A 57,671-nucleotide genomic window follows, 5' to 3' on the forward strand; every position below is an offset into this window, starting at 1 on the left:
GAGCAGCTGACTTGTAATCAGCAGGTTATCGGTTCGAGTCCGATCATCGGCTTAAATTTTTTAACTGAGCACAGTATTTGGGTCTTTAGCTCAGTTGGTTAGAGCATCCGGCTCATAACCGGACGGTCCCGGGTTCAAGTCCCTGAAGACCCATTTTACAATTAAATATGGCTTAGTAGCTCAGTTGGTTAGAGCGCCGGCCTGTCACGCCGGAGGTCGAGGGTTCGAGCCCCTTCTGAGTCGTTTATGGGAGTTTAGCTCAGCTGGGAGAGCATCTGCCTTACAAGCAGAGGGTCACAGGTTCGAGCCCTGTAACTCCCATTTTTCTACTAAATTAATATGTGGCGGAGTAGCTCAGTTGGCTAGAGCATGCGGTTCATACCCGCAGTGTCGGGGGTTCAAATCCCTCCTCCGCTATGTCTTATTTGCATCCTGAAAGAAGGATGTTTTTTTATATTTATACTTTCAGCAATGAATCAAACTTAAGGTTATTATATAACCATGTATTTTAATAGTATAATAAGAAATTATAATTCAGCTTTTATATGTAACAATGGTAATGATATGAAAATTGGTGTCATAAGTAATTATTTATGTTAGAAACAATACAATGAAATAAGGAGGCTTGAAGCATGAAGGTATTAATGGTTAACGGAAGCTCAAACTTAAAAGGTTGTACATTTACAGCATTGACTGAGGTGGGCATGGCTTTGGAGAAACAAGGAATTGACTATGAAATTTTTCAACTGGGCCCAAAACCTATTAGAGATTGTATTGGATGTGGCAAGTGCCACGAAGGAAAATGTATTTTTAACGATGATGACGTAAATAGATTTGTAGAGATGGCTCAAGAGGCAGATGGCTTTATTTTTGGTTCTCCTGTATACTATGCTCATCCCAGTGGTCGTGTGCTCTCTTTTTTAGATAGAGTATTTTACTGTTCAACCACTGCCGCAAAACATCCATTTAACTTTAAACCAGCAGCCGCAGTTGTTTCTGCCAGAAGAGGTGGAACTACAGCATCATTTGACGTAATTAATAAATATTTTACCATAGCAATGATGCCAATAGTAGCTTCAAGTTATTGGAATATGGTGCATGGTAATTCTCCCGATGAAGTTAAGCAAGACGCAGAGGGACTGCAGACAATGAGAAATATTGGCGTAAATATGGCATGGATGTTAAAGAATATTGAGGCTGGTAAGAATAGTGGAATTCCAATGCCTGAGGTTGAACGGACACAGAGAACAAATTTCATTCGATAATGAAGGCTAATCCAAATAATTTTTTCATATTGTTGACAGAATGATAAGGTCAGGGTATAGTAGGGGTGCATAGAATAAAAAAATACGTGGGATAGTAGAATTTTTTACATCCAAGCATATATTAAAAGAGAGGTAAGAAAATGCGGATTGGCTCTGGATATGATGTGCACAAATTGGTTGAGAATCGCAAACTGATTCTTGGTGGAGTTGAAATTCCTTTTGAAAAAGGTCTTTTAGGGCATTCAGATGCCGACGTTTTAGTGCATGCTATTATGGATGCACTGCTGGGGGCGGCAGCACTGGGGGATATTGGAAGACATTTTCCCGATACGAAGGAAGAGTATAAAGGTGCTGATAGCTTAAAGTTGCTTTCCAGAGTTTTATACTTGATTTCTGAAAAAGGATATTGTATAATTAACATCGATGCAACAATTATAGCTCAGAAGCCTAAGTTGGCACCATTTATACCTGAAATGTGCCAGATGATTGCAAAAACTCTGGATATTAAGGGTAGTCAAGTAAATGTGAAAGCAACAACAGAAGAAGGCTTGGGTTTTACAGGTGCAGGCGAGGGCATTGCCGCTACAGCAGTTTGCCTTTTACAGGAAAATTGAATAAGAAAAAGGTTATGATGGAAAAGAGTAATTCTTTTCTTGCCTAACAGAGAATGGCGACCTTGGTGAAAGGTGGTGAGATTTGAAATCATGTTTACATGGTTTTATCTGTCAACATCTTGAGATACTTGGGTGGGAGTCGCTTATAGGTGGGGGAGAATGAAGTGCGTTCCTGAACTGAACAGGCGAAATTTTAGTAGTCTGTATCCGGTGACAACGTTACAGTCTAAAAGAGGGATGGTGTTGGCCATCTAATTAAAGTGGAACCGCGGAGAATATATAGCTTCGTCTTTATTTGTATAAAGACGAAGCTTTTTTATTTAAGGATAATTCCACCGAACAAATGGAATTATTAGATGCAAGATTGCTATGTGAATGAGGTTATCTTAAAAATAGGAGGAATGATTATGTTAAAGGATGCAATCAGAGTTATTAAAGAAAAAGACCCTGCAATTAAAAGCAGTATTGAGGTTTTTTTATATCCCAGTTTCTGGGCTGTAATTAATCACCGTATTGCCCATAAACTTTACAAGAAAAATAAATTCTTCTTAGCAAGATTGGTTTCGCAATTCTCCCGTTTCATAACGGGAATTGAAATTCATCCTGGTGCAACCATTGGCAAGAATTTTTTTATTGACCATGGTATGGGCATTGTTATTGGCGAAACAGCAGAAATTGGGGATAATGTAATGCTGTATCATGGAGTGACTTTGGGTGGTACAGGAAAAGATAAAAATAAGCGTCATCCTACTGTGGAAGACAATGTTATGATTGGAGCTGGTACCATTGTTTTGGGTCCTGTTACAATTGGCAAAAATTCAAAAATTGGTGCAGGATCTGTGGTGATTCAAGATATCCCCGAAAATGTAACAGCAGTTGGATCACCAGTTATGGTGGTTAGAAAAGACGGCATGCGCATTTCACCCGTTGCTCCTGAGGAGTTAACAGGATGCAAAAGAAGAGCGGTATAAATCTTTATATTCCGGTGGAAAATATAAGTATTTTTTAAGAATATATGATATAATTGCAAATAGAGTTAATCTTTTCATGGAATCTTTTCTGTAATCGTTTTTCATGGAAGAGAGCTTAAAGAGAAGTGCTTTGTAAAGAAAATGTTCTTAAAGATATTTATATTTCGAAATAAATGACTAGAAAGGATGAATCACATATGAAGGTTTATAATACCCTAACCAGACAAAAGGAAGAATTTGTCCCCATGGAGGAAGGCAAAGTAAAAATGTATGTTTGTGGTCCTACAGTGTATGATTATATTCATATCGGCAATGCACGTCCTTATGTTGTTTTTGACACCGTAAGACGTTATTTGGAGTATAAGGGCTATGAAGTAACATATGTACAGAACTTTACGGATGTAGATGATAAAATCATTAACCGTGCAAATAAAGAAAACAGTACTATGCAGGAAATATCCAATCGATATATTCAAGAAGCTTTTCATGATGCTGATGGTTTGAATGTAAAGAGAGCTACTGTGCACCCTCGTGTAACAGAGGAAATGGACTTAATTATCGAAATGGTCAAAGACCTAATAGATAAGGGCTTTGCTTATGAAGATAAGGGAACTGTTTACTATGATACAAAGAAATTTCCTGAATACGGAAAATTGTCCCGTAAAAATTTGGATGAACTGATTGCTGGTGGCAGCGAACGTGTTTCAGTTGATGATGCCAAGAAAAATCCTACAGATTTTGTTCTTTGGAAACCTAAAAAAGAAGGTGAGCCCAGTTGGAACTCTCCTTGGGGAGAAGGCAGACCGGGTTGGCACATTGAATGCTCTGTTATGGCAAAGCATCATTTAGGAGAGCACATTGATATTCATGCTGGTGGTGAGGATTTGGTTTTCCCTCATCATGAAAATGAAATCGCCCAGAGTGAAGCATGCAATGGTTGCCAATTTGCAAAATATTGGCTGCATAATGGCTTTATCACTGTAGACAACGAGAAAATGTCTAAGTCATTAGGTAACTTTTTTACAGTAAGAGATATCGCTGCACAGTTCCCTTATGAAGTAATCCGTTTCTTTATTTTAAATGGCCATTATAGAAGCCCTATCAACTTCAGCCGTGATTTAATGCAGGCCTGCCAGAATGGTCTGGAACGCATTAAAAACGCCAGAAAAGAGCTTGCCTTCTTTATCGAAAATGCCCCTATGGGAGCCATGAGCCAAGAGGAAAAGAGCCAAGTGAAGGATTTAGAAAGCTATAAAGAGCAATTTGAAGCTGCCATGGATGATGACTTTAATACTGCCGATGCCATTTCTGTAATTTATGAATTGGTTCGTTTTAGCAATATTGCTGTAAAAGCAGGTGCTTCCAAAGAATATGCTTCAAAAATCCAGAATATGCTTGATCACTTATGTGGTGTATTGGGAGTTGCTGAGTTAAGTGAAGATAGCATTTCAGATGAAGAAACAGAGAAGATTGAAGCATTGATTGCAAAAAGAAATGATGCCAAGAAAGCGAAAGACTTTGCTGCAGCCGATGCAATTAGAGAAGAATTAACAGCTATGGGAATTACCATAAAGGATACTCGTCAGGGTGTGCAGTGGTTTAGAGGTTAAATATGGATTTACAAGAACTTGATTTAATTATAGATGGTACAGGGAAGGTTGACCCCAAAGGAATGTCTCCGCTGGGTCTAGCCTATATAGGGGATGCAGTTTATGAGATGTTTGTAAGATTGACGGTATTGACAGACGGCAATGCACCGGTTAACCGTTTACACAAAAAAGCAAAAGACTTAGTCAATGCCAAGGCACAAGCCCACATGTATTTCCGCATTGCTGAGGAATTAACAGAGGAGGAAGCTTCTGTTTTTCGCCGGGGACGTAATGCAAAGTCTTTCACCACACCCAAAAATGCAGATTTAATGGATTATCGTCATGCCACAGGTCTTGAGGCATTATTCGGATATTTGTATTTAAAAGGTGAAAAACAACGGGCAATAAGCTTGTTTTCTTTGGGCATGGCGGATATAATAGAAAAATAGGACGAAAGATGAGCCGAAGGAGGGAGAGAAACCTGTTCCTTCGGCTTTCTATAACATTGTGATGTGGTTTGTGGGTTGACTAGGAATTCCCATGTGTTGTAAAAATAGTTTGTCTTTTACAATTAATATAGGTAATTGGCTAATTGGCTTAGAAAAAATGGAGGCATTTTTGTGGATAAAAAAGAAAGAGAAATTAACGAAAACCAAGTAGAAGGCAGAAATGCTGTGCTAGAAGTATTAAAAAGCGGCAGAGATATGGAAAAGCTTCTAGTATTAAAGGGAAATCTAGAAGGTACCGTAAAGCGTATTATTGCTATGGCAACAGAAAAAGGCGTAGTGATTCAGGAGGTAAGCCGTCAGAAGCTGGACGAGCTTTCTCAAACCAAAAATCATCAAGGTATTATTGCATTGGTTTCAGCTCATGAATATGTTGAGGTTGAGGATATTTTGGCGGTTGCCAGAAAGAAACAGGAGGATCCTTTTATTTTGTTATTGGATGGTATTACAGATCCACACAATTTAGGGGCAATTTTGCGTACGGCAGAATGTGCAGGAGTACATGGTGTAATTATTCCAAAACGCCGTTCCGTAGGGTTAAATGCTACAGTAGGTAAGACCTCCGCAGGTGCCATGGAATACATCCCTGTAGCCAGAGTAACCAATATTGTCAAGACTATGGAAAAGCTGAAAAAAGAAGGCCTGTGGATTGCCTGTGCCGACATGAAAGGCTTAGATCATTATGATACCAATATGAAGGGGCCTTTAGCTTTGGTAATTGGTAGTGAGGGGGAAGGCGTAAGTCGTCTGGTTCGGGAAAATTGCGATTTTACTGCCTCTATTCCCATGTATGGGCAGATTTCCTCGTTAAATGCATCTGTTGCAGCAGGTCTTTTAATGTATGAAGTTGTACGACAAAGAAAATTTACTAAGGAATAAAGATAGATATTCTTATTTTCAAATAAAAAAAATAAAGTGCAAATAGTGGTTTTGCAAATTGCGACAAAATATGTTACTCTATTGTGTATATCACTACAGAATGGAGGGGGCGCTTTTGCATAAGGAATTTTTATTGGTTGATGGCTACAATATTATTCATGCTTGGGATGATCTAAAAGAGTTAGCTCGAGATGTAAGCTTAGAAAGCGCGAGGCAAAAGCTTATGGACATCCTCTCGAATTATAAAGGTGTAAAAAACACAACCATTATCTTAGTTTTTGATGGTTATTTAGTGAAAGGGAATATTGGGTCTGTGAATCCATATCAGAATATATTTGTTGTTTATACCAAAGAGGCGGAAACGGCAGATCATTATATCGAAAGAGTAGTTACAGCCATGCCAAAGCATTATAGAGTTCGGGTGGCCACTGGAGATGGACTTGAGCAGCTCATTATCTACGGGCAAGGTGCCACAAGAATGACGGCAAAAGAGCTAAGAAAGGAAATACAAGCAGAAACAGATTATTTAAGGGAGCGGTTTATTGAAAATAGACCGCCCAAAAATAATTTGCTAGCAGATCATCTTGACCGGGAGGCGTTGGAATGGATAGAAGCGTTGCGGAGAACAAAGTAGAAGAAGGGAAAGGCGCGGATCAAGCCCCGGAGACGAGCAAGATTAGATTTGGGGCATTTAAAGATGAAGATGTTGTAACAATGGCGCAACAAGGGAATTCACAAGCAGAAGAATATTTAATGGACAAATTCAAGCCTTTAGTGAAAGCAAGGTCAAGGGCATATTTTTTGATTGGAGCAGATAGTGAGGATATTATTCAAGAAGGGATGATTGGCCTATATAAAGCCGTTCGTGATTTTAATGTGGAACGCAATACGTCCTTCTGTGGCTTTGCTGAATTATGCGTGAATCGCCAGATGATTACGGCAATTAAGGCTGCAACGAGATTCAAGCATCAACCTCTGAATTCTTATATATCTTTGAATAAACCAGTTTTTGACGATGATTCAGATCAGACCTATATTGATTTATTGCAAGAAGGGGAATTGTTAAATCCTGAAGCATTATTTATTGGCCAAGAAAATAAGGATTTTATTGAATCGCAAATGGTGAAAAATTTAAGTGGTTTTGAAACTAAGGTATTAGCCCTCTATTTGCAAGGCAGAAGTTATTTCGAAATTGCTAAAAGCTTGAAGAAGAATGAGAAATCAATTGATAATGCACTGCAAAGGGTAAAAAAGAAAATGGAGCGTTTTTTGGAACAAAATAGTCTTGACGAAACAAAGACTATGTGATAATATATACAGGCTGACGAAATATTTTTCGTGGCTATGCTGATATGGCTCAGTAGGTAGAGCGTCGCCTTGGTAAGGCGGAGGTCACGGGTTCGAATCCCGTTATCAGCTGTCTAGAACCCCCGTAAATCGGGGGTTATTTTTTTGCGTGCGGAATTCTTTAAACCTTCATTTATACACTTTGTAGTAATAGAAATTGAGTTGCCTATTTTTTCAATCATAGGGGTATATTGAAATCGCATAATATTTTGAAAAAGAAATTGCTTTCTTATGTGTAGTGAACTGTTATAATAAATGAGGTATTTTACATTGAATAAGTAATGTCTTTTGACTTAAACATTGAGACATCAAAAAACAGCCTATGTCTGGATGGCTCTATTAAATTAATCTTTTGATAAAGGGTATAATAATTATTTATTTATAAGAAGTTATGAGGTGAAATTTTGAAAAAGAAATATACAATTGGAGAAACTGCGGCCTTATTGGGAATTTCCACACAAACATTACGTTATTATGATAAAATTGGTCTGCTTTCTCCGGGATTTACCGATGAAAACACAGGGTATCGCTATTATTATTACCAACAATTTCACTTTCTTGATCGAATAAGATATCTTCAAAGTTTTGGGATGCCCCTGGAGGATATAAGAAAAATTATTCACAGTGGCAGTGTTGATTTACTGCTGCCTTATTTGAGGAAAAAGAAAGAGGATGCCTTACAGGAGCTAAAAGAAATGGAAGAGCGAATTAAGGACATCGAATGGTATATCGACTATTTTACTTATATGAACAAAGGTGAAAACCTGGATAATTTATATAAAATTCAAAAGGAGGAACGTTATATTTTAAGTGTTCCTTGCTATTATAAAGAGCAATTGGCTCAAATGGAAATACGCTTGGCGGCGGCAAAGAGCAAAAACGAATACACTCAAACAAAGTTTAGGAGGCAATATGGATATAAGATAGATTTGGATGCGCTATTTAAGAAAGAGTTTTATCCCAGAGAATATTTTGTTTATTTTAGAGGAAAGCCAGATTTAGAGCAAACAATGTATGATGTAATTCCTGCAGGAGAATATTTATGTTTTCAAACACAAGCATTGTCTGAAAATTGGGATATTGATATGCTTACCAAATATTTTGAAAATAAGCCAAAACCCAAGCTGGTTCTTGCTATGGAGTTTGAAGATAACTTAGTGGATTATGCTGATGCTCAATATGAAATCCAGATACTTCTTTAGTAATAAGTAATAATTGACCTTATAGTAGGTATAAGAATTACGATTTTATTAATGATTATTTAAGAAAGTGGTGGATAACTTGTTCAAAGAAAATACAGAAATCCTTTATAAAGGTACGGAGGATAGAGAAGGGGCGCTTCATCCTGAAACGCCGGCGATATATCCTTCCTCGGCATATATCATTGAAGATACTAGGGATTACGATTTTGCAAATAATGGCGGAAAATATTTTTATAATAGAACCGCTAACCCCAATCGAGATGGATTAGCAGAAGCCATTTCCTATTTGGAAAATGGCGAAAGCACATTAGTATGCTCCTCAGGGATGGGTGCAATTTCCACAACCCTGTTAGGTTTGTTAAAATGTGGAGACCATGCCGTTTTCAATAAAAGCATTTATGGTGAAACAATCGAATTAATTGAGATTTTGGAAGGCTTTGGCGTTCATGTATCTTTAGTGGATTTTACAAATATTGATGAATTTGAAAATGCCATGAAAGATGATACTAAAATAGTCTATACAGAAATTATTGCAAATCCACTGACTCTGGTTGTTGATATTGAAAAGATCAGCAAAATTTCCCATTCCTTTGGTGCAATGGTAGTTGTGGATAGTACCTTTACTACACCTTTTGTAATTAAACCCCTTGATTTTGGAGCAGACATTGTTATTCATAGTTTAACAAAATTCTTTGGTGGGCACAGTGATGTTACTGGTGGGTCAATTACTGCCAGCAATGACATTATAAAGAAATTGAAACAAAGTTACTTATTGCTGGGAGCATCTTTGGATGCAAACTCAGCTTGGCTTTTACAAAGAAGTATTAAAACCATGGGATTAAGAATGAGAGCACAATTGGATAATGCTGTTCTTGTGGCTGAAGCATTAAGCAAAAATCCTCACATTCAGTGTGTTTATCATCCCAGCTTGGAAAATCATCCTCAACATGCATTAGCAAGCCAAATTTTTTCCTATGGATATGGTGCCATGATAAGCTTTTCTGTAGAGGACAACAGAGAAAAAGTGGATGAATTCATTCGTCGACTGAAAGTGATTAAGTATTTAGGTACCCTAGGTGGAATTAGAACAACATTAGCTCACCCTGCAACAGCCTTTCGGAATGAGTTTACAGAGGAGGAGTTGAGAAAAATGGGCATTCATGAAGGACTCATTCGTATTTCAACAGGAGCAGAAGATGTGGGGGATCTAATAGAGGATTTAAACCAAGCTCTAGAGGTATTTAACAAGGCACTATAAGGCATAATTTAGTTTTATAAAATCGGAGGGGATTTTACAAGATGGACAGTATCTTGCAAGTTTTATGGGCAATTTCAGATTTTCTATGGGGCACACCCATGACCGTTGCATTGGTTGGGACGGGGCTTTATCTTACAATTAAGTTTAGATTTGCGTACATTTTTAGAATCAAATTTCATTTTAAAAATACATTTGGGAAAATGTTCAAAGCGGGGGAAGGCGAAGGAACAGTTTCAGGTTTTGCAGCAGCTTGTACCGCTATGGCCAATACCATAGGTGTAGGGAATATTGGTGGTGTAGCAACAGCGATTACCATGGGTGGACCCGGAGCAATATTCTGGATGTGGATGTCCGGTCTTTTGGGAATGAGTACAAAGGCATGTGAAATTATTTTAGGACAAAGATACAGAGTTAAATATAACAAATCCATGGATGAATATCTTTGCGATAGATCCTTTGTTATGAAGAATGCCCTTGGATGGAAAAAGGGCTCCATTATCTTAGCGGTATTTGTATTTATTTTTGGACCTTGGACCAATGCTGTTCAAACTGAATCTGTAACAAGCTCTTTGTATGAAGCATTTCAGATTCCTCCTATTATCTCTGTAGTAGTAATTGGAATAACATGCTTTGTGACAATTGCTGGCGGTTTAAAGAGAATTTCCAGTGTTATGGAAAAAGTAGTTCCTTTTATGGCATTGGCTTACATAATATCCGGCATTGGAATTTTACTTATGAATTTTGATGCAGTACCCGGTTGTGTAGCTTTGATTTTTAAAAGTGCTTTTACACCCATGGCTGGTGTTGGTGGTTTCGCTGGTGCTTCTGTTAGAGATGCTATCAGATATGGTATTGCTCGTGGGCTTTACTCCAATGATGCTGGTACCGGTTATGGCATTGTTGCCCATGCATCAGCTCAGACAGACCACCCTGTTCGTCAGTCCTCTTGGGGTTGGGGCGAAGTATTCTTGGATACGATTGTTGTTTGTTCTGTAACTGCATTGTCAATCATTTTAACCAATTCCTATATTGACTACCCTGATATCACCAGTGCGCAATTGACCACGGTAGCATTCAAAGTAGCATATGGTAGATTTGGTGGATATTTCATGGCATGTGCGATTTCAGTTTTTGCTTGGACAACCATTATCGGTATGTATTACAGCTGTGCTAAGTCTGTAAACTATGCCCTTGGTGATACTGATTTGAATAAAAAGTTTTCTCCTATTTACATGGTATATTTCTTAATCCCTGCTCTTGTATTTTATAATATTAAGGCGGACATGCTTTGGGCTTTTACAGATATTTTAAGTGCAATGTATGTAATTATTACATTAACCTTCATTTATGCGAAGCGGAAAGAAATTTACAGATTATACAATGACTTCTGGAACCGTTTTATTCCTGAACTGAAAGCAGGAAAAAATCCTGAAAGAGTTTCTTACGAAACCATTGAAAATGAAGTATCAAAATAATATTATTTTAAAATGCCTTAAGAGGTTATCTTAAGGCATTTTTTATGGGAGGTCATTATGGACTTTATAAAACGTGCGTGGGTTGAAATATCTATTGAGAACTTAAAATATAATTTTTATAAGATTAAAGAGTTACTAAACAAAAATGTAAAAATAATGGCTGTCTTAAAAGCCAATGGGTATAATTGTGGTGATGTAAGACTTGCTAAGGAATTAGCAGCATTAGACGATGAAATCCAATTTGCAGTATCAAACGTAGAGGAAGCAATTCAAATCAGAAAAGGAGGAGTTCTAAATCCCATTTTAATTTTGGGGTACACCCCTCCTGAATATGCAAATTTATTGTTGGAATACAATATCACCCAAACCCTAGTATCCTACGATTATGCGTTGGAACTGGAGAAAGTTCTGCAGAAAGAAGAACAAAGGCTGAAAATACATGTAAAACTTGATACAGGTATGGGCAGGATTGGAATCCGCTGCTATGATGACAATTTAGATGATGCCATTGAGAAGGTTACGAGAATTTGCAAAAATGAATCATTTGAGGTAACAGGATGCTTTACTCACATTGCAACTTTCTATGAAAATGACCAAGAGTCTTTGGAATACTCTCAACTTCAGTTTGCAAGATTTAACAAGATTACAGATGAACTGTTATCAAAAGATAATTATCTGGGAATTTTACATTGTTTGAATTCTGCCGGTACCGTAAATATGCCGGAAATGCAAATGGATATGGTGCGAGTAGGAACGTTGATTTACGGGGCATTACCCAAGATTAACAACCATAAAGGCATTGCCTTTAAACCAATTATAACGATCAAATGCCGTATTGGAAAAGTAAGTGATGTAAAAAAAGGGGATTATATTGGCTACAGTAGAGCATTTTGTGCGGATAAAGATTTAAGGGTCGCTGTATTAACCATAGGTTATTCCGATATTTTGCGCATGGGGTCAGGCAAAGGTTTTGTTTTGGTTAATGATATACCATGCCCTGTGATTGGGGGCGTTTGTATGGATCAAATGGTGGTTGATATATCCAAAGCCGGTGAAGTGAAGGCAGGAGATATTGCTGTGGTATTGGGGCAATATCAGGAAAGGGAAATCGATTTTGCTGCAATGGCAGAATTTTTAAAGTGTGGGGAAGAAGAGGTTTATTGCCACATTACCTATCGTCCAACAAAAGTATATATATAATTTATAAGCCATGAAGTGATTCTCATGGCTTATTTTAAAGAACAGATAAATTTCACAAGCAGGTGCATCTTATTTTTGGTTGCTAAGAGGGATGCATAAAGTTCTGGCCATTAACTTATTAGAGAGCATTTTCTAGTTGGAATAGAAATAGTAAAAAAGAAAGGGTTAATAACCTCGCTTTTTAAGTAATGACATCAAACTTAATGTCCCTTATGTTTCTCCTTGCGCTTTTTTTGCCGCAATTCGAATTTTCTCTCACTTTCAGCCTCTTTATTCTTTCGGGAGCAGGTCCTTCGCTCTTGTTTCCCTTGCTCCTGTTGAAGTTTAAGTGCTTGCTGTGCCTTTGTTCCCACTCCCTTGCTTTGCAGTTGGTGTTTAATTTCACGCTGCATACGCTTAGGATTTACGGGTTTTTCTGTAATACATTGGGCATCCTTAGATGCATAAAACCGCAGATAGGTCCATTTTTTGAGAAGCAAGTCATAAACCTCATAATCCTTTGGCTCTGCACCAAACGTAATTTTACAGACTTGGTACTCTCCTTGGGCTTCACGCTCATAAACGCCCACCCAAAAGGGATCCTCAAAAAATACAGTAAATTTCCATACGGTTTTTAACATAGCTTTCCCTCCTTTTAGTTTAAAAAATACAAAGAAGGGACAACCAAGGAGGCAGGTTACTGACAGGCTATTCTGCGTCCGGACTACCAACCGAACCGTGTTTTTATCTTTGCAGTTTGAGTATAACATAATGACGAGCGTTTTTAAATAATAACCATATTGATTCACCTTTAGAATCCCTCGAAATTAGATTACTGGTTTATTCTTGTGTACCAATATATTTAAACGATAAGAATAAAATTTTCATTTTGCCATTCACACAGTCAGGTAAAAATGGGAAAATCCAATCCTGTAGAATTTAAGTATTAATACAAGCATTAGGGGTGAAGAATTGGTGCCCTGAGTTTTGTTTTGAAATATTCGGTAAAGTATGGAAACTGGAAGGTTGTGAAAGTGGGCAAATTATTGGAATCAGAATTTGACTCAGCATATTGGGAATATGGAGATCTTTATATGAAATAAATTAAATGTTTAGTTACAAAAATGCAAATTACACTTTGGTATGATAAAATGTAATTTGCATTTTTTGTTGATATTTGTTAAAATAGATGAAAAGAAAAAACTTTTTTCATTGGAAAATATAATTTTATTTATCGAGTTATAGTTACAAATATAATTTTGTAACTTAGAAAAGTAAAAGATTTCGTCTAAGAAGTTATTAGTTATTCAGAGCTAGGAAGATAAAATCAAGATAATATAAAAAATATTATTAAAATTCTATTAAAATAATGTTTATATTATAATTTTATATTATTATATAATAATGTTTTATATTTTATCATATTTTAAATTTACTGTGATTATGATTTTATGAAATCTTAAAGAGTTATCAAAGAAAAGTCTAAGATGAGAAAGTAAATGGGTGGAAATCAATGCGATATTTACCAATAAATAAAGTGAAAGAAAATTCAATATTGGCCATCCCTGTATATAGCGACAGTGGAAGCATTCTTTTAAACGCAAATACCATATTAAAGCAGTCTTATCTAAAAAAGCTTGAATTGCTTGGGTATGTGGGCTTATATATTTATGATGATATTTCCAACGGAATTGTTGTAAAAGAATTGCTGTCTGAGCAAACCAAAAGAGATACAGTTGCCGCACTGAAATTATTAAATTTGGATTCTTGCCGATTGATGGCCCACTCTATTGTGGATGAATTATTGGAAAAATCAGATGTCTCATATGATATGGTGAATATTGCGGCCTTTGATAATTATACCTACATCCATTGTATTAATGTGTCAGTCTTATCTGTTATTGTTGGCATAGGCATGGGGTTAAATTATTCCCAATTAAAATATCTTTCAGAAGCGGCACTGCTTCACGATATTGGAAAAGTATCTATTAGTTTGGACATTTTGAATAAAAAGGGCAAGCTCACAGAGGAAGAAATGAATATCATGCGTTGTCATTCTGAAGAAGGTTATAATATGCTGAAGGATAATTGTATGATTTCTGGTTTAGTAAAAAACGCAGTACTATCTCATCATGAAAATGAAGATGGAAGCGGTTATCCTCGCCAATTATCAGACAAGCATATCCATATTTATGCAAAGATTATCCATGTTTGTGATGTATATGATGCGCTGGTGTCCAATCGTGTGTATAGAAGGGCCATGAATCCGGCGGATGCCCTAGAGTACTTGATGTCAAATTGTTATATCATGTTTGATATCGATTGTGTTAAAAAGGTTTTAGAATATGTATCTCCCTATCCTACGGGAATTTCTGTTGAGCTTTCCAATGGGCAAGAGGCAATCGTGGTGCAACAAAATCCCAAGCACTACCTAAGGCCTAAAGTTATGATTACTGCAACAAAGGAAGAAATTGATTTAATGGAAGTTTTCAATTTAACGATATTAAAAATTTTAACATAAAACAAAGCTCCCTGTTTCTCGAATCAGTATTATGCTGAAATGAGGAAAAGGGAGTTTTTTGATACGGCTATTTAACTTTTTGAGTAATAAATGTGCAACCTAAACAATACTGAAAAGAAGCTTATCAAGTTTGAAATCTATTTTTATTGAGCTTGCTCTGTTACTGCTTTGGCAAAGCATTGGAAGGTATCACCCTCTCTTTTTTCTGCATTAGGTATCAAGTTAAAAAAGCAACTGGGGATTTCCTTTAGCTTGAGATTTTTAGCAATGCAGGGTGTACAACCTTTATCGTGTTTACTTGGATGTAAAGGACATGAAAGGTTCTGGCAAGTGCAGATTTTATTAAAAGTATCCATGATATCAACTCCTATTGTTTTCTCATTCTTATAGCATTTATGATACATATTTTCGCCCAGACTGTCCAGAAAAAAAGCGCTGGAAATGGTACTAAAAAAGGGTCGTTTTACCGAACCCTTTTTGTTTTATCTATATTCAATGATCTCAATGCCGTTCTTCTTAAAAATTTCATAGGCATGTTGAATTTGGGATGCTGTAGGCGTAGTGAAATCAATAAACTTTTCTTCTATTCCCAAGGAAATATATTTGGCTTTGCCCAACCCATGGTAAGGAAGAAGCTCCACATTGGCTTTCGGTAAATTTTCCTTTATGAATTGAGCTGTTTTTTCCAGATTATCATCACTTAAGTTTACTTCAACAATTGTAGGAATTCTAATTGTCATTGGAACTCCTGTTTGATAGACTTTTATTGCATTTTCTAAAATGATTTCATTGCCACAACCTGTGAATTCTTTATGTTTTTCGCTATCTAGATGCTTAAGGTCGAAAAAAATGTGGCTGAATTTAGGTAATAGATCTTCCACTGCTTCGAAATCAAAATGCCCGCAGGTCTCCACCCAGCTGTCAATTCCCAATTCCTCAAATTGATTTAATAAGACCCGCATAAATTTATGCTGTAAAAAGGGTTCTCCTCCTGAAAAAGTAACCCCTCCGCCTGAATAGCGGAAAAATAGTGCATCTCTCTCTATCTTTTTCACTAGTGTATCTACACTTTTCTCCGTGCAAGCAATGTCCAAGGCTTTTTGTGCACAAATCGCAACACATTTTCCGCAAGCATTGCAGATATCATTAGGCCGTTCCATTTTGCAGGGAACAAGGTCCATGGGACAGACATTGGCGCATTTCATACACCCAATGCATTTATGCCGATAAAAAACCAATTTGCTTTTTGTTGTCCAAGATTCGGGGTTGGCACACCACTGACACCGCAGATTGCAGCCGGCAAGAAAAATAGTGGTTCTTACGCCATCGCCATCATGTATAGAATAGTCCTGCATTTGAATGACAATACCACTGTTTGTACATTCCACCATAACGACCTCCTACTGTAGACGCCTGCCCCTAAGAAGGAGCAGGCGAGTTATTGTTGCATTACATAGTTTCGTGTGCTGTTCTTGCAATAATTGCTTCTTGCATTTCTGGAGAAAGGTTCACAAATTGAGTACTATAGCCTGCCACACGTACCAAGAGGTCTTTATAATCCTGAGGATTTTTCTGTGCCTTACGAAGTACCTCTGTGGAGAGGGTATTAAATTGTACATGGAAGGCACCAAGAGAGAAATAAGCACGAATGATATTGCCAAGGTCTCTTCTGCCTTTAGGTGTTTTAACCATTTCTTCACTTAAACGCAGGTTTAAAAGTGTACCTCCAGTATGAACATCATGATTCATTTTTGCACTGGAACGCATTGCCGCCAAGGGGCTGGTAACGTCACTTCCTGCATAAGGGGATACACCCTCTGTGATTGGCTTTGTGGCTTCTCTGCCGCAAGGGGTGGCGCCAACAATTCTTCCCGTTGGGATGTAGTTAGAAATTCCCATGAATGCTGAATTAAAATTGGAACCAAAGATATCTTTATGGGCTCTGGTTTCCAGATAATAATAGTTGGCAATCTCTCTTGCGATATCGTCTACATAATCATCGTCGTTACCGTATTTTGGCACACTTAATGCCTTTGCCCTTAATTCTTCATATCCTACCCAGTTTGCATCCATAGCATTATTGAGCTCTTCCATGGTGGTTACTTTATCCTCAAACACAAGCTTTTTTATCACGGCAAGGGAGTTTGCCACTACTGCAAGGCCGATACCCGTTAGAACAGGACCAACGTTATAGTGAGCTCCGCCACAGGATAAGTCTTTACCATTTTTGATACAATCCTCAACACAGGTGGAAAGGAAAGGGCGGGGAACAAGCTGTGTATGTAGCTTTTGTGCCACAACAGTTGCAACAACACTATGATAAATTAAGTTTTTCATCTGTTCCAAAGTTGCATCTTTTACTTCTTCAAAGGATGAATAATTTGCAATGGGCTTTGCATCCAGACCCATTTTTTCCCCTGTAAGTCTGCTTTTTCCTTCGTTCAGTGCATATTCCATAGCAGCGGCAAAGTTGATATTTACAGCAGCAGTCCATTGCCCTGTTTTGCGGAAATGGGGAACTACACAACCACAATTGCTCCAATCTCTTGCATCCTCAGGTTCATAACCTGCTTGCAGAAGCATTTGCGCTCCCGCCTGATCATTATGGATTGCAGGGAAGCCTGTGCCTTTGCTGACAAGTTCAGTTACAGCATCCAGGAATTTCTGCGGGCAGTCGGAATGGATCCTAACGCTTAGCCCCGGCTGATGGGTTTTTACTTTATCTGTGGCTTCCAAGCAGATATAAGAAAGCTCATTGGTAGCGTCAGAACCATCTCTTTTGCGTCCACCAACAGTGAGGTTTTGGAATTGGTTATAACCTGCAAAATAACCTGTTGTATTTGCAGAAATTGTCCAAACCCACTCGGAGAATTTCAACCAAAGAGCCTGAACCAACTCTTCCCCATCTTCCTTGGTAATTATGCCTGCTTTAACATCAGCGTCATAATAGGGGAACATGTATTGATCGAATCTGCCTGGGTTAAGTGCCAATGGATTTTCGGAAATAATTGCCCCAAGCTGCACAAACCATACAAATTGCACTGCCTCATGGAAGGAGGTTGGAGGATTTGCTGGAACGTTTCGGCAAACTTTTGAAATTTTTAGAAGTTCAGCTTTTCTTTCCTCATTCTTTTCTTGATTAGCCATTTGTTCCGCCATATCAGCAAATCTTTCCGCAAAACGCATAATACCTTTGCTGGTTAATATGGTTGATTTATAAAATGCGATCTTATCAAAGTCATCAGGATTTGCAAAATCTAATTCAGCTAATTGTTCCTCCGCTTGCTTCAAAATACCTTGAAAGCCCAAAGGGAAAAGAACATCTTGATAATCTGGAGTTACTTCTCCAACAGCTTGGCGCCATTTTGAGTCATTATCAACAATACCTGTATCCACTGCGATTCTGGCAGTTTCTTCAGGAAGGATAGAGAGAAAATGCTCTTCAAGGGATTTTCCTTTCCAGTAAGGGAAGATATTCTCGCGAACGTATGCTCTTTGTTCATCGGTCATTTCATAAGGATCTTGAGGACGTTTATCAAACATGTCCATTTCCTTGTCCACCCATTTCCAAGAGAACTCGGGTGTCAAAATGCCGCTTCTTCTAAACTTACCAGCTGTACCCACAATTAACTCATCTTCAAAGATTTGAATATCAAATTCGTTGCAAAAATCATAAAAAGCTTGTGCTCTGCGAATAGGGGTGGGCATACCCTCAGTACGCATATGAGATTCTGTAAAAATTCTAGCTCTTTCAATACAAACAGATGGTTTTGAATTTACATAGTTTTGTCTTAATCGTTCAATTCTAGCAGTAGTATTCATATTGACCCTCCTTAATGGATTATATAAACCGTCAGATGATTGTGCGGGATAACAGTCAATTTCTTAATTGGGAAAAGATGTGATAATAAAAAAACCAACGTATGTTATAGCGCACAGATTATAGTCTTAATATTGCATTTTTTTTCGTTTTTGTCAATATCATATTTGCCCAATCATTTTGTATAAAATTGGTGTGCACGTTTTTGTATTTATATAAAAAAAGACAAAAATCATAGGATTTTTGCCTTTTTTATTTTACTTATATCGAATCACATTATGAAAAATAACATCCTCATTTGAAGGGTTTGTATAAACATGGTTTGAATCACCTTGGAAGGAAAGAGCATCATCTTTTTGCAAAATATAGACCTTATCGTTAATAGTCATTTGCAGCTGTCCTTGAATGATGACGATGTATTCATTTAAAACATTGGTGTGGGGGAAGGATTCATGCCGACAATGGGGCTTCATGTGTATCTGCAAAAAATCTAAGCCTGAAATCGGATCAAAAGGGAAGATATTATATAGCAACATATCTCCATTTTCTTCCTTTATGGGATAGATATCATCAATGCTTAAAATATTATTTTCAGTTATATTTTGTGAAATAAAATTGGAAAAGGTGACTTTATAGCCTGTGGATATTTTCCAAAGGGTAGAAATGGTAGGAATGGATTCACCTCGTTCAATTTGCCCAAGCATTGCCTTGGAAACCCCAGTAAGGCGGGCCGCAGTGTCAAGGCTGATTCTCATTTCTGTTCGGATTCTTCGCATTTCCTTTCCAATATCAGGGGGTATACTATACATTTCTATCTCCTCTATTTTTTAATTTAACAATATCATTTGACTATGAATTATTTCTATTATAACAAAAACAATTTTTTAAGGCAACTTTTTTACTGTTGACATACATGTTGCGCCAAAAACTTCTATGAATTGGAAGTAGGTTTGTGACAATTATGTTACAAATTGAAAATATCCATTTACCTTGTAATAAAGCTATAGTATACTTGCGGTGGTAAAATTTGTAAAAATGTGTAGATAAGGAATTAAAATTATATTATTTTAAGGGGGGCTTATTATGAGTAAAAAAGTTATCAGTTTTTTATTAAGTATTTGTATTTTGATTTCTGCAACTTCAACGGTTTTTGGAGAGAATACTTTTTCATTTGAAAAGATAGATGACGCTAATGCTGTACTTGTAGGAAAAGTTACAAAAATTTCAAAGGATACAATCAAGCTGTCAAAAATAAGTGATGAGCTTTGGAGTGATATTAAACTAGATGAAGCTTTTGACTATAATATTAAAGACACGAATCCTAATTATTTCATTCTCAACACAGGCAAGTTTGATGAAGGACAGTTTCATGACGGTGATGTGATAAAGGCATACTTCCTGTACTATTTTCATGTAGATAGAAAAAGTGCAAACGGCGAAGAACATCCCTATAAACTTGTGACGTTTCAGAAGTATGAAAAACAAGTTTCTATAGAAGATAAGGCGAAATTTTTATGTGATTTGGGTATATTGAATGGGTATGACGATGGGCAGTTACACTTGGAACGAAATATAACTAGAGGGGAATTTACTTCCCTTATTATGAAGATATATTTTGATTATGAATGTAATTATTTTTCAGAAGTGCAATTGAAAAAACCTTTTCCGTATCAAGATGTCCCTAAAGACTATTGGGCAAGAAAATATATTGAACTTGCGTATTGGAAAAACATTATTAATGGGAAAAATAAAGATACCTTTTCTCCAAATGAAAGTATCACCATAAAAGATTGTGTTACTGTTTTGATAAAAGCTAGCGCAATCAGCATGTCGAAAGAAAACGCACTTTCTGTCTCGGTAAATAGGTTAGGGGGATATCCTGAAGGATATTTAAGTATTGCTAAGGAAAGTAAGTTGATTTCAGACCAGTTAGCTGGCAAGGTCGCCACAAGAGAAGATGCAATTGAAATTTTATATAATGCATACAATCATGAGCCCGATGTTACCTATACTTTTCAGGCTAGAAAACCTGTGATTTATCTATATCCTGAAAAAGAAACTAATGTAAATGTAAAGGTATCTTTTGATGGAGTGTTTACCTTTACCTATCCTGAATACAACAAAGGATGGTCTGTTACTGCAAAAACTGACGGCACCCTGGTAAGTGGAGCTACAGAATATCCATACCTTTTTTGGGAAGGTGATGTAGAAAAGTATACACCCGTTTTTGACGAGGGCTTTTTGGTGAGTAAGAAAGAAACGGTGTCTTTCTTAGAAGAAAAATTAAGTTTATTGGGTTTGAATGCTAAAGAACGGGCAGACTTTATAACTTACTGGGGGCCCCAATTGATGAAGAACGAATTCAATATCATTAAGTTTGATACTAAGGAATATGCTTCCAAAGTATCTCTAAACATTGAACCCAATCCTGACAGCTTGATTCGGGTATTTATGGTGTATAAGGCTGCAAACGGAAGTGAAAAGGTTAAGGAACAAGTATTGAGTAAGGCTGAAAGAAAAGGCTTTGTAGCTGTTGAGTGGGGTGGAACAACAGATGAATCATGAATTCCTCGTTGTTTAACTTTGAAAATCTAAAGGTAGAAAGTAAGGCTATTTTAAGTAGGCTTAATGATTATAAGGCTATTTAATGAGGTGAAAAATGAAAAATACAGTTAAAAAGTTCATATCTTTTCGTATGAATCACTACAAGGACATTGAATTAAAACTGGAGAAGATGGCTGAAAAGGGGCTTTTTCTCGAAAAGATAGGTGCGTATTTATGGACATTTCGTAAGGCAGAGCCTAAAAAAATAAAGTATGTCGTAACTTATTTTTCGGAAGCATCTCTATTTAATCCTTCTTTAACCGAAAATCAAAGAAACTATCATAATCATGCTAGTGCGTCTGGATGGAATTTTGTTACTGAATTTAATCAAATGCAAATTTTTTGTAATGAAGATGAAAATCCCACTCCATTTGAGACAGATGAAAGAGTAAAGTTTGAAAATATTAAAAAATGTATGAAGAAGAGTTTTATCCCTTCACACATAATACTGATTTTATTGTTTTTATATAATATTTTCGCGGAGTACAAATCTTTCAAAGAAAGTTCTCTTTATTATCTTTCTAAAACTAGTAATTTATATACCGTGGCAATTATGCTTCCCGCCCTGATTTATCTATGCTATATTTTGCTAGATTATTTCATTTGGTGCCAACAGTGTGAACGTTCTGTTTCTAAGGGCGGGGGATGTATTGAAAAGATACATAAATATCAACAATTAGTTGATGTTATAATTGTTTCTTATGTTTCTATATTAGTAATCTTGATTTTAAAAGATTTGTTCGTAAAGGTAAATTTCTTGGCAGTTATTCTTACGGTGCTCTATGTCCCTATTCTTATCTTTGTATATCGGTTTACTATTTATTTCTTGAAAAAGAAAAATGTAGCGGCAATGACGAATCGGGTGGTTTCAATTATATTGCTGTTGATAGCTAGTTTTGTATATATGTTTTCAATCACAAATATCATTATAAAATTTAATGTACCAAAGCATGAGGCACATCCATATCGTATTGTGACTTTTCAATACTCTCCTACGGATATAGAGGAATATAAAGTATATAGCGATGATATTCCGCTAAGATTTGAGGATCTATACGAAAATATAAACTATGAGAACTATTCTTATGAAGAATATAAGTATAACTCAATTTTTCTAATCAGAAATCAATACAGACAAGATGCTTTACCGGAGTTAAATCCTCCTCCTGAAATTGAGTATGATATCATAGAACCCAAATATCCCTTTGTAAGGGATATTGTGATAGACGATATGAAAAAACTACGGTGGGGGTCACAGAAAGCTATAAAAGAAATTGATAACGTAATCTTCAATACAGAGCAAGCTTATTTAAAATATTATGACTACAAAAGAGGGGAATTTGATTACGATATAGAGTACGAATTTGATAAAAAAATCTATGATGACTGTGAATACTTATTGATATATAAAGACAAAATTGTGCAACTGTATCTAGAAGAACCTGTGAAAGATGAGCAGGTTGAAACCATCATGGAGAAATTAAAGCCTAATCAACTCTAATAGGTGAAAAGGATAAATATTTTTAGGAGGTTATGTAATGGAATCAATTAATTCTGTTTTAATTTTTCTTCCTACATTCATTGAATATGGACTGGGAGTTACCTTGCAATACTGGCCATTAAATGCATGTTAAAGTATTTGAGAGATGATAGAAATCATTAAGCTTACATTCTGGAGTCTAATTCTAATACTTAAGTAGCAAAGAGACCCAAATAAATTTGGGTCTCTTCTTATGATATTTTACAGGGAAATACTTTTAGATTCACCTTGAAGAGAATAGAAATTTCCAACTGCATTTTCAAGATAGAAGATTTCAAAAATAGTGTCATCTGGGGAGTACATATGTTTTAGCATTGGCATTACCTCAAGAGCATTTGTTTTGGATTCCTTTGAAGTGCAAAATACAGCTTTTCCGCTTAGGCGCAACCATCTTGCATCCTTTGAAGATGCAGAAATTTCAACATTTGGATTCTTTATTAACTGTGCATACACTGGTTTTTGATTGCTTGTCGCAAAACAAAGTTTGCCATCGTACTCCATGGCGAAACTAAAGGGGCGGACTCTGGGCTGATTGCCATCAACGGTGGAAACAAAAAACACACCGCATTCTTTAAAAAATTCTAATACTTCATTCATAATAAACCTCCGTTTGTGTTTGATTTTTTAACTTTCTTTAGTATAATCATAAAATAAAGTATTATATCATGCAAGTATGCAGTTTTTTATGACTAGGTATGATTATTCTGAGTATAGGAGAAATTTATGAAAGATATGATTATTTTTATGGGCGATAATAATGTTTTTTGTCCCGTAACATATTCCTTAAGTTTGATTGGAGGCAAATGGAAGTTGCCAATCATTTGGGTATTATCTCAATGTGGTACCCTTCGATTCAATGAGTTAAAAAAGAAGATCGTAGGAATCACCAATATGATGCTGACAAGTTCTCTTAAGGAACTGGAACAGGATGGATTAATTGAAAGAGTACAGTATAATGTAATGCCCTCTCATGTTGAGTATTCGTTAGCAGAAGCGGGGAGGAAACTTCTGCCGGCGCTTGATGAATTGGCAAAATGGGGTGCGGAGGTGGCACAAGATAAAATGGATTGATGAAGCAGTATTCAGTTCGGTATTTAAAGCTCAACAATTGATACAAAAATGCTTTACGGAGGTATGCTTTTGGTAGCCTATCATGTCTTCCTGTCAAGAGGGGTATCTGACTATTCAAGGCAAGGCATACGGAAGCATTAGCATTATGTATTCAGTAGAGGGTCATATAAGAAAATGACTGTTAAAATAAATAAAGACATGCAGCAAAGGAGAAAAAGCAAATGATTTATTATCATGTAGATGTATTTAGCTCTAAAATTCTTTCAGGGAATGGGTTGACCGTTATATTTCATGAAGAAGATATGGACAAGCAGTATATGCAGGCAATTGCCCAGGAGTTCAAGCAGTTTGAAACTATTTTTCTCAGACAAATTGAGGAGAAGCATTTTCGCGCTAGAATCTTCACTGTGGAAGAAGAATTGGATTTTGCTGGACATCCAATACTAGGAGCCATAGCAGTAATCCATGAAAAACTATATGCAGAAGAACAAAATATAACCGCAATTTTTGAGTTGAACAATAAAACATTGCAAGCAGAATCCGTAAAAATGGAAGGCTATTTTCAGGCTACAATGAATCAGGGTACACCTGAATTCTTGGGAACTGTTGAGGGGGAATTGGGCAATGTATTTTTGCAGGCACTAAACCTTACAACAGATCAACTTCATCCGACGCTTCCAATGGAGGTCGTTTCAACTGGATTACCCTATTTGATAGTTCCTCTTTCGTCAGGGTTAGAAAAGGCAAAAATTAGTGTTGGAGACTTCGAGGAACAATTAGAAAAAATTCGAGCAAAATTTGTTTATTTGTTTGATGTAGATAGAATGGAAGGTCGTACTTGGGACAACTTGGGGGCTATCGAGGATGTAGCAACCGGCAGTGCAGCTGGTCCTACCGGAGCTTATCTGTATAAAAGAAATATTTGCAATGTAACAGACGATATATTAATGAATCAAGGAGGTTTCGTAGGAAGACCCAGCAAAATAAAAGTTTTTGCTGATCAATCCACAGGTCACATCAAAGTCGCTGGAGATGTTAAGATAATTGCAAAAGGGCAACTCTTAATTTAGACAAAAAAACCGATAATGGTAACAGACATCATACAATATGCATCTATGGTGGAAACACTGCACCAAATAAAACGTAAGGTACTATTGTAGTTGTATACTGACTCAGATGATTCAAGAATCCAATTGAATTTAATTTTAAAAGAAACTCATTATTTGATAATGAGTTTTTTTTAATCAACTTTCAATAAATATAGTTTTAAGGCGCTCGGCTAATTTTTTTATACGTATTTATATTAAAAAAATATATACCTGCAAATTTTGTAAAAAAAAGAGTTATTTTTGCAATTTTTTTAAAACCTCATGAAAATATGGTATTATTTGTTAGTATTAAAAATAAACTATTTTACAACTCAGATCCTCTTGTTGAACAGTCTAATGAATTATATTGGGAAGGTATTACTGTTGAAAAAAATGGGCTGTTTATTCTTGAATGGGGGAAGTAAGATAGAAGATTGCAAAGAGCAGTCAATAATATGGAGCACATTTTATGATAGATAATCCGAAAAATATTGCATACACACAAGATTATAAAATATATATAGAATCTTTTGATTGGCTATATATGCTGGATCCATCGAGAACGACTCAATATATTATAGAAAATAAGTACATCTTAGAGATATTTTCGTATGAAAAATCCAAAGCAGGTAAAAAATTTCCAATTCAACATACCGTGTCAAAAGGTATACTTAAAAGTTTAGATGGAATTATTATTGCTGAGTTTAAGTGCATTACTGGGTTTATATTTGCAAAATTAATTCACCATATGGATGGCAGAGAATATCTGATATTTAACATTGATTTGTATGGTTATTCAATTATGGACATGTCAAACCTATCGGTAGTGTCTTATGTTCCCGAGACTGTTCTTAATAAGGAAGAGTCTTTTATTTGGCAAGAAAAGTATTATTGTAAAAAAAATAATATTTTGGTGGTTAGTGGGTGTTATTGGGCACACCCATCAGGCCTTCAATTTTACGACTTCTCTTGTCCAATGAGTGTGCCTCTCCCAATGTACACTGCCTATAATGAAAATAATTTCATAAATGATATATCACTTGACTATGATGTCGACTTTGTGACATTCTCAAAACTAGGAGAGTGTGTCGTGCGTTATAAAGATAAAAATGAGCAGACGAAAGAAACAACTGTAAAAATTCTTTAATGACTTTTTTAATTCAGGATTATTATAGATAAACTAAAAACTTAAGTGAAATACAAAAACTCTAAATGCATACAATACAATGAAATATGCAGATATAAGATACTTAAGAAATACCTAGAAAGGAAGAGCATCATGTCCGAATATTCATTACAAAAAGAGAATTTTAAAACAGTACTTAGAAAAGCACTTCTATTCTCTTTTATGTCGTTGTTATTGCCTTTAATCTTATATTTTATTTTAAAATCATCAGTGGATGATTATATGATTCAAGGTGTTTTTAAATTGTTTTGCGGTTTATTTCTTGTTTATACTTTAATAAAGGAGAGCTTAAGAATATACCGAATTAGAAGAGACTGGTTTAGTTTTAAAATATCAATTACAGAAGATACCATTCATAAAAAACAATATAAAACTAAGGATACTATCATTCCAATAAATCAAATAGTAAAAATAGTTCAAATTGCAGATGGTGTTTCTATTCAGTCTGAAGAAGCAAATAAATTTCTTTACATTCCAAATGATATTGAAAACTATGAAGAAGTGCTTAGCAAATTAAATTGTTTAAGACCCATAGAAGTAAGTTCGCTGATGTCTATAAGAATTCCTTCTGAATATACTATCCGACAACAGATTGTACCTGGAAGTGCTCTAAAACGCCTATCTCTAGTAATAGGCGCTGGATTTGGAATTCTTATATTTCTTTTTCTATTAATAGTAATAATATTATCTTAGAGGAGCATCATGAGAACATGTTTTAATAAACAAGGAAAGAACGTACAGTATGTTTAAAATACGGATTATTAAGAAAATCGTAGCTGCATCCTTTGCACTGTCTCTTCTGCTTTCAGGCTGTGTCGGCAATGTTGGAAAAAGCGAACAAGAAAATAAAAATAGTTCGGAAGGTGTACAAACCGGAGATACAAGAATGTTTACCACTGTAAACGGAGAGGTTGAAATTCCTGTTCACCCCCAACGGGTGATTACGGATTGTGGTTTGCTTGGAAATGTTTTAGCCCTTGGAGTAGCCCCTGCCGCAATTGAGGATTACACCGCCACAGATGTGTCATATAAAGATTTGATTCAGGATATTAAGGTGTTGGAAAAGTGGGAGCCTGAATACCTTATGGCTGAAAACCCTGATTTAATTGTCACTCAGTATAAAGACAATTATGAGCAGTTTTCTAAAATTGCACCAACGGTTTATGTACCGATTTATGAGCTTGAAACCGAAGAAATGCTTTCTTTTTTGGCGGATGCCTTAGGATTGGGCAGGGAGAAAGGGAAGGCAGTACTAGATACATATGATGCAAAGGTGCAGGATGCAAAAGAGAAATTAAAAGATACAGGACTGTATCAAAAAACCTTTAGTGTTATAAGAGTGCAAGGAGAAAATGAAATCGGTGTGCGTTGGAGCAATAACCTTGGAGGACAGATTTTATTTGGTGCGTTAGAATTGCCACAGACAGACGCGGCGTTAAGAGAGGTAAAGGCTGGTGTGGATTGGGGTGCGACACTTTCTTTTGAGGCTGTACCTGAATATATGGGGGACTACATACTTGTGACGGAGTCGGACAATTATCAGCTGACTGAAAATAATCCTGTATGGCGGTCTCTTCCTGCAGTACAGAAGGGAAATATTATTGTGCTTTCCGAACCATTCATGTATTTGAATGATGTGTATTCTTGGTCGGCTCAATTGGATTTGGTTACTGAAGAGCTTCTAACATTGGTTGAAAAAAATGGTGTGTAAGGAAAGTCTGCGGAACGTGATTTTTGCTACACCTTAGAAATGTAGTAAAGCATAAAATAGGCAGAAAGAATACAGGATAATTTGTATTTCTTTCTGCTTTATTTATTTGAGTGAATGGGATTCTATGACTGTAATTAGACTGATAAAAAGATGCCAAATTTTTATGAAGGTTCTTTTCTTTCCCTCAAGATGAAGAGTTAGAAAAGATTTATTGAAGTTTGTTACTGGTATCGCAAGTGTTGCGGATATTATGTAAATCATGGCTCAGTCTGAATTAATTATTAAGGAAATTTTGCGTACTTATTCTGTGTTATTGTGGTTAGGGATTGACAACTAAGGTAATTTATTTTACAATATTAAGGTTAGGATACAAATAATGAGGATACAAACAATTGGAGGAAATATGAATCAGAGTTTTCATTACTTGCTTATGATTAATCAGGCATTATTTCAGAAAAAAGTATTTTACGGGTTAGTTGAAACAGGTTTAACATCTGGACAGCCAAAAGTATTAGATTACCTTAGTTTGCATGATGGAAGTATACAAAAGGATATCGCTTTTGGATGTCAGATAGATCCAGCTACACTAACAGGAATATTAAAAATTATGGAAGAAAAGGGGTTAGTAGAGCGACGTACGTTAAACGGCAATCAGCGCTCAAGCTATGTATATTTGACAGATTTGGGAAAGGAAAAGGCGGAAAAGGTTGCAGAGACCTTTCGTGCCATAGAAACAGAAGTGTTTCATGGGATTGAAAAAAATGAGAAGGAAAAGTTTATGAATATTTTTTATAAAATATGCAGTAATATGATTGATATGGAGAAACTACAATGAGTAAAAAAGAGATATTAAAACGATACGTTTTATTTAGTATAGGATTATTATTAAATTCATTTGGTGTAAGTTTTATTACAAAAGCAAATCTTGGCACATCACCAATTTCCAGTATCCCATATACATTCAGTTTAGCATTTAAACCCACACTTGGTATGTTCACTCTATATATGAGTATTCTTCTAATTATAATTCAAATCATGTTACTGCGAAAGAGTTTTTCAAGACAATATTTATTGCAAATACCGGTGTCTTTGGCTTTTTCATGGTTTATTGATCTCACTATGAAAGTACTGTCTTTTATGGAACCAGATAAGTATTACATGAAAGTTCTCTCTCTGGTTGTTGGCTGCATAATATTAGGAGTAGGTGTTTATATGGAGATGGCTGCAGATGTTGTAATGCTGCCGGGAGAAGCATTTGTGAAAGCAGTGTCGGTTACATTTCATAAAGATTTTGGTAAGACAAAGGTTATATTTGATTCATCAATCACAATTATAGCTGGTGTAATAGGATTTCTTATTTTCCATAAACTTGCTGGTGTGCGTGAAGGAACAATTGTTGCTGCACTGTTTGTAGGAATGATAGCGCGATTTTTGAAAAGAAAGTTGAGCTTTGTTGAGAACCTCCTGTCGGGAAATGTAATAGAGGATAAAAAAGTGGTTGCAGCAGAATTAAGATAAGGTTGTTTTTCTGAGGTTGACTTTGATGAGGATAGTTATTTAGCTGTATATGAAAGTGAGAGCACCTATGCTGATGGCAAGGGCCATATTGCCTGCTTTATAAACTGAATGAAGAATGTGAATATGCTGATTATTTTTCTGATTTGGAAGAATGATGTAATGAAATAATAGAAATTACTTAATTCACAAGTAATCCATTTGATGACGAATTAGACACTTAAAAGAGAAATAAATTAAAACAAGTCCAACTTTGTTCTATTCCTGTATTTGAAACATAATAATATATTGTATGGATACAGTTAGAAATCAAAGGAGGAAATTGTCGTGGAGAAATTTGATATTTATAAGGATATTGCTGAAAGAACAGGCGGAGATATTTACATTGGAGTGGTTGGCCCCGTGCGTACAGGAAAATCCACGTTTATCAAGCGGTTTATGGACTTGTTGGTGCTTCCTAATATTCAAAATGTTCATTCCAGAGAGCGGGCTAAAGATGAATTGCCTCAATCTGCTTCAGGAAGAACAATTATGACAACGGAGCCTAAATTTGTGCCCAATGAAGCTGTTCAAATTACCCTTGGCGATAATACGGATATGCGTGTTCGCATGATCGATTGCGTGGGCTATTTGGTTCCCGAAGCGGAGGGGCATATGGATGGGGAAATTCCCCGTATGGTACATACACCTTGGTCGGAAAATGCCATGCCGTTTATAGAAGCGGCAGAAATGGGCACAAAGAAAGTAATTACCGACCATTCTACCATTGGCATTGTGGTGACAACAGATGGCTCTGTAACGGAATTATCCAGAGAGAACTATATTGATGCTGAGGAAAGAGTTATTGAGGAACTTAAGGAAATGGGAAAACCTTTCGTAATTCTTCTGAATACAGCTTCACCTTATGGAGAATCTACAGCCATCTTGGTTCGAGAGATGGAGGAAAAATATGGGGTTCCCGTTATTCCTGTAAACGTTGCCCAGCTAAAAGCGGAAGACATTAAAACCATTTTGGAGCGAGTATTATATCAATTTCCAATGCGTGAAATCCGTTTTTATTTCCCCGGATGGGTGGAGACGCTGGAGGATGACCATTGGCTGAAAGACTCTCTGATTGAGGGATTGAAGGAGGTCATGGATAAGGCTGACCGTTTAGCCGATGTTTCCGGTGCCATTGTAGCCTTAGAAAGTAAAGATTTCCTTAAAAAGGCCTTTTCAGATCGTATGTTACCGGGAGAAGGCGCTGTGGATGTTGCGCTAACCTTTGAGGATGGCTTATTCTATCGTATTTTAAGTGAAACCGTTGATTTACCCATTGAAAATGACTATGCCCTTATTTCCACCATTAAGATGCTTTCGGAAACCAAGAAAGAATATGATAAGATTGCCACGGCATTGAACGATGTGAAGCGCAAAGGCTATGGCGTGGTTACCCCTGTGTTTGAGGAGATTTCCTTGGAGAAGCCAGAGGTATTCAAACAGGGAAGCCGCTATGGCATTAAGCTGAAAGCAAAAGGTGAATCTATCCATTTAATCAAAGCGGATGTGGAAACAGAAGTTTCACCCATTATCGGGAATGAAGACCAGTCTCGTGAGTTTATTGATAATTTGATTGCAGACTATGAATCTGAGCCTGAAAAAATTTGGGACTTGAATATTTTTGGACGCACGTTAAGTGCAATGGTGAGCGAAGGCATGCAAAACAAGATTTATCGTATGCCGGAGGATGCACAATTTAAAATGGCAGAAACCCTGCAAAAGATTGTAAACGAAGGAAGCGGCGGTTTGATTTGCATTATTCTTTAATGCGCAAAACGGTTGTTGTCGAAAGACAACAGCCGTTTTGTTTTGGAGTGTTTTGATGCGTGATTAAGATACGGCTCAACTAATTAGAACACAAGAATGAAATGGAATTGTGTGTAATTAGAACAAAAGATTGTTATATTTATTGGTAATCTTACATAGTTGTGAGAAATGTAATTCTCCTGTACAATAGAGATAAGACTTTTGAGACAAAATGAGTTTTAAAGGGGGATAAAATGATGGAAATTGAGATTTTGCAAGAAATATGGGATCATTTTGTCAAAACAGGTGAGACAGATGAAAGAATGAATCCAATTGTAGAAAAGTCATGGAAGAAATGCCAGCACAATGGCTTAGACCCCATGAAGGGCAGAGGGCGTTGTGCCGATGATAAAGTATTTCAAAGTATTCGGGCAGCAAATAAGGAGCTTTTGGAAATTGCTTTGCCCGTTATGCAAAGTGTATACGAAATTGTGAAGCAATCCCACTTTTTATTGGTTTTGACAGATAGTGTTGGTTACATACTGGAAACCATAGGGGATATGGCGGTTGAAAAAATGTCTAAGGAGCTGGAGTTTGTCAAAGGCTCCCTTTGGAGCGATTTAGAGGTTGGCACCAATGCCATCGGCATTGCCTTGGACTATGATACGTCTATTCAAATGGTAGGGCCGGAGCATTACGGTTTGCCCCATCATCAATGGACATGCTCCGCTGCACCCATACATGGTGCCAATGGCGAAATCATTGGTTGCTTGGATATATCGGGGGACTTTCACTATGCCCAGCCCCATACCCATACATTAGGGCTTGTGGTTGCAGCGGCCTTTAGCATAGAAACCATGATAAAACAGCAGCAAAGTGCAAGGCTTATGAGAAAAACCCTAGATAGCAGTGAAAATGGAATTGTTCTGTTAAACGATGCATTTTGCCCAATATGGATTAATCAAGCCGCAGAAAAAAGCTTTGGATTGACCATGAATCTTTTGGAAAATTCAGATTTTCGAGAGTATATGCCTGATGTGGATTGGACCCAATTACAGCATTGGGAGCAGGAACGACAATATATTACCAATGACACTCGCCTTTTGGTGGGACGGCATATTTACGATTGCAGTGCAACCATGTCCCCCACCCTAGATGGGGATATTAGAACCTTTACAGTTACATTAAAACGACAAGAATATCTGATAGATTCTGTAAACAAAGTTTCGGGAAATCGGGCGAATTACACCTTTGAGCACATTTATGCCCAAGACCCTTTGATGAGAAAAACCATACAATTGGCGCAAAAATTTGCTTGCTATGATGGAGTGGTTTTGATTGAAGGTGAAAGCGGAACAGGGAAAGAGCTGTTTGCGCAAGCAATACATAACGAGAGCAGTCGGGCAAAGGGACCTTTTGTAGCAGTGAATTGTGCTTCTTTGCCAAGGGATTTAATTGAAAGTGAATTGTTTGGGTATGAAAAGGGTGCTTTCACTGGCGCCTTAAAGGAAGGAAACCCTGGAAAATTTGAACTTGCCAATTCAGGAACGCTGTTTTTGGATGAAATTGGAGAGATGCCTTTGGAGTTTCAGGCAAAACTTTTGCGGGCGGTGGAATCCCTGCGCATTCGCCGATTGGGCGGAACCCAGGAAAGAAAGCTTGATGTGCGGGTGATTGCCGCAACAAACCGAAACTTGCGTACCGAGTCGGAGCAGGGACGTTTTCGCCAAGATTTGTTTTATCGCCTAAACGTATTGAAACTGGATATACCCCCCTTGCGGGATCGTCCGTTGGACATCAAAGGCTGTGCTGAGATATTTTTGGATCGCTTTAACAAACGTTATCCAAAGCAGCAAAAAAACATGTCCGAGGGATATTTGGATGCGCTGATGCAATATGATTGGCCCGGAAATGTGCGTGAATTACAAAACAGCATAGAAAGAACTTTTTATGCATGCAATGAAGACACCTTGACTACGGAGGACTTTTGTTATGTCATTGGCAATTCAAAATTACAATCAAAAACTGTTCCCCAAACAGATACCATGTATCATGAAGTATTAAAAGCTTTGCAAGGTGCAAAAGGAAATATTGATGATGCTGCTAAGAGCTTACAGGTAAGTCGGGCAACTTTCTATCGCATATGTAAAAAGTGTGGCATTCAACCGAAAAAAGTAAAAGTCATAGATTGAGATTTCTCATTGTATCATGAGAAATTATCGAGACCGTGAGATATTTGAGAGAAATTTTTTCTCAAAAATCTTACGGTTTTTTTGCGTTTTAGACAAAATAAACAAAAAATTTTATCAAAGTCTCATGATGCTCCATTGTATTTGTGCAAGTGCACAAAATTGTGGTAACCGCCAAATGTGGCACAAACCTTGCTTTATAAATAGTACAGAAACAAGGCAGAGGGAGGTGAAGTATGAAGCGTTATATCATTGAATTTGGAATGGGCACGGATTTTCATGGTCAGGATGCAGGTAAAGCGGCAGTAAAGGCGGTGAAGGATGCAGTTTCACGCAGTTGTCTGTGTGGTTTAACAGAAGTTTTGGGCCTAGAGGACTTAAATCAGTCGGTACAAATTCAAGTGACAGTGGCAGTTTCAAGGCCGGAGGAGGTAAATCCTGTTGAGATTGCAAACTGTTTACCCATTGGTCAAGTGGAGGTAAAGGCGGTTAAAGGAGGCTTGCATGTACCAGGGCTTTTTATACCAAGGTTTGGAGATAAAGACGACAGTATAGAAGTTGCCATTGCGGCGGTAGAGGTTAGGATTCTGGAACCATAAGGCGTTCTTGAACAATATTTCAAAGGAGGTTTATGAAATGAAAGTACCTAAGGAAGTCATGAAAGACATGTATCTGCGGATGTTACGTATCCGTGAATTTGAAAGCAAGGCACAATCTTTGTTTGCAGATGGGAGAATTCCTGGTTTTGTTCACCTGTACTTAGGGGAAGAAGCAGTTGCAACAGGTGTTTGCGCTTGCTTAAGCGATGAGGATTATATCACCAGTACCCATAGAGGCCACGGCCACATTGTGGCAAAGGGCGGCGATTTAAAATTTATGATGGCTGAGCTATATGGTAAAGCTACAGGGTATGGCAAAGGAAAAGGCGGTTCAATGCACATTGCAGATCGCGATAAGGGTATTTTGGGTGCAAACGGCATCGTAGGTGCAGGTCATAATATCGCCGTAGGTGCAGGTCTATCTGCCCAATTGAGAGAAACAGATCAAGTTTGTGTTTGCTTCTTTGGTGATGCTTCCACAAATCAAGGTACCTTCCATGAATCTATGAACTTGGCGGCAGTTTGGAATTTGCCTGTTATCTTTGTATGTGAAAACAATAATTACGGTATCTCCATGAGTCAGGCTCGTCATCAGAAAATTAAAGACGTTGCCGATCGTGGTGCGGCATATGGTATCCCCGGCGTTGTTGTAGATGGCAATGATGTGCTTGCTGTTTATGAAGCGGCAACGGAAGCGGTAGCCAGAGCAAGAAAAGGTCAAGGGCCTACTTTGGTTGAGTGCAAAACATACCGTTGGAGAGGCCACTTTGAAGGAGATCCCGGTAACTATAAACCTAAGGAAGAGCAGGAAGCATGGTTAAAGAAGGACCCTATTCCTAGATTTGAGGCTTTCTTGAAGGAAAACAATGTATTAAGCGAAAAAGAACTTGCGGCTTGCGTGGAACAAGTAATGGGTGAAATAAAAGATGCCATTCAATTTGCAGAAGAGAGTCCTGAACCTGATGTTGCATCCGTTGTACAGGATATCTATTCCGATATTGTAGAGGAGGTACGGGTAAGATGAAAAAGATGAGTTATGCAGAGGCAATCCGAGAAGGCATGAGCATCCGGATGAGAGAAAATCCCAATGTAGTATTATTTGGTGAAGATGTTGGCGAGTTTGGCGGTTGTTTCGGCGTTTCCGCAGGAATGTTTCAGGAATTCGGCGAAAAACGCGTGCGTGACACACCTATCTCTGAAGGCGTAATCATTGGTACTGCTGTTGGTGCGGCGGCAACAGGCATTCGCCCTATTGCAGAGTTAATGTTTTGTGATTTCTTAACCGTTGGTATGGATCAGTTAGTGAACCAAGCGGCAAAAATGCGTTATATGTTTGGTGGGAAAATTTCTATGCCAATGGTAGTGCGTCTGCCAAATGGTGCAGGGGTAAGTGCGGCGGCACAGCATTCCCAATCCCTAGAGGCATGGTTAACCCATGTGCCGGGGCTAAAGGTGGTTTATCCATCCACTCCTCAGGATGCATTGGGGATGATGCTTTCAGCAATTGATGATGACAACCCTGTTATGTTTTTGGAGCACAAGGCAATGTATGCCATGAAGGGCGAAGTGGAAAGCTTTGAGCCCATTCCCCTTGGTAAGGGTGACATCAAGCATGCTGGAAATGATGTTACAGTCATTGCCACAGGTAAAATGGTACAGGAAGCTCTGTCTGCAGCGAAACAATTGGAGGCTGAGGGCGTTTCTGTTGAGGTTTTGGACCCTCGTTCCTTATATCCTTTGGATAAAGAACTGATTTTCCAATCCTTAAAGAAAACACATAAAGTGGTCATTGCTACAGAAGAAAATAAGCGTGGCGGTTATGGCGGCGAAATTTCTGCAATCATTGCAGAAGATATGTTTGATTTGTTGGATGCTCCAGTGGTGCGTATTGGTGCATTGGATACGCCAGTACCCTTTGCCCCTGTGTTGGAGCAGGCATGTATTCCCAATGCAATTGATATTGTAAGTGCCATTCGTACATTGGTATAAGGAAATAGGGAAGGAGGGTGTTTATGTCCAGCATTGGTATTATTGCAAATCCTGCTTCGGGCAAAGATATTCGCAGGCTGGTTTCCTATGCCACAACCATTGACAATCAGGAAAAGGTAAATATTGTAAAGCGGATCATATTAGCGGCGCAAGCCCTTGGCATTGATAAGATTTGGATTATGCCGGATACGTTTCAAATTGGCTACGCCGTTATTTCCGATTTATCAAAGGAAGAGAAGCTGCATATGGATTGTCAGGTGATGGATATACCTTTAACGGCTTCCGCAGAGGATACCACCACAGCGGCAGTGGAAATGGAGAAACTGGGGGTAGGCTGTGTCATTGTTCTGGGAGGAGATGGTACCAGTCGTGCCGTTGCAAAGGGACTGAAGGATACCCCCCTCCTTCCTCTTTCCACGGGAACAAATAACGTTTACCCAACCATGGTGGAAGGGACTGTGGCGGGAATGGCGGCGGCAGTGATTGCCCGTATGGTTAACCCTGAGGAATGCTGTATAAAAGATAAGCGGATTGAGGTTTATAAAAACGGTGTCTTTTCCGATATTGCCTTAATTGATGCGGTAATTACCGACGACCTTTGGATAGGGGCAAAAGCCATATGGGATGCTGAGAAATTGAAGCATATTTTTGTGACTCGCTGTCATCCGGCAAGCATCGGCTTCTCCGCGGCGACGGGATGTATTCAAATTGTAAAAGACAGCGACCCCCATGGTTTAGCCCTAACCCTTGAGGCGGCTGGAGAAAAAATCATTGCCCCTATCGCCGCAGGTATTTTAGCCCCTCTAAGCTATTCCAAGGCAGAACGGATGCCCTTAGGCATGCCAATGGAGATGGTGATGGAATGGGATTGTATGGTGGCGTTAGATGGAGAACGGGAGCTGCGAGGCAAAAAAGGAGACCGTCTGGCGTTTACCATTACACAAAATGGCCCTTGGCGGGTAGAAATTAAGAAAACCCTTGAAAAAGCTGTGGAAATGGGTCTGTACAAAAGATTCTAACAAAATGATATGATTTGGAGGTGAAGTTATGGCACAGGAAGTTTTATTACCCAAATTGGGACTGACCATGACAGAAGGAACCATCGATGAATGGAAATTCAAAGAGGGTGAGCATGTAAAAAAGGGAGACATTTTATATAGTGTTTCTACAGATAAATTAACAAATGATGTGGAAGCGGACACAGAAGGTGTGCTTTTAAAGATTTTAGTGCCTGCTGGAGAAACTGCGGCATGTAAAGCTGTGGTAGCTTATCTTGGTGAGGCAGGAGAAATCATTACAGGGGCCTCTGCTCAGACAAAAACAGAAGAAAAACCCCAAGAACAAATGGGGAAAGTTACTACGGAATCATCTGCCGCACCGATCCGAGAGGGAATTTTGGCTTCTCCTGCGGCAAAAAAATTAGCTAAAGAAAAGAACATTGAAATTGGTTTGGTGGTGGGAACTGGCCCTAATGGCCGTATTACTTTGCAGGATGTGGAAGATTATATCGCCAATCCACAACCGGATAATAGTACAGAAAAAACCAAAACCAGCCCTATGGCGGCGAAACTGGCAGAGGAATTGGGCGTGGATATTGAGACAATTACCACTGATGGCAGAGTCATGAAAAAAGACGTTTTGGCGGCGGCAAATGCAGAGACAACAATTGCACCAGCGATGAGCAATAACGACCAGCAACCGGTAAAAGTAAATGCTTTGCGACGGAGCATTGCCGCAAATATGACGTTGTCTTGGCAGACCTCTCCCCGTGTGACCTATACCCACCCTGTGGATACAACGGCAATGAAAGAAATGCGGGATAAATTGAAGATTGCTTGCAAAGAGGACAATGTGAAGCTGACCTTTAACCATATTATTATGAAGATGACAGCTAAGGTTTTAATGGAATTCCCTGATGTAAATGCAAGCTTTGCAGATAACATGCTCACAAGACATACCCATGCTAATGTGGGCTTGGCGGTGGCAAAGGGCGACGGGCTGATTGTACCCAACGTGAAGGGGGTAGACACAAAATCCTTAATAGAGGTTGCTAAGGAAACAGAGGCATTGATTGAAGCTGCCCGTAGTGGAAAAATTTCTATGGAAGATATGACGGGGGGTACCTTTACCATATCTAATTTAGGCCCTTATGGCATAACCAATTTTTCACCCATCATCAATCAGCCAGAGCTGGCAATTTTGGGTGTTTGCGATATGGTGGAAACACCTGTGGTACGAAACGGACAAATTGAAATCCGCCCTATGATGAACCTTTGCTTAACGGCAGATCATCGGGTGGTAGACGGGGTTATGGCGGCGAAATTCTTAAAACGTCTTTGCGACCTTTTGGAAAACCCATATCTTTTGTTTACATAAGAAGCAAAAAACGGATAGGGGCTATGACCTTTGTCCGTTTTTTCAATATAGATAATGTTGAGATTTTGGAAATTAACGATAGAATAGAAAGGACTTGAGCATATGGCAATTGAAATTTTAATGCCCAAATTGGGGCTGACCATGACAGAAGGCACTATTGAAGAATGGAAGAAAAAAGAAGGCGACACGGTAAAGTCGGGAGATGTACTTTTTTCTGTAGCTACCGATAAATTAAGTAGTGATGTGGAATGTGATAAAGAAGGTGTATTGCTGAAAATTGTATGCCCCGCTGGTGAAACAGCACCTTGCAAAAGCGTTGTAGCATACATTGGTCAGGCGGGGGAAAGCGTTGGGGAACGGGTTGCAAGTGAAAAAGAAAAAACTCCCATTAAAGAATCTTTACCTGCTGAACCTTCTCAGAAATCTGATAAAAAATCCATCATTATTGTTGGTGGAGGCCCCGGGGGTTATGTAGCGGCAATCAGGGCGGCGCAGTTAGGCGCAGAGGTAACGGTAGTAGAAAAAGAATATTTGGGGGGCACTTGCTTGAATATTGGCTGTATTCCCACAAAAAGCTTGCTTCATAGCGCAGAGTTATATGAGCAAATCAAACACCAAGGCAAAGAATTGGGCATCAATGCAACAGGGCTTAGTGTGAATTTTTCTCAGGTCATTGCCCATAAGGATGCAATTTCAAAACAATTAACTTCAGGCGTTGCGGGCTTGTTTAAGTTAAATAAAATTAAAAAAATTGATGGAGAAGCAAGCTTTATTGCACCAAAAACGTTGTTGGTGAAAAAAGCGGATGGGAAAGAGGAGCAATTAAAGGGAGATGCCATTATTTTAGCCACAGGCTCTATCAATTTTGCCCCTCCTATACCAGGATTAAAGGAAAATCCCCATTGCATTGATTCCACAGGTGCCCTCAGTCTGGAAGCATTGCCAAAATCTATGGTAGTGATTGGTGGCGGTGTTATTGGTTTGGAATTGGCTTGTGCTTATGCTGCTTTCGGTACTAAAATTACGGTGATTGAAGCTGTTGCACATATGCTGCCTATGATGGATCGAGAGATTACAGAGGTAAGTGTGGCCCATATGAAAAACATGGGGATTGAGTTCCATTTGGAATGCCCCGTACAGGCTATTGAAACCTCATCTGTTGGTGCAAAGGTTATTTGCAAGAATAAAGAGGGCAATACTTTGGCTTTCGAAGCTGAAAAGGTATTGGTGGCAATTGGCCGTCGCCCCAATACAGGAGGATTACAATTAGAATTGGGTGGGGTTCACCATGACAATGGTCGGATCCTTGTAAATACAAAAATGGAGACCAATGTACCTGGGGTTTATGCCATTGGGGATTGCGTAAAGGGCTATGCACAGCTTGCCCATACAGCTTCCGCAATGGGAGAAGTGGCGGCGGAAAATATATGTGGACACACTTCTGTTTATGAGGAGGGCACAAGCCCAACTTGTGTATATATGATGCCCGAAGCCGCAGGTGTTGGTCTCACAGAGGAGGCATGCAAGGCAAAGGGAATGGAATATAAGGTTGGAAAGTTCCCGATGTCCGCCAATGGCAAGGCACTTATTTTAAATGGAGGAGAGGGTCTTGTAAAAATCATCACGGATGTAAAGCATGAAGAAATATTGGGCATGCATATTGTTGGACCAAGAGCCACAGATTTAATTGCAGAAGGCGCATTAGCTATTCGTTTAGAAGCAACGGCAGAAGAATTGATTTCTACCATTCATTCTCACCCCACTGTGACAGAAACCATGAGAGAAGCGGCCTTAAACGTAGAAAAAAGGGCGATTCACATGAAAAACTAATGAGAACAACTATTTAAATAAATAATTAATTAGGGTACTTATTTTGAATCGGAATCTTGACATGATAACTGAAGAACCGATTCTCAAGCTAAGAGAAAATGGGCTCCGGTACATAGGAGCACTTTCCTATACCAATTGAAACCACGCATGCTATTGCGTGGTTTTTTACTATAAATATTCTAATAATTGAGTTGTGGCAGGGTGTAGAGTTCACTTTAGAGGGTGTTTTGTCTAAGAATAGGGAACACTGGTACATCATGGATTATTTTTTGTTTACCTTCTATGAAATATATTATATAATGTTATGATAGAATTTCTTTGATAACGTTGATAAGGAGGATTTCAATGCAAAAAGATTCCTCAAAGAATAGAAAAAAAAGGCACCCCCAGAGGGGAGGCCAAAGTCCACATAGGCAGACACCTCACCCTAAAAAAGTACATCCTCCCAAAGAGAATGTCTATAGAATGGATTCTGCCAAAGGACAAGGAAGTTATGCAAGAGTAAGAACGAAAGTTTCGCCCAAAAGAGAAGTACCTAAAACGAGAAAAAGGACACGCCATCTTCGGGTTAGTCGGGTTTTGCCCATGTTTGTATTTGGGGTAATTGCCATCTATCTTTTTGGACAAATGCTGGCTATGTCTGCCAAAAGATCAGAGATAAATATGGAAACGGTTGATTACGGTGGGCTTGATACTCCCGCACGTTATACAGGATTGATTGTGCGGGATGAATATGTAATTCAAAGCAATCGCCCGGGACAACCTTTTTACCAGTTTTCAGAAGGGGAATATATCTCGAGAAATGCTGTGGTTTGTACGGTAAAGGATACAAATTCTACAGAAGAAATAGAGAGTAAATTGGAAAAGCTTGATAAAAATATCTTGAAAAATCAGAAAAGTCGCTCAGATTTATCGGCTTTTTCAGAAGATATTTCCAGAATTGAAGAAAACATACAGCGTGTGATTATCTCCTATGCAGGAAAATCAATGAAATCTGATGCAAGCTATCTGTACAATATGAAAGATCAAGTACAATCCTTTATGACACAACGAAATGAAATTTGGCTGACTGAAAATGTTGACAGTCTTTCTCAATTGACTCAAGAAAAATCTCAGTATGAACAGAAATTGGCACAGAATATGAGTGCTTTGCGGGCGGAGCAAAGCGGTATCTTAGCCCTAAGTTATGATGGCTTGGAGGAAACCCTTACCTCAAAAACCTTGGAAGGGATTACGAAAAAACAAATCGGCGAGAGTAAAACCAAATATATTTCCAAGGCGAAAGCTGTTTCCAAGGGAGATTCTTTATTTAAAATTGTGACAAGCAATCAATGGTTTATCGTTGCTTATCTCCCCAATTCTGCAACTGTAAATTGGTCAAAGGGTGACGGAAAAACATTAAATCTACTTTTGGATGATGAGGTAATTCCGGTTAATGCCAAAATTGAGTCCACAGAAGTAGGTGAAAAAGAAACAAAGGTGGTTTTTTCCACGTATGAGCAGATGGAAAGTTTCATCAACAGAAGGGTTTTAGAGTTTTATTTGGCAGGGTCAATTGTGCAAGGGCTCAAGGTACCCAACGACGCCATTGTCGAGAAATCACTCATCAGTATACCGAAGGAATGCATGCAGGAAAGCATGGGAAATACAGGGGTGCTTTTGGTAAATGGCAGCAATGCTAAATTTATAGCTATTTCAGTCATTTCTTATGATGATTCAAACGTTTATATCGATCAAAGTGGTGAACTTAAACTTGGTGATATTATTTTGCAGGGAACTGGCGAGAAGGCAACCCATTATACGGTTTCCGGTTTATCTCCACGAACGGGCGTTTATGTTGCAAACAGTTCCATGGCAAAATTTGTGACCATAGATATTTTAGAACAAAATCAAGAATATGCAATCATACGCTCGGGAACCACCTATGGTTTGCAGGCCTATGATTTGATTGTATCCGATGCAAAAAATATTAAAGAGGGTCAAAACCTTTATTAATAAGAAAGGAACGACAAATATGAGCTATATTGCAGATAATATCAAAGAGGTAGAAGCTAAGATAGCAGCTGCTGCCCAAAGAAGCGGCAGAATACGGGAGGATATCCTCCTGTTGGCAGTGAGCAAAACACAGACAGTGGAAACCATTCAGCAGGCAGTGGCATGTGGTTTGACCTCTCTTGGCGAAAATAAAGTTCAGGAGATTATGGATAAGTATGAGCCCATGGGTGACGGGGTTCATTGGCATTTAATTGGACATTTGCAAACAAATAAGGTAAAATACATCATTGATAAAGTTGACATGATTCATTCTGTGGAAAGTTTGAAGCTTGCAGAGGAAATTGAAAAGCGCGCAGCTGCCAAAGGTATTTTGATGGACATTTTGGTGGAATTGAACATGGCTGACGAGGAAAGTAAGTTTGGCATTACTCCCGATAATACGTTAGAGTTCGTCAAAATCCTTGCAAAGATGGAACATTTGCGCGTGAGAGGCCTGATGACAGTGGCACCTTTTGTAGAAAATCAGGAAGATAACAGGGAATATTTCCGTAAGATGAGACAATTACAGGTTGACATCAATGCAAAAAAAATTGATAATATAAAAATGGACGTGCTTTCCATGGGAATGACCGGTGACTATGAGGTTGCCATCGAAGAAGGTGCAACCATTGTTCGTGTAGGTACGGGTATTTTTGGTGCAAGAGATTACTCCAAATAAAGAAAAATAAAGAATGTAGCGATTAGGAGGAAGCAGACAAGTGGCTAGATTATTAGATAAAATGAAGGATTTAATGTTTGGTGAATATGATGATGATGAGTATTATGAAGAAGAGGAATATGATGTTCCTGTAAGGGAAGCGGTTTCCAGTGGTTATGGCTTACGTGAAGTTCCCAGAGAAATGGATTATTCTGCTCAGGCAGCTCGCAAACCTATGCCAAAGGGAAGTCCTCAGGTTTATAGCATAAACACAAATGTGCAGATGCAGGTTGTAATCATTAAGCCCAGCTGTTATGAGGATGCGCAAGAAATCTGTGATCAAATTAAAACAAAAAGACCTGTTGTTGTAAACCTTGAAAAGGTTGAGTATCCCATTGCCCAGCGCATTATGGACTTTTTGAGCGGTACTTGCTATTCCTTGGAAGGTTCCATTCAAAGAGTTGCTAATAATATATTCATTATTGCGCCGGCAAATGTGGATATCTCGGGGGATTTCAAAGAAGAGCTGAAGACAAAGGGCGTAATTCTCCCGTGGGTGAATAGTGCTAGATAAGGTGGTATAATATTTTGGAAAATATACAATTTTTACTAATGAAAGCCGTTGACATGTTTTTTTATGTGATGGAGCTTTTAATATTTGGGCGGATTATTCTTTCTTGGCTGCCCATGGGGTTTCACAATCCAATTGGAGCGTTTCTTTACAACATGACAGAGCCGATTTTGGGACCATGCCGCAAAATGCTGGATAAATCCCCCCTTGGCGGTGGAATGATGTTGGATTTTTCCCCTATCATTGCTTTGATATTAATGATGCTTGTAAAGCAGTTAATTTTAAGCTTGATAACTATGCTGTAAGAAACGGGTGATACTGTGAATAAGCAGCAGATGATGAAAGGCATTCAAGATCAAGAGGAGCGTCTGCTTTTTGCCAATGCCTTGGATCAGGCATCTTTTTCTTTAAAGCGTCACGAGGTGCAGTTTACTGATTTTATGGATAGGGCAAAGTGTGAGAGGTTTCTGGAGCGGTTAAAAAGCGTTGGAACGCTTGAGATGCTTTCCTTTGGTGGGGTGGAAGATGCGGAGCGGATGATGCTTGGTTTTGCACCTAGTGAGGGTATTCTTTCCCACGAAATTTTTCCTATTAAAGTAATAAAAATTGCCCCAAAAAGCAATAAGTTTGGACAAAAGGATTTAAGTCATCGTGATTATCTTGGCTCTATTCTTGGGCTTGGGATTGAACGAGGAAAAATCGGAGATATTTTGGTCTCTGAGGATGGCGGGATATGTTTTGCTGAGACAGAAATGGCAGAATATATACTGACCAATTTGGACAAGGTTTCAAAAACACCGGTAACGGTAACAAAGATGGATAAAGCTCAAGTTTTGTCACCAAAGCGTACGGAAATGCGCCGTATTACTGTGGCGTCTATGCGACTGGATGCAATATTAGCAGATGCTTTGCATCTCTCAAGAGGAAAGGCCCAGACCTTAATTGCAGGAGAAAAAGTAAATGTAAATTGGTCTGCTGTGACAAATACATCTTACATATTAAAAACAGGAGATATGGTTTCTGCCCGAGGATTCGGCCGCTTTCGTGTAGGGGAAGTGGGCGGAAGGACAAAAAAAGACAGAATCGGTCTGGAATTAGAAGTGTACGTTTAGATGAGGAGGATTTTGCGTGATTACACCGAATGACATTGCTACCAAGGATTTTAAGAAGGTTGCCGTTGGGTATTCTCCGGAAGAGGTAGACACCTTTTTGGATGACCTTTATGAGGATTATGAGAGGCTTTATGCCGAAACAAAAAAAGAAAAGGTTCAGGTAGATGAAACAGCTACCCCAACAGAGCAAATTACAAATTTACAAAAAACCTTGGAACGCACCTTAACTTTAGCAGAAGCTGCAGCAGAGGAAACAAAGGCAGCAGCAAAGGCAGAGAGTGAAGCAATGATACAAAACGCAAAGCTTCAAGCAGAGGAAATTTTACAAAGTGCAAGAACAAAAACCTACGAATTGGAGCAGGAGATGGCTGCTTTGCAAAATCGTTATGAATTGATGCGAACCAGAGTGAAGCTTTTACTATATGCAGAAATTGAATTGCTGGATAAAAACGAAATCCTTGCAGAAAAGGATGAAGTGAGAAAAGCAAGTGAATAATAAGCCAAAAAGCGGTGGACAACGTATGATTGCCGGAAGCCGCTTTTTCTGCGGTTTGAGGAAAGTTTCCCAAATCCACAGGGCTTCTGAAATAAGCTGTGACTAAGCATTTTTGCTGCCACGGCTATTTTGCATTTTACAACAGTTCGTCTTTTTATAGGATTGGTAAGTTTTTTGTTTGTTTGCGAGAATAGATAAAAGCATTGGAATGAAAGATATATAAAAATAAAGAATAAGAGGTTGACAGAATTATGTGGTTGATACCTGCATTTGCAGCGGTAGTTTTAATCGGATTGGATCAGGCAACAAAATACGTAGCGTTGACAAATCTTAAGCCCATAGGCTCCACGGTTTTCATAAAAGGTTTTCTAGATTTTACTTTTGTAGAAAATAGAGGTGTAGCCTTTGGTATGTTTTCGGGGCAACGTTGGTTTATTCTGCTATTAACAGCAGTGATTACGGTGGCTTTATTGTATTATTATAATAAATTGCCGAAAACAAAAGAATATCAGCTGGTTCGTATGGTGATGCTTCTTATTTTCTCGGGAGCAATTGGGAATATGATCGATCGAATTTTTCGTGGCTATGTAGTGGATTTTTTTGAATTTTCTTTTTTCAGATTTCCTGTGTTTAACGTAGCAGATATTTATGTTGTTGTTGGAGTATGTATATTGGCCTTTTTGATTTTGTTTGTGATAAAAGAGCCGGAAGAAAAAAAGAAGGATGAATAATATGGATTATTTTACATTTGGGGCGGAGCGAGAAGACGTGGGCTGTCGCATAGATGTTTTTATTGCAGACAATATTGATGAGCTCTCTCGAAGTGGTGTACAAAGGCTGATTGAAGAAGGCCATGTCAGATTAAACGGCGCCGCAGTAAAGGCAAATTATAAACTGCGGGAAAAAGATATTATTGATGTTAAGATTCCTGAGGCAAAGACTGTAGAAATCTTACCTGAGAACATTCCATTGGATATTTTGTATGAAGATAAGGATGTAATCATTGTAAATAAACCCCAAGGAATGGTGGTTCATCCTGCGCCAGGTCATACCTCAGGTACCCTGGTAAATGCCCTGATGTATCACTGTGGGGATGAGCTTTCGGGAATTAATGGGGAGAAACGCCCGGGGATTGTTCATCGCATCGATAAGGATACCTCTGGAGTTTTGATGATTGCAAAAAATGATGTGGCACACCAATCTTTGGCGGAACAATTGGCGGAGCATAGCATTACTAGAAAATATAATGCAATTGTGTTTAACGGCTTCCAAGAAGATGAAGGCACAGTGGATCAGCCCATTGGCCGAAACCCCTTAGACCGAAAAAAAATGGCTGTGACGCAAAAGCATAGCCGCAGGGCGGTTACCCACTATCGGGTGTTAGAACGTATGGGTAATTTTACGTTTATTGAAGCTCAGCTGGAAACAGGCAGAACCCATCAAATTCGTGTTCATTTAACCTTTATTGGACATCCTCTTTTGGGGGATACGGTTTACGGCCCCAAAAAACAACCGTTTCATTTGGAGGGACAGGCATTACATGCCCGTGTTTTGGGCTTTGTCCATCCATCAACTGGACAGTATATGGAATTTGAAGCACCTTTGCCTGAAAACTATGAAAAACTGCTTATGCGCTTAAAAGGTTAAGAATTAGGAGGGTCAGGAAATGCCGCTGATGAAAAAGGATTTTTTTGGTCTGAAGGACCTGTCTGCGGATGATATTCGCTATATACTTGGTACGGCAGAAACCATGAAATATATTTTAAGTCAAAAAAATAAAACATCACCCCACTTAAGAGGAAAATCCGTTATTATTTTGTTTTATGAGGCCAGTGCAAGAGCCAAGCTTTCCTATGAATTGGCGGCAAGGCATTTAAGTGCCAGTGTGGTTGATATGACTAGCTCTATCCAAAACAAAGAATTTGACAGCCTTTTGGATATGGGGCAATTGGTTGACCAAATGGGTGCGGATTTTATTATTCTGCGTCATCCAATGGCAGGAGCTCCCCAGCTTTTGGCAACTACGGTTGATGCTTCTGTAATCAATGCAGGGGATGGGTTTAATGAAAATCCCGGTCAATCCTTGTTGGATTTGATGACAATAAAAGAGCAAAAAGGTGGTTTTGAAGGTCTTAGGGTCGCCGTAATCGGAGATTTAATCCATAGTCGTGTATCCAAAAGTAATATTTGGGCACTGACAAAGCTGGGGGCTGAGGTTCGTGTTTCGGGACCTCCTACTTTAATTTCACCGGAAATTGAGAAATTTGGCGTAGATGTTTATTATGATGCTCGTGAAGCGATGAATAACGCAGATGTTATTTTGACAACAAGAATGCATAAGGATAGCCAAAATACTATGGTGTTACCTTCTTTGGATGAATATAAAAGATTTTTCCGTATTGATGAAGCATTGCTTCGATATGCAAAAAAGGATGCTATCGTAATGCATCCCGGACCCATTCGCAGGGGAATTGAAATTTCTGCCGGTGTTATTAATGGTCCCCAGTGTATCATCAATGATCAAATTGCAAATAGTGTTGCCGTTCGTATGGCAATTTATTATATCCTAACACAGATGGGGGGAGCTTTTCGATGAAAACCCTGTTGAAAAACTGTCATGTGGTATCTCCTGAATTTCAAGAAAAGGAATTATACGATATCTATGTGGTAGATGGCATTATTGAGGAGATTGGAAAAAACATAGAAATTGCTGATGCAAAAATTATGGATTTGGGTGGCAATACCGTTCTGCCGGGATTAATCGATATGCACTGTAACATTTGCGATCCTGGGTTTGAGTACTTAGAGAATATTGAAACGGTTTCTCGCAGTGCTGCTAGAGGGGGATTTACCACAATTACTTGTGAACCAAATACAAATCCTGTAATTGATAATAAAACTGTTGTGGAATACATTGTCTCAAAATCTAAAAGCCAAGCACTGGTGAATATTCATCCTTACGGAAGTATGTCTATTGGATGTAAAGGACGGGAGATGGCAGAAATCGGCGAGATGTATAACGCTGGTATCGTGGGAGTTTCTGATGGAGATCAATTTACAGATGAGGCATCTTTTTTGCGCAATGTCATGCTTTATGTGAAAATGTTTGATATGCCTGTAATAACCCATTGTGAGGATAGAGGCTTGTCGGGAATTGGTGTAATGAACGAAGGTTTTACTGCATCCTATCTTGGTTTAGCGGGAATGCCCCGAGAGGCTGAGGAGGTTGTGGTTGCCAGAAACATCATTTTGGCAGAAAATACAGGAGCAAGACTTCACATTGCTCATGTAAGCACAAAGGGTTCCGTTCAGCTCATTCGAGAGGCAAAGAAAAGAGGAGCAAGGGTAACAGGAGAGACCTGTCCCCACTATTTCCTTTTAACAGAGGAAGCGGTGGATAACTATAATACCTTAGCAAAAGTAAACCCACCCCTACGAACCATTGAGGACGTAGAGGCTATTCAAAGAGGTTTGGCTGATGGCACTATAGATGTGATTGCCTCAGGTCACAGCCCTTCCAACGAGGGGGATAAAAACAAAGTGTTTACCAGTGCAGTTTACGGTATTTCATCTTTGGAGACGTCATTTTCTTTAAGCTATACCGGTCTGGTGAAAACGGGACTGATTTCGCTAGCTGATTTGGTTCATATGATGAGCACAAAGCCGGCAGAGATATTAAAGCTGGAAAATAAAGGGCGTATTGCAAAAGGAATGGATGCGGATTTTATTGTTGTGGATTTGCGTCAGGGTTATCGTATCGACCCAAAACATTTTGCTTCAAAAGCGAAATTCTCACCTTTTGCAGATTGGGAAGTGCAAGGCAGAGTGATTTATACCATGGTTGGCGGAAGGCTGATCATGTAATCGAAGCGAGGTGCAGCGATGTATTTAAAAAGATTAGATCTGCAGGGCTTTAAGTCCTTTCCTGAAAAAGTGAAATTAGAGTTTAACCAAGGTGTAACGGCAGTTGTGGGGCCCAATGGCAGTGGAAAAAGCAATGTTTCCGATGCGGTACGTTGGGTTTTGGGTGAACAAAGAGCAAAAAGCCTTCGTGGAGATAAAATGGAGGATGTTATTTTTGCAGGAACAGAGAATCGAAAACCGCTGGGCTTTGCGGAGGTCTCCATAACCATTGATAATCAAGATCAAAAGCTGCCCTTGGCATACACAGAAGTACAGGTCACCAGAAGAGTATTCCGCTCAGGTGAAAGCGAATATCGAATCAACGGTACAGCTTGCCGATTAAAGGATATTCAGGAGCTTTTTATGGATACCGGTGTAGGGCGAGAAGGCTATTCCATTGTAGGGCAAGGCAGAATTGATGAAATATTAAGCGCAAAAGGTGATGAACGGCGGCGTATTTTTGAAGAGGCGGCAGGAATTGTAAAATATAAAACCCGACGGAACGAGGCCGCAAGCAAGCTGGAGCGAGAGCAGCAAAACCTCCTTCGAGTGGATGATATTATTGGCGAGCTTGAAGTGCAATTGGAACCTTTAGAGGAGCAAAGCGATAAGGCAAAACGTTATTTAGTTTTTAAAGAAGAATTGAAAGAAGCAGAGATTGTGGCTTTTTGCAGAGACTTGAATCAAATGGAGCAAAGTTTATCTAAAATTTTGGAGGATAAGGCTCTGGCTGAGGAACAATTAAAAGAGCATCTCTCCCAAGAGGAAAAAGATAAGGCCGCAATTCACCGATTAAAAATAAAAGTAGAAGAGCTTGATTTATTTTTACAACAGCAAAACCAAGAAATTGCAGAGCTTCGGGCAGAGAAAGAACGCAAAGAGGGCGAAATTCGTCTGACGGAGGAGCAGAAGCAAAATGATGCTTCTAATCTCGCTAGAATACAGCGAGAAATTTTGCAAAAGCAAGAGCTAAAAGCCGAAAACGAAAATCAGTTGGAGCTATGCACAAGTAGGATTACCGCCCTTGGCATCGAAATGGAGCTACAACAAGGGCAGCTTTCTAAGTTGGAGCAGGAATATGCATCTTTAAACTCCAGCTTGCATCAGGACGAAAACCAAGCGGAAAGCTTTAAGGATGAAATATTTGAGCAAATTAAAGCAGGTACTGAGGCAAAGGGCGAAATAGCAAAACGTGAAGCTTTGCGGGAGCAGTTTTTAAACCGTATGGAGCAATTGCAAACGGAAAAAACACAATTAGAAAGCCGCATTCACCAGCTTGAAATACATATACAGGCTTTGGACAAGCAAGAAGCTGAGATGAAAGAGAATACTTCTTTTATGGAAAAGGAACTTCTTGCATTGGAAGAAGATAAGCTAAAAGCACAAAAAGAGAAAGAGGAAGCACAACAAAATCTAACTACCGAAGGCAAAGTGCTCTCCGAAATTCAATCTAGGTTAACGGTATTAAAAGAAATGGAACGGGAAAATGAGGGTTTTTTCCATAGCGTTAAGAGCCTTTTGAATTTACCTGACAAAGAAAAAAGAGGTATTTGCGGCGCTGTAGGGCAATTATTTAAAGTCGACGAGCTTTATGAAGTGGCAATAGAAGGAGCTTTGGGGGGAGCAATGCAAAATGTTGTGACCAAAACCGAAGAAGACGCCAGAGAAGCAATTAACTATTTAAAACATCATAACTTAGGCAGGGCAACCTTTTTGCCTATTGCTGCAATCAAGGGGCGTACCTTTGAAGGCAGGCCGCCTATTTTGGATGAGATTGGAGTAATCGGCGTTGCCCATGAACTGATTTCCTTTGATGAAATGTATCGCCAAATTGCAGAGAATTTATTGGGAAGAACCATTATTATGGAAAATCTAGAGCAAGCTGTAATACTTGCGAAAAAATATAAGCATCAGTATAAAATGGTAACCCTTGAGGGTGATATTTTAAACCCCGGTGGCGCAATGACAGGGGGTTCAAAACAGAAAAAGGCCGCTCATATTTTCAGCCGAGGTAGAGAAATCCGTTCATTACAGGAGAAAATGGAAAGTACGGGCAAATTAGTAGGACAGCTACAAGAAAAGCTTTCTCTTTTCCAAGAGGATATGGCAGAGATTGAAGATCAGATTTTGGAAAAAAGAATGGAACTACAAAGAATGACTGTAACCTTGAATAGCAGTCATGGGGATCGAGAAAAAACATCCATAGATACTAAGGAAAATCAGGAACGTTTAAAATTAATTCTTCTAGAGGAAGGTCAGCTGCAAGAGCAGCTTTTGCGAACGGAAAAGGATATCCAAAATGGCAAAGAAGCCCTCGCTTTATCTGAGAGCAAGGTGGAGAAAGTAAGTGCGGCTTTGATGCAATTTCAGGATAACCTGACCGATGAAAAAGGAAAACGGGATACCGTAATGACAGAAATTACCTCTTTGAAGATAGGCCTTTCCAAAAATGGTCAAAATATTTCTAATATAGAAGAAACGGTTTTGCGCTTACGAAAAGAGATTCAAATGCTGTTACAGCAAATAAAGCTTGATGAAGAAAAAATTTCTGTTCTTGGTGAAAATACTGAGAAAAAAGATGAAGCTAAAGCAGTTTTGCAAGGGGAATCTGTGGCGTTGGATAAGAAAATTCTCGATTTGCAGGAGGCCCTTGCAAAAACTACAGAGGAAAAAAATAAAATTTCACAAGAAGCAGAAATCGTTGAGCAAAGAGGAATAGATTTAAGGGAAGCATCGAGACAAATGGAAAGTGAGTTGTTCCGCCTTGATGCAAAGGGAGAGAGGCTAGAAGAAGAAAAAATGCGCATTACCACGCAAATGTGGGAAGAATATGAAATGACCTATCGCATGGCACTGGAATATACCACAAATAAACAGAATGACTTGAAAAACCGTCCTGTAAAGGAAATAAGGGGAGATATTCGTTCTTTGGGTGATGTAAATGTAGGTGCCATTGAGCAATATAAAGAGGTAAAGGAAAGATATGCTTTCTTAACACAACAAAGGGCAGATATTTTGGAGGCGGAAGAAAAACTTCGTGGCATTATTGAAGAGCTTTCCCTATTAATGGAAAAGCAGTTTAGAGAGCAATTTCAATTGATTTCTGAAAGCTTTAGTCGTGTTTTCCAAGAGATGTTCGGTGGCGGCAAGGCTTATCTTAGGCTGTTGGATACAGAACGGGTGCTGGAATCCCCCATTGAAATTATTGCCCAACCTCCAGGAAAAAATCTGCAGAATATGCAATTGTTATCCGGTGGGGAAAGAGCTTTAACGGCAATTGCAATTTTATTTTCAATTCTGTATTTAAAACCATCGCCCTTTTGTATTTTGGACGAGATTGAAGCGGCTTTGGATGATGCTAACGTCAGCAGGTTTGCCCAGTATTTAAAGAAATTTGCAAATGACACCCAGTTTATTGTCATTACCCATAGAAAGGGTACCATGGAATATGCTGATGTGATGTATGGTGTAACAATGCAGGAAAAGGGTATTTCGAAGCTGATTTCCGTTGATTTTTCTGAACAAAAAAAGGACGCTATGTAGATTCGCAATGGTTACAATTAATTTTCTAGTGGTAAGGTTTTAGAGGTGAAAACAAATGGGATTATTTGATTTTTTGAAGAAAAAAACAAAGGATGAGCCTTTGGCAGAAGTACAAAAGGACGGCGTTTTTGAATTAGATGGAATAAAGGTTGAAACGCCCCAGTCGGAAATAGCAGAAATTATCTTAGAAATGGATGAAGACTTGGAAAAAACAGCGGCTGTGAATCGAGCTGTTGGTAAAGCCATGGGGTCTGAGGAAGTTCAAATTTTTAGAGGAAACGATGACTCTTTATACGGCGAAGCTGATTCCGAATTGGATGCTTCTGAAGAAGAGGAGGTTGAAATTACCACGGAGGATGGGGAAACCTTTGTTTCGGAGAATCAGGAAGATGGAGAAGCATTTATTGAAGCCCTTTCTGATTTAGCAGTTGAGATGATGGAAAAGCCAAATGGCGAGGAAGAGTTGCTGGTTATAACTGCTGAAGGAGATTGTTTTACTGAAGAAAATCCAGAGGAAGCCGAAGGGTTTTTGCAAGAATTAACTGACCTCGTTGAGGAGACTTTGCAACAAGAACAAGCTGTCTCTGAGGTTCCTGAGGAAGAGCCTGCAACACATGAAGAAGCTGAGCAAGAAGAAAAAAAGTTAGGTTTTTTTGCAAAGCTGAAAGCAGGATTAGATAAAACCAGAAAGAGTATTTTGGGCGGCGTAGATGCAGTTTTAGGTGGATTTACAAAAATTGATGAAGAATTGTTTGAGGAGTTGGAGGAAGCCCTCATTATGGCAGATATGGGTGTGCAGACAACAATGAACATTGTTGAGAATTTGCGCAAACGAGTAAAGCGTGAACACGCAACAGACCCATCCTTGATTAAAGGAATGCTGGCTGACGAAATTACTGCAATTTTATCTGAGGGGGTACAGCAGGAGGAAACCTTGCCCAATCCTTCGGTCATTCTTGTAATAGGTGTAAATGGTGTTGGAAAAACCACTACAATCGGCAAATTGGCAAGCCGCTATAAGGCAGAGGGGCGCTCTGTTTTGCTTGCAGCGGCAGATACATTCCGTGCAGCTGCCATTGACCAGCTTGAAGTTTGGGGGCAACGTGCAGGAATTGAGGTCATTAAGCAGGAGGAAAATTCTGACCCGGCGGCAGTGGTTTACGATGCCGTTCATGCGGCAAGAAGTCAAAAGCGTGATCTTTTGATTTGCGACACTGCAGGACGTTTGCATAACAAAAAGAACCTAATGGAGGAGCTTCGTAAAATTGGAAAGGTAATAGAGCGGGAGCATCCCGATGCCCATAAAGAGGTATATTTGGTTTTGGACGCAACGACAGGACAGAATGCATTACAGCAAGCAAAGCTGTTTCAAGAAGTTGCTGATATTACAGGTATTATCCTTACAAAGCTGGATGGTACGGCAAAGGGCGGCATTGTGGTAGCCATTAAAAGTGAACTGCAAATTCCAGTGCGTTATATTGGCGTAGGCGAAGGTATCAACGATTTACAGAAATTCGATGCTAAGGAATTTGCCAAGGCTTTATTTGGGGAATAAGGAGGCGATTGATTATGGAAAACGAGAAAAACATCTCAGAGCTTCATTATAAGGAGCCCGAGAATACAGGAAAAAAAAGACCGGTGCATACAACACCTTATGACAAGGAAATAGAAAAACATATGAAATCTTTGTTCCCTGACCGAAAAGAGCGTGTGTTTTATGAAAAAACTTCGGATTTCTTGCAGATAGATATTCATTTGCTGGAAGCACCCACGAAAAAAGACTTTCATGTTTTGTATACCGTGGGAATGAGTGCATTGGCAATGAAGCTGCCGGAAGACTTATTGCCCCAATATCAAGGGTTGGAAAGGGCAGAATTGATGTTGCTTTTACCGTCGGAATGGAATCTCTTTCTTCCCGAGGATGGAAAGGTGGATAACCGTTTATGGTGGCCTGTGAATCTGATGAAATATATCTCCCGCTTTCCCCATGAATATCGAACTTGGCTTGGATGGGGACACACAATTCCCAATTCGGAAGAATATCTTCCTTATGATGATAGCACAGCACTTTGCGGCGTCATGCTAGGGGCATTGCAAGAAGAAATTAGTGTAATGCAATGCAAGGATGGCACACAAATTAATTTTTATACTCTAATTCCTCTCTTCAAAGAGGAAATTGAAGGGAAGCAAAAAGAGGGCACAGAGGCCTTGATTACCAAGTTATCCTCTTTAAATGGTTTTGGTATGATTGTCTTTCCTGACAGACCAAGTGTATACTAAATTGATTAGAATATATACTTTTTACCATAGCAAAATTACAAATAATAAGTTAATAATAATGGCAGACAGCGAGCAATCGTTGTCTGTCATTTTTATGTAATCCATTAATGCTAGTAAAATGCATGGTGTAGATCGTGACACTTTGTCGACAAAAAAACAGATAAGTCGTCATTATTGTTAATTAATTACCGATTATTAATAAATAAAATTTTATCTATTGAATTATTTTTTATTTTCTAATAATTTTTTAATAACAGTCATTTACATATATGTAAAAATATATTATAATCAGTATAAGATTTCCATGGATCAACTTGAAATTGACTACCAATATATAAATAAAATGCTGATTTTAAAAAGATTTACGTTGAATTTTGAATTTCTAACTGATAAATACACATAAAGGTGAAATTATATACGAACTATTAATAAGATGGAATGCGATATCTTTCAAAGTTAAATATTTGTCATTTATACGTGGTTAAGTATTTTTAATTTTTAATTCAAGCATAAAAAGTACCACTTAAAAGGCAACATAATGATTCCTTTACTCCAAGAACATCAAACTGTAAAAATCTCAAACACCATGGATTTCAAAAAAAGATACTCTCATAAAATCAGTATTCATTAATTCGCTTTCAAAAATCAGAAAAAGGGATTTCCATCTCTGTAACCACACATTTTTTTACGAATCATAATTATTTAAGGGGGAGAAAGAAATGAATGAAAATAATAGTGCATCAGAATTAGAAAATAATGTAAGTGCAGGTGATTTGGCAGTGTCAACAAACATGGAATCAGCAACTAACATCCAAACCAAAGTTTCAGAAAAGACTAAGAAAAGCAAACTTCTTCTTGTTTCTGGTATATTAGGAACATTATATTTGATATATCTTATTACATACTTTATGGGAGGGATGGCGACTGATGACCAAGCGCAGGTGATTGCTGGTGGAATTGCAACAATGTTAGTAATGCCACATATGCTGTGTGTTGGTATAGCAGTTATTTTTACTTGGATCGGTTGGGCATTAAGAGCAAGATGGGGTGCATTGGTAGCAGGAATTCTATATTCAGTGTCCATTTTGGCAATGTTCATCTATGCGCCTTTCGTAATCATTCAACTTATATTAAGTTTTGTAGGATTTGCTAAAATGAAAAAAAGTAATGAAGCTAAATAATGTGTGTATGATTTGAATCTGATTTTGAAAGTAAAGAACTTAAACAACTGGTAGTTATGAAAAGTTGCGTTTGTTTCCCAATAAAAATTTAAGAAATGCACCATAACAATGAAAATAGTTGTTATGGTGCATTCTTCGCGCGATTGATAAAAAGCTAAGGCTTATGAATTTTATTTTACTTCTTCGTTGATAATCAAAGCAATCATTTCCATATCTTCGTCAGTATTATTTTCGATGGAGTGCCATTGTCCCACCTCGATAAGACAGACATCACCGGGATGTACAGTAGTTTTGGAACCGTCGTTGTCGATGAAAGTTCCTTCGCCTTTGATAATTGCGTAGGGCTCTGTATTACCAATGTGCTGATGCCAACCGATGCTGCTGTGAGGCTTTACGATAACGCGGGCATACATTGTTGCGTGCCCCATCAATTCTTCTTTTTCCATGAAATGATGAATCTCAACGGAGCCCCTTCCATCTCTTAAACCTTCTACTGTTACAACTCTTTCTTTTCTTACCATGATTGTTCTCCTTTCATTTTTTCAGTGAATTCTTTTTTCAACACCCTCTAAATTAAAGATAGGGGTATAATCAGAGGTTGCTGCGCTCTTTTTTTGCATAAAACCATTTTTTAGCCCAATATTTAAGAAATATTCCGTTACTTTTTCATACTCGAAAGTAGTTAGTTTACGGGATAGAGCTTTTATTTTGTTTGCCCGATGCATGGGTATGTATTGATTTAGGAGGGAAACATAGGTGTCACCGCCTAGGGTATCTTTAATCCAATCTAATATTTTAAAGCTATCTCCATAGTGTGATGGAAGCACGAGATGGCGAATCATCAATCCCTTTTGCATCAAACCGTTTTCATCAAAAATATCAAGGGGAACCTGCCTCCTCATTTCAAGAATAGCCTTAGATGCTATGGTGGAATAATGGGGGGCGTAGGAATATTCTTGTGCAATTTTGTCATCCCAATATTTAAAATCAGGTAGGTAGATATCAATTAGACCATCCAGTAGATGTAGCCCCTCCGAGGATTCATAGCCATTGGTATTGTAAACGACGGGTATAGTTAGTCCATTATTTTTAGCCAGGCGCAATGCCACAGCAATTTGAGGGATAAATTGGGTTGGTGAAACCAAATTGATATTGTGCAAACCCATTGCCTGTTGCTCCAAAAAAATTTCTGCTAAGCGTTCAATTGTAACTTCTTTGCCAAATCCATTTTCGCTGATTTCATAATTCTGGCAAAAAATGCAACGTAGATTGCAATAGGAAAAAAATACTGTCCCAGAACCTTTCGTACCACTGATTGGAGGTTCTTCCCAAAAATGTGCACTGACCAAAGCAACCTTAGGAAGAAGAGATGCGTGGCAAAAACCTATTTGATTGTCTGCACGATCAACGTGGCAATGCCTTGGACAGACTGAACAATGGGATAAAGGGGAGTGACCTTGTTCCATATGAAAACCTGCTTTCCGCATACCCCTATGGAATCAGATACATTAAATTCCAGCGGAGTCATTTTTGTTTTCTATATGATACCACGATTAGAAACAGTTTCATATAGAAAAATAAAAACTCATGTGGTAAAATGCAATTGTAGCTCGAAATAAGGCGAATCAATTGGGGGGCGGAATGATGAAAGAATACGATATCAAGGCGCAGGAAACTCAAGTGCTTACAAAAGTTATTTGTAATTGCTGTGGCAAGGAGATACCCCAGATCAGAGAGGGGATATGGGAGGAATATTTCCATGCTGAAAAATCATGGGGTTATTT

53 protein-coding genes, 5 tRNA genes and 1 other annotated feature (1 of these 59 running past the window's edge) are annotated in these 57,671 nt (G+C 38.4%); of the genes, 50 read left to right on the forward strand and 8 right to left on the reverse strand.

Annotation, left to right across the window (positions count from 1 at the left end; genetic code table 11):
• The first annotated feature begins 79 nt into the window (after positions 1-79).
• The 17 genes from NE558_RS04945 to alr all read left to right on the forward strand — a co-directional run bounded on the left by NE558_RS04945 (position 80) and on the right by alr (position 12,306).
• Positions 80-153 (forward strand) — tRNA-Ile (locus tag NE558_RS04945).
• A gap of 16 nt (positions 154-169) precedes the next feature.
• A tRNA-Asp gene (locus NE558_RS04950) sits at positions 170-243 on the forward strand.
• A gap of 5 nt (positions 244-248) precedes the next feature.
• Positions 249-321: transfer RNA gene (locus tag NE558_RS04955), tRNA-Val, on the forward strand.
• A 22-nt stretch (positions 322-343) separates the two neighbouring features.
• Positions 344-417 (forward strand) — tRNA-Met (locus NE558_RS04960).
• 215 nt (positions 418-632) lie between these two features.
• Complete coding sequence (locus NE558_RS04965; RefSeq protein WP_256148809.1) at positions 633-1,265, forward strand: flavodoxin family protein; 633 nt, start codon at positions 633-635, stop codon at positions 1,263-1,265.
• Positions 1,266-1,405: 140 nt separating this feature from the next.
• Complete coding sequence (gene ispF, locus NE558_RS04970) at positions 1,406-1,879, forward strand: 2-C-methyl-D-erythritol 2,4-cyclodiphosphate synthase (RefSeq protein WP_256148810.1); 474 nt, start codon at positions 1,406-1,408, stop codon at positions 1,877-1,879.
• 5 nt (positions 1,880-1,884) lie between these two features.
• Positions 1,885-2,175: a binding site (T-box leader), on the forward strand.
• A gap of 111 nt (positions 2,176-2,286) precedes the next feature.
• The gene (gene epsC, locus NE558_RS04975; RefSeq protein WP_334303599.1) at positions 2,287-2,850 is read left to right on the forward strand and encodes a serine O-acetyltransferase EpsC; all 564 of its coding nucleotides are present in this window, start codon (positions 2,287-2,289) and stop codon (positions 2,848-2,850) included.
• 197 nt (positions 2,851-3,047) lie between these two features.
• Complete coding sequence (gene cysS / locus NE558_RS04980; RefSeq protein ID WP_256148812.1) at positions 3,048-4,460, forward strand: cysteine--tRNA ligase; 1,413 nt, start codon at positions 3,048-3,050, stop codon at positions 4,458-4,460.
• 2 nt (positions 4,461-4,462) lie between these two features.
• Positions 4,463-4,888 (forward strand): Mini-ribonuclease 3, encoded by a 426-nt coding sequence (locus NE558_RS04985; protein WP_256148813.1) that lies wholly within the window; start codon positions 4,463-4,465, stop codon positions 4,886-4,888.
• A gap of 171 nt (positions 4,889-5,059) precedes the next feature.
• On the forward strand, positions 5,060-5,824 hold the full coding sequence (gene rlmB, locus NE558_RS04990; RefSeq protein WP_256148814.1) for a 23S rRNA (guanosine(2251)-2'-O)-methyltransferase RlmB: 765 nt from the start codon (positions 5,060-5,062) through the stop codon (positions 5,822-5,824).
• A gap of 115 nt (positions 5,825-5,939) precedes the next feature.
• Complete coding sequence (locus NE558_RS04995) at positions 5,940-6,458, forward strand: NYN domain-containing protein (protein ID WP_256148815.1); 519 nt, start codon at positions 5,940-5,942, stop codon at positions 6,456-6,458.
• Positions 6,428-7,132 carry an RNA polymerase sporulation sigma factor SigH gene (gene sigH / locus NE558_RS05000; protein ID WP_256148816.1) on the forward strand — a complete coding sequence of 235 codons (705 nt, stop codon included), beginning with the start codon at positions 6,428-6,430 and terminating at the stop codon, positions 7,130-7,132. Before NE558_RS04995 ends, sigH begins: the two co-directional genes overlap by 31 nt.
• Before the next feature lie 38 nt (positions 7,133-7,170).
• Positions 7,171-7,243 (forward strand) — tRNA-Thr (locus NE558_RS05005).
• 332 nt (positions 7,244-7,575) lie between these two features.
• Entirely contained in the window at positions 7,576-8,373 is a 798-nt protein-coding gene (locus NE558_RS05010; protein WP_256148817.1) for a MerR family transcriptional regulator, read from the forward strand.
• Positions 8,374-8,452: 79 nt separating this feature from the next.
• Complete coding sequence (locus NE558_RS05015) at positions 8,453-9,631, forward strand: trans-sulfuration enzyme family protein (protein WP_256148818.1); 1,179 nt, start codon at positions 8,453-8,455, stop codon at positions 9,629-9,631.
• A 41-nt stretch (positions 9,632-9,672) separates the two neighbouring features.
• The gene (locus NE558_RS05020) at positions 9,673-11,106 is read left to right on the forward strand and encodes an alanine/glycine:cation symporter family protein (RefSeq protein WP_256148819.1); all 1,434 of its coding nucleotides are present in this window, start codon (positions 9,673-9,675) and stop codon (positions 11,104-11,106) included.
• A gap of 57 nt (positions 11,107-11,163) precedes the next feature.
• Positions 11,164-12,306, forward strand: a complete 1,143-nt coding sequence (alr, locus tag NE558_RS05025) for an alanine racemase (RefSeq protein ID WP_256148820.1) — start codon at positions 11,164-11,166, stop codon at positions 12,304-12,306.
• A gap of 200 nt (positions 12,307-12,506) precedes the next feature.
• On the opposite strand, the gene NE558_RS05030 is transcribed toward alr, so the two are convergent.
• Positions 12,507-12,926 (reverse strand): YjdF family protein, encoded by a 420-nt coding sequence (locus NE558_RS05030; protein WP_256148821.1) that lies wholly within the window; start codon positions 12,924-12,926, stop codon positions 12,507-12,509.
• Positions 12,927-13,798: 872 nt separating this feature from the next.
• Between NE558_RS05030 and NE558_RS05035 the strand changes: the two genes are divergently transcribed.
• Entirely contained in the window at positions 13,799-14,806 is a 1,008-nt protein-coding gene (locus NE558_RS05035) for an HD-GYP domain-containing protein (protein WP_256148822.1), read from the forward strand.
• Positions 14,807-14,949: 143 nt separating this feature from the next.
• On the opposite strand, the gene NE558_RS05040 is transcribed toward NE558_RS05035, so the two are convergent.
• From NE558_RS05040 to NE558_RS05055, 4 genes are all read right to left on the reverse strand, one after another.
• Positions 14,950-15,162, reverse strand: a complete 213-nt coding sequence (locus tag NE558_RS05040; protein ID WP_256148823.1) for a DUF6485 family protein — start codon at positions 15,160-15,162, stop codon at positions 14,950-14,952.
• A gap of 126 nt (positions 15,163-15,288) precedes the next feature.
• Entirely contained in the window at positions 15,289-16,197 is a 909-nt protein-coding gene (locus tag NE558_RS05045; protein WP_256148824.1) for a glycyl-radical enzyme activating protein, read from the reverse strand.
• 58 nt (positions 16,198-16,255) lie between these two features.
• Complete coding sequence (locus NE558_RS05050; protein WP_256148825.1) at positions 16,256-18,628, reverse strand: glycyl radical protein; 2,373 nt, start codon at positions 18,626-18,628, stop codon at positions 16,256-16,258.
• A 255-nt stretch (positions 18,629-18,883) separates the two neighbouring features.
• On the reverse strand, positions 18,884-19,435 hold the full coding sequence (locus NE558_RS05055; protein WP_256148826.1) for a helix-turn-helix domain-containing protein: 552 nt from the start codon (positions 19,433-19,435) through the stop codon (positions 18,884-18,886).
• Positions 19,436-19,709: 274 nt separating this feature from the next.
• Between NE558_RS05055 and NE558_RS05060 the strand changes: the two genes are divergently transcribed.
• Positions 19,710-21,191, forward strand: a complete 1,482-nt coding sequence (locus tag NE558_RS05060; RefSeq protein ID WP_256148827.1) for an S-layer homology domain-containing protein — start codon at positions 19,710-19,712, stop codon at positions 21,189-21,191.
• Positions 21,192-21,285: 94 nt separating this feature from the next.
• Positions 21,286-22,731 (forward strand): DUF2812 domain-containing protein, encoded by a 1,446-nt coding sequence (locus tag NE558_RS05065; protein WP_256148828.1) that lies wholly within the window; start codon positions 21,286-21,288, stop codon positions 22,729-22,731.
• Between the two features lie 240 nt (positions 22,732-22,971).
• Here NE558_RS05065 and NE558_RS05070 read toward each other — a convergent pair whose 3' ends face one another.
• The gene (locus NE558_RS05070) at positions 22,972-23,367 is read right to left on the reverse strand and encodes a pyridoxamine 5'-phosphate oxidase family protein (RefSeq protein ID WP_256148829.1); all 396 of its coding nucleotides are present in this window, start codon (positions 23,365-23,367) and stop codon (positions 22,972-22,974) included.
• 126 nt (positions 23,368-23,493) lie between these two features.
• Here NE558_RS05070 and NE558_RS05075 point away from each other — a divergent pair, with 126 nt between their 5' ends.
• The 29 genes from NE558_RS05075 (at position 23,494) to NE558_RS05215 (ending at position 55,887) form a co-directional block, all read left to right on the forward strand.
• Entirely contained in the window at positions 23,494-23,841 is a 348-nt protein-coding gene (locus NE558_RS05075) for a winged helix-turn-helix transcriptional regulator (protein WP_256148830.1), read from the forward strand.
• Between the two features lie 221 nt (positions 23,842-24,062).
• On the forward strand, positions 24,063-24,911 hold the full coding sequence (locus NE558_RS05080; RefSeq protein ID WP_256148831.1) for a PhzF family phenazine biosynthesis protein: 849 nt from the start codon (positions 24,063-24,065) through the stop codon (positions 24,909-24,911).
• Between the two features lie 487 nt (positions 24,912-25,398).
• Complete coding sequence (locus tag NE558_RS05085; RefSeq protein WP_256148832.1) at positions 25,399-26,076, forward strand: hypothetical protein; 678 nt, start codon at positions 25,399-25,401, stop codon at positions 26,074-26,076.
• Between the two features lie 132 nt (positions 26,077-26,208).
• Positions 26,209-26,808, forward strand: coding sequence for a hypothetical protein (locus NE558_RS05090; protein ID WP_256148833.1), 600 nt, complete (start codon positions 26,209-26,211; stop codon positions 26,806-26,808).
• Between the two features lie 49 nt (positions 26,809-26,857).
• Positions 26,858-27,826 carry an ABC transporter substrate-binding protein gene (locus NE558_RS05095; protein ID WP_256148834.1) on the forward strand — a complete coding sequence of 323 codons (969 nt, stop codon included), beginning with the start codon at positions 26,858-26,860 and terminating at the stop codon, positions 27,824-27,826.
• Positions 27,827-28,229: 403 nt separating this feature from the next.
• On the forward strand, positions 28,230-28,661 hold the full coding sequence (locus tag NE558_RS05100; protein WP_256148835.1) for a MarR family winged helix-turn-helix transcriptional regulator: 432 nt from the start codon (positions 28,230-28,232) through the stop codon (positions 28,659-28,661).
• Positions 28,658-29,344, forward strand: coding sequence for a YczE/YyaS/YitT family protein (locus NE558_RS05105; RefSeq protein WP_256148836.1), 687 nt, complete (start codon positions 28,658-28,660; stop codon positions 29,342-29,344). The genes NE558_RS05100 and NE558_RS05105 overlap by 4 nt, the downstream gene beginning before the upstream one ends.
• A gap of 324 nt (positions 29,345-29,668) precedes the next feature.
• Complete coding sequence (gene spoIVA / locus NE558_RS05110; protein ID WP_256148837.1) at positions 29,669-31,147, forward strand: stage IV sporulation protein A; 1,479 nt, start codon at positions 29,669-29,671, stop codon at positions 31,145-31,147.
• Between the two features lie 233 nt (positions 31,148-31,380).
• Positions 31,381-33,318, forward strand: coding sequence for a sigma-54-dependent Fis family transcriptional regulator (locus tag NE558_RS05115; RefSeq protein WP_072743647.1), 1,938 nt, complete (start codon positions 31,381-31,383; stop codon positions 33,316-33,318).
• Positions 33,319-33,551: 233 nt separating this feature from the next.
• Positions 33,552-33,914 (forward strand): Lin0512 family protein, encoded by a 363-nt coding sequence (locus tag NE558_RS05120; RefSeq protein ID WP_256148838.1) that lies wholly within the window; start codon positions 33,552-33,554, stop codon positions 33,912-33,914.
• A 37-nt stretch (positions 33,915-33,951) separates the two neighbouring features.
• The gene (locus NE558_RS05125; RefSeq protein WP_256148840.1) at positions 33,952-34,938 is read left to right on the forward strand and encodes a thiamine pyrophosphate-dependent dehydrogenase E1 component subunit alpha; all 987 of its coding nucleotides are present in this window, start codon (positions 33,952-33,954) and stop codon (positions 34,936-34,938) included.
• Positions 34,935-35,903, forward strand: a complete 969-nt coding sequence (locus NE558_RS05130; RefSeq protein ID WP_256148842.1) for an alpha-ketoacid dehydrogenase subunit beta — start codon at positions 34,935-34,937, stop codon at positions 35,901-35,903. Before NE558_RS05125 ends, NE558_RS05130 begins: the two co-directional genes overlap by 4 nt.
• Positions 35,904-35,926: 23 nt before the next feature.
• Entirely contained in the window at positions 35,927-36,922 is a 996-nt protein-coding gene (locus tag NE558_RS05135) for an ATP-NAD kinase family protein (RefSeq protein WP_256148843.1), read from the forward strand.
• A gap of 28 nt (positions 36,923-36,950) precedes the next feature.
• A complete protein-coding gene (locus NE558_RS05140) occupies positions 36,951-38,279 on the forward strand; it encodes a 2-oxo acid dehydrogenase subunit E2 (protein WP_256148844.1) in 1,329 nt (442 codons plus the stop codon).
• A 102-nt stretch (positions 38,280-38,381) separates the two neighbouring features.
• Positions 38,382-40,109, forward strand: a complete 1,728-nt coding sequence (gene lpdA, locus NE558_RS05145) for a dihydrolipoyl dehydrogenase (protein WP_256148845.1) — start codon at positions 38,382-38,384, stop codon at positions 40,107-40,109.
• A gap of 465 nt (positions 40,110-40,574) precedes the next feature.
• Positions 40,575-42,104: an HlyD family efflux transporter periplasmic adaptor subunit gene (locus NE558_RS05150; RefSeq protein WP_256148846.1), complete on the forward strand. Its 1,530-nt coding sequence runs from the start codon at positions 40,575-40,577 to the stop codon at positions 42,102-42,104.
• A 19-nt stretch (positions 42,105-42,123) separates the two neighbouring features.
• Positions 42,124-42,822 (forward strand): YggS family pyridoxal phosphate-dependent enzyme, encoded by a 699-nt coding sequence (locus tag NE558_RS05155; protein WP_256148847.1) that lies wholly within the window; start codon positions 42,124-42,126, stop codon positions 42,820-42,822.
• Between the two features lie 40 nt (positions 42,823-42,862).
• Positions 42,863-43,375 carry a cell division protein SepF gene (locus NE558_RS05160; RefSeq protein ID WP_066051584.1) on the forward strand — a complete coding sequence of 171 codons (513 nt, stop codon included), beginning with the start codon at positions 42,863-42,865 and terminating at the stop codon, positions 43,373-43,375.
• Positions 43,376-43,389: 14 nt separating this feature from the next.
• The gene (locus NE558_RS05165) at positions 43,390-43,677 is read left to right on the forward strand and encodes a YggT family protein (protein WP_256148848.1); all 288 of its coding nucleotides are present in this window, start codon (positions 43,390-43,392) and stop codon (positions 43,675-43,677) included.
• 15 nt (positions 43,678-43,692) lie between these two features.
• On the forward strand, positions 43,693-44,484 hold the full coding sequence (locus NE558_RS05170) for an RNA-binding protein (RefSeq protein WP_256148849.1): 792 nt from the start codon (positions 43,693-43,695) through the stop codon (positions 44,482-44,484).
• A gap of 16 nt (positions 44,485-44,500) precedes the next feature.
• The gene (locus NE558_RS05175; protein WP_256148851.1) at positions 44,501-44,980 is read left to right on the forward strand and encodes a DivIVA domain-containing protein; all 480 of its coding nucleotides are present in this window, start codon (positions 44,501-44,503) and stop codon (positions 44,978-44,980) included.
• Positions 44,981-45,231: 251 nt separating this feature from the next.
• The gene (gene lspA, locus NE558_RS05180; protein WP_256148852.1) at positions 45,232-45,711 is read left to right on the forward strand and encodes a signal peptidase II; all 480 of its coding nucleotides are present in this window, start codon (positions 45,232-45,234) and stop codon (positions 45,709-45,711) included.
• Position 45,712: 1 nt separating this feature from the next.
• Entirely contained in the window at positions 45,713-46,627 is a 915-nt protein-coding gene (locus tag NE558_RS05185) for an RluA family pseudouridine synthase (protein WP_256148853.1), read from the forward strand.
• Positions 46,628-46,646: 19 nt separating this feature from the next.
• Entirely contained in the window at positions 46,647-47,576 is a 930-nt protein-coding gene (locus tag NE558_RS05190) for an aspartate carbamoyltransferase catalytic subunit (RefSeq protein ID WP_256148854.1), read from the forward strand.
• Positions 47,573-48,844 (forward strand): dihydroorotase, encoded by a 1,272-nt coding sequence (locus NE558_RS05195; protein WP_256148855.1) that lies wholly within the window; start codon positions 47,573-47,575, stop codon positions 48,842-48,844. Before NE558_RS05190 ends, NE558_RS05195 begins: the two co-directional genes overlap by 4 nt.
• 18 nt (positions 48,845-48,862) lie before the next feature.
• Positions 48,863-52,426, forward strand: a complete 3,564-nt coding sequence (gene smc, locus NE558_RS05200) for a chromosome segregation protein SMC (RefSeq protein ID WP_256148856.1) — start codon at positions 48,863-48,865, stop codon at positions 52,424-52,426.
• A 661-nt stretch (positions 52,427-53,087) separates the two neighbouring features.
• Positions 53,088-53,981, forward strand: a complete 894-nt coding sequence (gene ftsY / locus NE558_RS14665) for a signal recognition particle-docking protein FtsY (RefSeq protein WP_334303600.1) — start codon at positions 53,088-53,090, stop codon at positions 53,979-53,981.
• A gap of 14 nt (positions 53,982-53,995) precedes the next feature.
• Complete coding sequence (locus NE558_RS05210; protein WP_256148858.1) at positions 53,996-54,706, forward strand: suppressor of fused domain protein; 711 nt, start codon at positions 53,996-53,998, stop codon at positions 54,704-54,706.
• Positions 54,707-55,425: 719 nt separating this feature from the next.
• Complete coding sequence (locus tag NE558_RS05215) at positions 55,426-55,887, forward strand: hypothetical protein (RefSeq protein ID WP_256148860.1); 462 nt, start codon at positions 55,426-55,428, stop codon at positions 55,885-55,887.
• A 170-nt stretch (positions 55,888-56,057) separates the two neighbouring features.
• On the opposite strand, the gene NE558_RS05220 is transcribed toward NE558_RS05215, so the two are convergent.
• A complete protein-coding gene (locus NE558_RS05220; protein WP_256148861.1) occupies positions 56,058-56,408 on the reverse strand; it encodes a cupin domain-containing protein in 351 nt (116 codons plus the stop codon).
• Between the two features lie 21 nt (positions 56,409-56,429).
• Positions 56,430-57,353: a radical SAM protein gene (locus NE558_RS05225; protein ID WP_256148862.1), complete on the reverse strand. Its 924-nt coding sequence runs from the start codon at positions 57,351-57,353 to the stop codon at positions 56,430-56,432.
• Positions 57,354-57,531: 178 nt separating this feature from the next.
• Between NE558_RS05225 and NE558_RS05230 the strand changes: the two genes are divergently transcribed.
• Positions 57,532-57,671: the 5' portion of a hypothetical protein gene (locus NE558_RS05230; RefSeq protein WP_256148863.1), read on the forward strand. 91 nt of this gene lie beyond the right edge of the window; only the first 140 of its 231 coding nucleotides appear in the window; the start codon lies at positions 57,532-57,534; the stop codon falls past the right edge of the window.

Source organism: Anaerotignum propionicum (assembly GCF_024461735.1).
Lineage (GTDB): Bacteria > Bacillota > Clostridia > Lachnospirales > Anaerotignaceae > Chakrabartyella.

Coding starts and splice junctions, on each gene's coding strand:
- NE558_RS05115 (WP_072743647.1), top strand. CDS start 31,381: ATGATGGAAATTGAGATTTTGCAAGAAATATGGGATCATTTTGTCAAA.
- NE558_RS05045 (WP_256148824.1), bottom strand. CDS start 16,197: ATGGTGGAATGTACAAACAGTGGTATTGTCATTCAAATGCAGGACTAT.
- epsC (WP_334303599.1), top strand. CDS start 2,287: ATGTTAAAGGATGCAATCAGAGTTATTAAAGAAAAAGACCCTGCAATT.
- NE558_RS05090 (WP_256148833.1), top strand. CDS start 26,209: ATGTCCGAATATTCATTACAAAAAGAGAATTTTAAAACAGTACTTAGA.
- NE558_RS05040 (WP_256148823.1), bottom strand. CDS start 15,162: ATGGATACTTTTAATAAAATCTGCACTTGCCAGAACCTTTCATGTCCT.
- NE558_RS05125 (WP_256148840.1), top strand. CDS start 33,952: ATGAAAGTACCTAAGGAAGTCATGAAAGACATGTATCTGCGGATGTTA.
- NE558_RS05120 (WP_256148838.1), top strand. CDS start 33,552: ATGAAGCGTTATATCATTGAATTTGGAATGGGCACGGATTTTCATGGT.
- NE558_RS05030 (WP_256148821.1), bottom strand. CDS start 12,926: ATGTTAAAAACCGTATGGAAATTTACTGTATTTTTTGAGGATCCCTTT.
- NE558_RS05070 (WP_256148829.1), bottom strand. CDS start 23,367: ATGAATGAAGTATTAGAATTTTTTAAAGAATGCGGTGTGTTTTTTGTT.
- NE558_RS04965 (WP_256148809.1), top strand. CDS start 633: ATGAAGGTATTAATGGTTAACGGAAGCTCAAACTTAAAAGGTTGTACA.
- NE558_RS05220 (WP_256148861.1), bottom strand. CDS start 56,408: ATGGTAAGAAAAGAAAGAGTTGTAACAGTAGAAGGTTTAAGAGATGGA.
- lspA (WP_256148852.1), top strand. CDS start 45,232: ATGTGGTTGATACCTGCATTTGCAGCGGTAGTTTTAATCGGATTGGAT.
- lpdA (WP_256148845.1), top strand. CDS start 38,382: ATGGCAATTGAAATTTTAATGCCCAAATTGGGGCTGACCATGACAGAA.
- NE558_RS05050 (WP_256148825.1), bottom strand. CDS start 18,628: ATGAATACTACTGCTAGAATTGAACGATTAAGACAAAACTATGTAAAT.
- NE558_RS05135 (WP_256148843.1), top strand. CDS start 35,927: ATGTCCAGCATTGGTATTATTGCAAATCCTGCTTCGGGCAAAGATATT.
- NE558_RS05065 (WP_256148828.1), top strand. CDS start 21,286: ATGAAAAATACAGTTAAAAAGTTCATATCTTTTCGTATGAATCACTAC.
- NE558_RS04985 (WP_256148813.1), top strand. CDS start 4,463: ATGGATTTACAAGAACTTGATTTAATTATAGATGGTACAGGGAAGGTT.
- NE558_RS05185 (WP_256148853.1), top strand. CDS start 45,713: ATGGATTATTTTACATTTGGGGCGGAGCGAGAAGACGTGGGCTGTCGC.
- smc (WP_256148856.1), top strand. CDS start 48,863: ATGTATTTAAAAAGATTAGATCTGCAGGGCTTTAAGTCCTTTCCTGAA.
- NE558_RS05100 (WP_256148835.1), top strand. CDS start 28,230: ATGAATCAGAGTTTTCATTACTTGCTTATGATTAATCAGGCATTATTT.
- ispF (WP_256148810.1), top strand. CDS start 1,406: ATGCGGATTGGCTCTGGATATGATGTGCACAAATTGGTTGAGAATCGC.
- NE558_RS05215 (WP_256148860.1), top strand. CDS start 55,426: ATGAATGAAAATAATAGTGCATCAGAATTAGAAAATAATGTAAGTGCA.
- NE558_RS05130 (WP_256148842.1), top strand. CDS start 34,935: ATGAAAAAGATGAGTTATGCAGAGGCAATCCGAGAAGGCATGAGCATC.
- NE558_RS05195 (WP_256148855.1), top strand. CDS start 47,573: ATGAAAACCCTGTTGAAAAACTGTCATGTGGTATCTCCTGAATTTCAA.
- NE558_RS05190 (WP_256148854.1), top strand. CDS start 46,647: ATGCCGCTGATGAAAAAGGATTTTTTTGGTCTGAAGGACCTGTCTGCG.
- NE558_RS05225 (WP_256148862.1), bottom strand. CDS start 57,353: ATGGAACAAGGTCACTCCCCTTTATCCCATTGTTCAGTCTGTCCAAGG.
- NE558_RS05085 (WP_256148832.1), top strand. CDS start 25,399: ATGATAGATAATCCGAAAAATATTGCATACACACAAGATTATAAAATA.
- NE558_RS05155 (WP_256148847.1), top strand. CDS start 42,124: ATGAGCTATATTGCAGATAATATCAAAGAGGTAGAAGCTAAGATAGCA.
- alr (WP_256148820.1), top strand. CDS start 11,164: ATGGACTTTATAAAACGTGCGTGGGTTGAAATATCTATTGAGAACTTA.
- NE558_RS05060 (WP_256148827.1), top strand. CDS start 19,710: ATGAGTAAAAAAGTTATCAGTTTTTTATTAAGTATTTGTATTTTGATT.
- NE558_RS05210 (WP_256148858.1), top strand. CDS start 53,996: ATGGAAAACGAGAAAAACATCTCAGAGCTTCATTATAAGGAGCCCGAG.
- NE558_RS05055 (WP_256148826.1), bottom strand. CDS start 19,435: ATGTATAGTATACCCCCTGATATTGGAAAGGAAATGCGAAGAATCCGA.
- NE558_RS05095 (WP_256148834.1), top strand. CDS start 26,858: ATGTTTAAAATACGGATTATTAAGAAAATCGTAGCTGCATCCTTTGCA.
- cysS (WP_256148812.1), top strand. CDS start 3,048: ATGAAGGTTTATAATACCCTAACCAGACAAAAGGAAGAATTTGTCCCC.
- NE558_RS05075 (WP_256148830.1), top strand. CDS start 23,494: ATGAAAGATATGATTATTTTTATGGGCGATAATAATGTTTTTTGTCCC.
- NE558_RS05080 (WP_256148831.1), top strand. CDS start 24,063: ATGATTTATTATCATGTAGATGTATTTAGCTCTAAAATTCTTTCAGGG.
- NE558_RS05035 (WP_256148822.1), top strand. CDS start 13,799: ATGCGATATTTACCAATAAATAAAGTGAAAGAAAATTCAATATTGGCC.
- NE558_RS05140 (WP_256148844.1), top strand. CDS start 36,951: ATGGCACAGGAAGTTTTATTACCCAAATTGGGACTGACCATGACAGAA.
- sigH (WP_256148816.1), top strand. CDS start 6,428: ATGGATAGAAGCGTTGCGGAGAACAAAGTAGAAGAAGGGAAAGGCGCG.
- NE558_RS05150 (WP_256148846.1), top strand. CDS start 40,575: ATGGATTCTGCCAAAGGACAAGGAAGTTATGCAAGAGTAAGAACGAAA.
- NE558_RS05105 (WP_256148836.1), top strand. CDS start 28,658: ATGAGTAAAAAAGAGATATTAAAACGATACGTTTTATTTAGTATAGGA.
- NE558_RS05020 (WP_256148819.1), top strand. CDS start 9,673: ATGGACAGTATCTTGCAAGTTTTATGGGCAATTTCAGATTTTCTATGG.